The sequence below is a fragment of the Microbacterium gorillae genome (genome assembly GCF_050990725.1).
GTDB lineage: Bacteria > Actinomycetota > Actinomycetes > Actinomycetales > Microbacteriaceae > Microbacterium > Microbacterium gorillae_A.
In genome coordinates, this window is sequence record NZ_CP158844.1 from 2740004 (window position 1) to 2797674 (window position 57671).

The 57671-nt window shown below is 67.2% G+C and carries 53 protein-coding genes (2 of these 53 running past the window's edge); 11 read left to right on the forward strand and 42 right to left on the reverse strand.

From position 1 onward, the window contains the following. On the reverse strand, positions 1-725 hold the 5' portion of the coding sequence (pabB, locus tag ABTV68_RS12655) for an aminodeoxychorismate synthase component I (RefSeq protein WP_433674047.1). It extends 514 nt beyond the left edge of the window; the window shows 725 of its 1239 coding nt (coding positions 1-725); its start codon is at positions 723-725; its stop codon lies beyond the left edge, outside the window. 68 nt (positions 726-793) lie between these two features. Between pabB and ABTV68_RS12660 the strand changes: the two genes are divergently transcribed. From ABTV68_RS12660 to ABTV68_RS12670, 3 genes are all read left to right on the forward strand, one after another. Continuing rightward, complete coding sequence (locus ABTV68_RS12660) at positions 794-1459, forward strand: DedA family protein (RefSeq protein ID WP_433674048.1); 666 nt, start codon at positions 794-796, stop codon at positions 1457-1459. Between the two features lie 38 nt (positions 1460-1497). Further along, positions 1498-2523 (forward strand): App1 family protein, encoded by a 1026-nt coding sequence (locus ABTV68_RS12665; RefSeq protein WP_433674050.1) that lies wholly within the window; start codon positions 1498-1500, stop codon positions 2521-2523. 130 nt (positions 2524-2653) lie between these two features. Beyond that, on the forward strand, positions 2654-3367 hold the full coding sequence (locus tag ABTV68_RS12670) for an SOS response-associated peptidase (RefSeq protein WP_433674051.1): 714 nt from the start codon (positions 2654-2656) through the stop codon (positions 3365-3367). A 66-nt stretch (positions 3368-3433) separates the two neighbouring features. Here ABTV68_RS12670 and ABTV68_RS12675 read toward each other — a convergent pair whose 3' ends face one another. The 5 genes from ABTV68_RS12675 to ABTV68_RS12695 form a co-directional block, all read right to left on the reverse strand. Then, positions 3434-3850 (reverse strand): cytochrome c oxidase subunit 4, encoded by a 417-nt coding sequence (locus ABTV68_RS12675; protein ID WP_433674052.1) that lies wholly within the window; start codon positions 3848-3850, stop codon positions 3434-3436. Position 3851: 1 nt separating this feature from the next. Continuing rightward, positions 3852-5591 (reverse strand): aa3-type cytochrome oxidase subunit I, encoded by a 1740-nt coding sequence (ctaD, locus tag ABTV68_RS12680; protein ID WP_433674054.1) that lies wholly within the window; start codon positions 5589-5591, stop codon positions 3852-3854. A 1-nt stretch (position 5592) separates the two neighbouring features. Next, positions 5593-6504, reverse strand: a complete 912-nt coding sequence (gene ctaC / locus ABTV68_RS12685; protein WP_433674055.1) for an aa3-type cytochrome oxidase subunit II — start codon at positions 6502-6504, stop codon at positions 5593-5595. Positions 6505-6778: 274 nt separating this feature from the next. Further along, positions 6779-7138 carry an iron-sulfur cluster insertion protein ErpA gene (gene erpA, locus ABTV68_RS12690; RefSeq protein WP_231092069.1) on the reverse strand — a complete coding sequence of 120 codons (360 nt, stop codon included), beginning with the start codon at positions 7136-7138 and terminating at the stop codon, positions 6779-6781. 72 nt (positions 7139-7210) lie between these two features. Further along, positions 7211-8629, reverse strand: coding sequence for a dipeptidase (locus tag ABTV68_RS12695; RefSeq protein WP_433674057.1), 1419 nt, complete (start codon positions 8627-8629; stop codon positions 7211-7213). Positions 8630-8674: 45 nt separating this feature from the next. On the opposite strand from ABTV68_RS12695, the gene ABTV68_RS12700 reads away from it, so the two are divergent. Next, positions 8675-9238 carry a DUF3043 domain-containing protein gene (locus tag ABTV68_RS12700; protein WP_433674059.1) on the forward strand — a complete coding sequence of 188 codons (564 nt, stop codon included), beginning with the start codon at positions 8675-8677 and terminating at the stop codon, positions 9236-9238. Between the two features lie 51 nt (positions 9239-9289). Here ABTV68_RS12700 and ABTV68_RS12705 read toward each other — a convergent pair whose 3' ends face one another. The 14 genes from ABTV68_RS12705 to murC form a co-directional block, all read right to left on the reverse strand. Beyond that, positions 9290-10312 (reverse strand): quinone-dependent dihydroorotate dehydrogenase, encoded by a 1023-nt coding sequence (locus ABTV68_RS12705; protein ID WP_433674060.1) that lies wholly within the window; start codon positions 10310-10312, stop codon positions 9290-9292. Between the two features lie 21 nt (positions 10313-10333). Continuing rightward, the gene (nrdR, locus tag ABTV68_RS12710; protein WP_433674062.1) at positions 10334-10804 is read right to left on the reverse strand and encodes a transcriptional regulator NrdR; all 471 of its coding nucleotides are present in this window, start codon (positions 10802-10804) and stop codon (positions 10334-10336) included. An 80-nt stretch (positions 10805-10884) separates the two neighbouring features. Next, positions 10885-12189, reverse strand: coding sequence for a histidinol dehydrogenase (hisD, locus tag ABTV68_RS12715; RefSeq protein WP_433677606.1), 1305 nt, complete (start codon positions 12187-12189; stop codon positions 10885-10887). Continuing rightward, positions 12186-13526: a hypothetical protein gene (locus tag ABTV68_RS12720; RefSeq protein WP_433674064.1), complete on the reverse strand. Its 1341-nt coding sequence runs from the start codon at positions 13524-13526 to the stop codon at positions 12186-12188. The genes hisD and ABTV68_RS12720 overlap by 4 nt, the downstream gene beginning before the upstream one ends. 7 nt (positions 13527-13533) lie before the next feature. Next, positions 13534-17004, reverse strand: a complete 3471-nt coding sequence (gene dnaE, locus ABTV68_RS12725) for a DNA polymerase III subunit alpha (protein ID WP_433677607.1) — start codon at positions 17002-17004, stop codon at positions 13534-13536. Between the two features lie 111 nt (positions 17005-17115). After that, the gene (locus tag ABTV68_RS12730; protein ID WP_433677608.1) at positions 17116-18036 is read right to left on the reverse strand and encodes an RluA family pseudouridine synthase; all 921 of its coding nucleotides are present in this window, start codon (positions 18034-18036) and stop codon (positions 17116-17118) included. A gap of 2 nt (positions 18037-18038) precedes the next feature. Further along, the gene (lspA, locus tag ABTV68_RS12735; protein WP_433674066.1) at positions 18039-18869 is read right to left on the reverse strand and encodes a signal peptidase II; all 831 of its coding nucleotides are present in this window, start codon (positions 18867-18869) and stop codon (positions 18039-18041) included. A gap of 10 nt (positions 18870-18879) precedes the next feature. Then, on the reverse strand, positions 18880-19503 hold the full coding sequence (locus ABTV68_RS12740) for a DivIVA domain-containing protein (RefSeq protein WP_433674067.1): 624 nt from the start codon (positions 19501-19503) through the stop codon (positions 18880-18882). Between the two features lie 91 nt (positions 19504-19594). Then, on the reverse strand, positions 19595-19909 hold the full coding sequence (locus ABTV68_RS12745) for a YggT family protein (RefSeq protein ID WP_433674068.1): 315 nt from the start codon (positions 19907-19909) through the stop codon (positions 19595-19597). Between the two features lie 7 nt (positions 19910-19916). Beyond that, positions 19917-20399: a cell division protein SepF gene (locus ABTV68_RS12750; protein ID WP_433674069.1), complete on the reverse strand. Its 483-nt coding sequence runs from the start codon at positions 20397-20399 to the stop codon at positions 19917-19919. Between the two features lie 35 nt (positions 20400-20434). Next, on the reverse strand, positions 20435-21121 hold the full coding sequence (locus tag ABTV68_RS12755) for a YggS family pyridoxal phosphate-dependent enzyme (protein WP_433674070.1): 687 nt from the start codon (positions 21119-21121) through the stop codon (positions 20435-20437). Next, positions 21118-22275 carry a cell division protein FtsZ gene (gene ftsZ / locus ABTV68_RS12760; protein WP_433674071.1) on the reverse strand — a complete coding sequence of 386 codons (1158 nt, stop codon included), beginning with the start codon at positions 22273-22275 and terminating at the stop codon, positions 21118-21120. The genes ABTV68_RS12755 and ftsZ overlap by 4 nt, the downstream gene beginning before the upstream one ends. A gap of 273 nt (positions 22276-22548) precedes the next feature. Further along, positions 22549-23736 carry an FtsQ-type POTRA domain-containing protein gene (locus ABTV68_RS12765; protein ID WP_433674072.1) on the reverse strand — a complete coding sequence of 396 codons (1188 nt, stop codon included), beginning with the start codon at positions 23734-23736 and terminating at the stop codon, positions 22549-22551. A 59-nt stretch (positions 23737-23795) separates the two neighbouring features. Further along, positions 23796-25196 carry a UDP-N-acetylmuramate--L-alanine ligase gene (gene murC, locus ABTV68_RS12770; protein WP_433674073.1) on the reverse strand — a complete coding sequence of 467 codons (1401 nt, stop codon included), beginning with the start codon at positions 25194-25196 and terminating at the stop codon, positions 23796-23798. 117 nt (positions 25197-25313) lie between these two features. Here murC and ABTV68_RS12775 point away from each other — a divergent pair, with 117 nt between their 5' ends. Further along, positions 25314-26165, forward strand: a complete 852-nt coding sequence (locus ABTV68_RS12775; RefSeq protein WP_433674074.1) for a hypothetical protein — start codon at positions 25314-25316, stop codon at positions 26163-26165. After that, positions 26162-26515, forward strand: a complete 354-nt coding sequence (locus ABTV68_RS12780) for a GntR family transcriptional regulator (protein ID WP_433674075.1) — start codon at positions 26162-26164, stop codon at positions 26513-26515. The genes ABTV68_RS12775 and ABTV68_RS12780 overlap by 4 nt, the downstream gene beginning before the upstream one ends. Before the next feature lies 1 nt (position 26516). Here the strand turns inward: ABTV68_RS12780 and ABTV68_RS12785 are convergent, their stop codons facing one another. From ABTV68_RS12785 to ABTV68_RS12830, 10 genes are all read right to left on the reverse strand, one after another. Next, positions 26517-27590, reverse strand: a complete 1074-nt coding sequence (locus ABTV68_RS12785) for a UDP-N-acetylglucosamine--N-acetylmuramyl-(pentapeptide) pyrophosphoryl-undecaprenol N-acetylglucosamine transferase (protein ID WP_433674077.1) — start codon at positions 27588-27590, stop codon at positions 26517-26519. 42 nt (positions 27591-27632) lie between these two features. Further along, positions 27633-28865, reverse strand: a complete 1233-nt coding sequence (locus tag ABTV68_RS12790; protein ID WP_433674078.1) for an FtsW/RodA/SpoVE family cell cycle protein — start codon at positions 28863-28865, stop codon at positions 27633-27635. 20 nt (positions 28866-28885) lie between these two features. Further along, a complete protein-coding gene (gene murD, locus ABTV68_RS12795; RefSeq protein WP_433674079.1) occupies positions 28886-30388 on the reverse strand; it encodes a UDP-N-acetylmuramoyl-L-alanine--D-glutamate ligase in 1503 nt (500 codons plus the stop codon). Continuing rightward, on the reverse strand, positions 30385-31518 hold the full coding sequence (gene mraY, locus ABTV68_RS12800; RefSeq protein ID WP_433674080.1) for a phospho-N-acetylmuramoyl-pentapeptide-transferase: 1134 nt from the start codon (positions 31516-31518) through the stop codon (positions 30385-30387). The genes murD and mraY overlap by 4 nt, the downstream gene beginning before the upstream one ends. Beyond that, positions 31515-32927 (reverse strand): UDP-N-acetylmuramoyl-tripeptide--D-alanyl-D-alanine ligase, encoded by a 1413-nt coding sequence (locus tag ABTV68_RS12805; protein ID WP_433674081.1) that lies wholly within the window; start codon positions 32925-32927, stop codon positions 31515-31517. Before ABTV68_RS12805 ends, mraY begins: the two co-directional genes overlap by 4 nt. Before the next feature lie 30 nt (positions 32928-32957). After that, complete coding sequence (locus ABTV68_RS12810) at positions 32958-34766, reverse strand: peptidoglycan D,D-transpeptidase FtsI family protein (RefSeq protein ID WP_433674082.1); 1809 nt, start codon at positions 34764-34766, stop codon at positions 32958-32960. A 40-nt stretch (positions 34767-34806) separates the two neighbouring features. Further along, positions 34807-35466, reverse strand: a complete 660-nt coding sequence (locus ABTV68_RS12815) for a hypothetical protein (protein WP_433674083.1) — start codon at positions 35464-35466, stop codon at positions 34807-34809. Next, positions 35463-36416: a 16S rRNA (cytosine(1402)-N(4))-methyltransferase RsmH gene (rsmH, locus tag ABTV68_RS12820; protein ID WP_433674084.1), complete on the reverse strand. Its 954-nt coding sequence runs from the start codon at positions 36414-36416 to the stop codon at positions 35463-35465. The genes ABTV68_RS12815 and rsmH overlap by 4 nt, the downstream gene beginning before the upstream one ends. 100 nt (positions 36417-36516) lie before the next feature. After that, positions 36517-36948 (reverse strand): division/cell wall cluster transcriptional repressor MraZ, encoded by a 432-nt coding sequence (gene mraZ / locus ABTV68_RS12825; protein WP_433674085.1) that lies wholly within the window; start codon positions 36946-36948, stop codon positions 36517-36519. A 336-nt stretch (positions 36949-37284) separates the two neighbouring features. Then, entirely contained in the window at positions 37285-37698 is a 414-nt protein-coding gene (locus ABTV68_RS12830; protein ID WP_433674087.1) for a DUF3040 domain-containing protein, read from the reverse strand. 94 nt (positions 37699-37792) lie between these two features. Between ABTV68_RS12830 and ABTV68_RS12835 the strand changes: the two genes are divergently transcribed. Next, a complete protein-coding gene (locus tag ABTV68_RS12835; RefSeq protein WP_433674088.1) occupies positions 37793-38866 on the forward strand; it encodes a polyprenyl synthetase family protein in 1074 nt (357 codons plus the stop codon). Positions 38867-38879: 13 nt separating this feature from the next. On the opposite strand, the gene ABTV68_RS12840 is transcribed toward ABTV68_RS12835, so the two are convergent. Beyond that, positions 38880-39185, reverse strand: a complete 306-nt coding sequence (locus tag ABTV68_RS12840; RefSeq protein ID WP_433677609.1) for an Rv2175c family DNA-binding protein — start codon at positions 39183-39185, stop codon at positions 38880-38882. Between the two features lie 116 nt (positions 39186-39301). On the opposite strand from ABTV68_RS12840, the gene pknB reads away from it, so the two are divergent. Then, positions 39302-41467 (forward strand): Stk1 family PASTA domain-containing Ser/Thr kinase, encoded by a 2166-nt coding sequence (gene pknB / locus ABTV68_RS12845; RefSeq protein WP_433674089.1) that lies wholly within the window; start codon positions 39302-39304, stop codon positions 41465-41467. A 131-nt stretch (positions 41468-41598) separates the two neighbouring features. Here pknB and ABTV68_RS12850 read toward each other — a convergent pair whose 3' ends face one another. The 3 genes from ABTV68_RS12850 to ABTV68_RS12860 all read right to left on the reverse strand — a co-directional run bounded on the left by ABTV68_RS12850 (position 41599) and on the right by ABTV68_RS12860 (position 44616). After that, positions 41599-42930, reverse strand: a complete 1332-nt coding sequence (locus ABTV68_RS12850) for a class II 3-deoxy-7-phosphoheptulonate synthase (protein WP_433674090.1) — start codon at positions 42928-42930, stop codon at positions 41599-41601. Positions 42931-42994: 64 nt separating this feature from the next. Beyond that, a complete protein-coding gene (locus ABTV68_RS12855; protein ID WP_231092039.1) occupies positions 42995-43681 on the reverse strand; it encodes a lysophospholipid acyltransferase family protein in 687 nt (228 codons plus the stop codon). Beyond that, a complete protein-coding gene (locus tag ABTV68_RS12860) occupies positions 43678-44616 on the reverse strand; it encodes an ROK family glucokinase (RefSeq protein WP_433674091.1) in 939 nt (312 codons plus the stop codon). The genes ABTV68_RS12855 and ABTV68_RS12860 overlap by 4 nt, the downstream gene beginning before the upstream one ends. 208 nt (positions 44617-44824) lie before the next feature. Here ABTV68_RS12860 and ABTV68_RS12865 point away from each other — a divergent pair, with 208 nt between their 5' ends. Continuing rightward, the gene (locus tag ABTV68_RS12865) at positions 44825-46657 is read left to right on the forward strand and encodes an AMP-dependent synthetase/ligase (RefSeq protein WP_433674092.1); all 1833 of its coding nucleotides are present in this window, start codon (positions 44825-44827) and stop codon (positions 46655-46657) included. 56 nt (positions 46658-46713) lie between these two features. Here the strand turns inward: ABTV68_RS12865 and ABTV68_RS12870 are convergent, their stop codons facing one another. The 3 genes from ABTV68_RS12870 to ABTV68_RS12880 are packed head-to-tail and all read right to left on the reverse strand — an operon-like array spanning position 46714 to position 53014. After that, entirely contained in the window at positions 46714-47205 is a 492-nt protein-coding gene (locus tag ABTV68_RS12870) for a peptide deformylase (protein WP_433674093.1), read from the reverse strand. A gap of 1 nt (position 47206) precedes the next feature. After that, positions 47207-49558 carry an AAA family ATPase gene (locus tag ABTV68_RS12875; protein ID WP_433674094.1) on the reverse strand — a complete coding sequence of 784 codons (2352 nt, stop codon included), beginning with the start codon at positions 49556-49558 and terminating at the stop codon, positions 47207-47209. 48 nt (positions 49559-49606) lie between these two features. Beyond that, positions 49607-53014, reverse strand: a complete 3408-nt coding sequence (locus ABTV68_RS12880; protein WP_433674095.1) for a pyruvate carboxylase — start codon at positions 53012-53014, stop codon at positions 49607-49609. 72 nt (positions 53015-53086) lie between these two features. On the opposite strand from ABTV68_RS12880, the gene ABTV68_RS12885 reads away from it, so the two are divergent. Together ABTV68_RS12885 and ABTV68_RS12890 are read left to right on the forward strand one after the other, a co-directional pair. Continuing rightward, positions 53087-53905: a ParA family protein gene (locus tag ABTV68_RS12885; RefSeq protein ID WP_433674096.1), complete on the forward strand. Its 819-nt coding sequence runs from the start codon at positions 53087-53089 to the stop codon at positions 53903-53905. Continuing rightward, a complete protein-coding gene (locus ABTV68_RS12890; RefSeq protein WP_433674097.1) occupies positions 53902-54411 on the forward strand; it encodes a GNAT family N-acetyltransferase in 510 nt (169 codons plus the stop codon). Before ABTV68_RS12885 ends, ABTV68_RS12890 begins: the two co-directional genes overlap by 4 nt. 35 nt (positions 54412-54446) lie before the next feature. Here ABTV68_RS12890 and ABTV68_RS12895 read toward each other — a convergent pair whose 3' ends face one another. The 5 genes from ABTV68_RS12895 to ABTV68_RS12915 form a co-directional block, all read right to left on the reverse strand. Further along, positions 54447-55532, reverse strand: a complete 1086-nt coding sequence (locus ABTV68_RS12895) for a hypothetical protein (protein WP_433674098.1) — start codon at positions 55530-55532, stop codon at positions 54447-54449. 5 nt (positions 55533-55537) lie between these two features. Further along, on the reverse strand, positions 55538-55933 hold the full coding sequence (locus ABTV68_RS12900) for a VOC family protein (protein ID WP_433674099.1): 396 nt from the start codon (positions 55931-55933) through the stop codon (positions 55538-55540). Positions 55934-55952: 19 nt separating this feature from the next. After that, complete coding sequence (locus tag ABTV68_RS12905) at positions 55953-56492, reverse strand: MerR family transcriptional regulator (RefSeq protein ID WP_433674100.1); 540 nt, start codon at positions 56490-56492, stop codon at positions 55953-55955. 102 nt (positions 56493-56594) lie between these two features. Beyond that, the gene (gene ftsR, locus ABTV68_RS12910; RefSeq protein WP_433674101.1) at positions 56595-57278 is read right to left on the reverse strand and encodes a transcriptional regulator FtsR; all 684 of its coding nucleotides are present in this window, start codon (positions 57276-57278) and stop codon (positions 56595-56597) included. Next, positions 57278-57671, reverse strand: the 3' portion of a protein-coding gene (locus ABTV68_RS12915) for an FHA domain-containing protein (protein WP_433677610.1). It continues 71 nt past the right edge of the window; only the last 394 of its 465 coding nucleotides appear in the window; the start codon falls outside the window, past its right edge — the gene reads right to left on this strand; its stop codon occupies positions 57278-57280. The genes ftsR and ABTV68_RS12915 overlap by 1 nt, the downstream gene beginning before the upstream one ends.

Below are 57671 nucleotides of genomic sequence, written 5' to 3' on the forward strand. Positions count from 1 at the left end.
AGCTGAGCGTCCTGATCCGCATCCGCTCCGCGCGGACGCGTTCCCTTGATCGGTCGTGTCGTGATGACGCCGCGCTCGATACCGAGGAACTTCTCCGGGGAGATGCTCACCAGGCTCGTCTCCCCCACGCGGAGGAAGCCGCCGTGGTGCGAGGCAGCAGCACGGCGGAGGCGTCGATGCACGGCGACGGGGTCATGATGACCGGGCACATCGAAACGGGTGGTGAGACAGAGCTGGTACGCGTCACCGAGACGGATCGACTCGCGGCACTGCGCCACAAGGTCTGCGTACTCGTCGGGAGCCGTGCGCGCCCGAGCGACAACGGCGATCCCGGCTTCCGGAACGGCCGCCGGGGTGCGTGCGGCCAGCACCCGGGCACGGAAGTCGGCTGAGCCGCGAAAGCGCATCGTGTGCTGTTCGTGATCGAAGACGACGGCGTCGGTCACACGCAGCCATAGTGGCTCCTGCTCGGGAACCACATTCGGCACGCCCGTCCACCGCGCACCCGACTCGTAGTCCAGCGCGCCCACCCAGGTGGGACCGTCAGATTCGATGTCGGCGACGATCCGCGTCCGTGCGACCTCGTCCCAGCTCACCGCGATTCCCCGACCTATCACCGATCTGCCCGTGACGGCGTCGGGGCCCGCATCGAGCCAGAAGAGGTCGCCTCCCGTGCTCGCGAGGTCGACGAACACCGCCTCGGGGTCGATCCACGGTTGCGTCACCGCTCCACCCTAAGCGCTCCAGAAGTGTCGTCTGCGAGTCTTCAGGTTGGGTGTTCTAGGCTTCCTCTGTGAACGACGTCGTCTCCGCGATCCTGGAGTGGGTGCAGTCGGTTGATCCCGTCCTGCGCACCATCATCGCGGGCGTCGCCATCATGCTCGAGACCAGCGTCCTGGTCGGGCTGATCGTTCCGGGTGACACGATCGTGATCGTCGCTGCCTCCGCCACCACCGGGCTTGTGGAGCGCGTGGTGCTGACTGTGGTCATCATCATCGGTGCGCTCATCGGTGAGAGCGTCGGCTATGCTCTCGGCCGCTGGCTCGGACCGAAGATCCGCCAGTCGTGGGTTGGTCGCAAGCTCGGTGAGAAGAACTGGACTCGGGCGGAGCGCTACCTCAACCGTCGTGGCGGCCCTGCCGTGCTGCTCAGTCGGTTCCTGCCCGTGCTGCACTCGCTCGTTCCACTGACGGCCGGCATGAGCGGGTTCGGCTACCGTCGCTTCCTCGCGTGGACGCTCCCGGCGTGCACCATCTGGTCCGCCCTCTACGTCACGATCACCGCGGTGGCCACAGAGACCTACAAGGGCCTCAGCGATCGCATTCACGGCGCGGGCTACATCTTCGTTGCAATCATCGTTCTCTTCCTCGTCGTCGTCTTCGTGGCGAAGAAGGTGATCGAGCGCAACGAGCGCCGTCACCTGCAGGATGACGCGCCCGCGTCCTCCGACCACGACTGAACCTGTCTGCGCGCCGATCACATGACAGACTGGAGCTGATGGCCTCCCCCGATTCCGACCTGCCCGCGAAGATCCACCCCTTCGCGCGCGTCGAGTACCGCTATCACGCGTGGCGTGAGCGGCGGGCGCGCGAACGAGGTCTGCGGGCGACGATCACCCCGTTTCCGGGATACGGCGGTTCCGGGTGGGTGCGCGTCCTCGGACGCGTGCTGATCCTGCCGAAAAAACGACCGAGTGACTCCGGCGAGTTCGCCAGCGTGCGCGGATGGCGCAGCTTCGTCGGCATCCCCGTGGGGTTCGCCCAGGTGCGCATCACGATCGGCGGCGTCAGTCACGAGATCGTGACCGATCGTGGAGGCGTCGTTGACGTCGTCATCCCCGCCGATCTGGAGCCGGGCTGGCAGCGATTCGAGATGTCCGTGGAAGACGGCTCCCCCGTCGATGCGACGGCGTTCATCGTTTCGGCCGACACCGACTTCGGCGTGGTGTCGGACGTCGACGACACGGTCATGGTGACGGCGCTGCCGCGTCCGCTGGTCGCCGCGTGGAACTCGTTCGTCGTGAACGAGCACGCGCGCCTTCCCGTGCCCGGCATGGCGGTGATGCTGGAGCGGCTCATCCGGACGCACCCCGGAGCTCCGATGGTCTACCTGTCCACGGGAGCCTGGAACATCGCGCCGATGCTCGCGCGCTTCCAGAAGCGTCACCTCTTCCCGCGCGGGTCCATGCTGCTGACCGACTGGGGCCCCACGCACGACCGGATGTTCCGTAGCGGCCAGCAGCACAAGCGCGACAACCTGGAGCGCCTCGCACGCGAGTTCCCCCACATCCGCTGGCTGCTGATCGGCGATGACGGTCAGCACGACGACGCGATCTACACCGCGTTCGCGAAGGAGCACCCGGAGAACGTCGCAGCCGTTGCCATCCGCCGCTTGTCCGCGACCGAGGCGGTGCTGGCCGGCGGTCGCACCGTCGTCGACGACCACTCCACGATCCCGTGGATCAGCGCGTCCGACGGCGCCGGCCTCCTCCAGCAGCTCCGCGAACACGGCATCGCCCCCTGACGCACCACACCACCCGCGAGACTTCCCTCTGTGGGTGACAATTGCCGCGTTGCACGGATTCTCGCCCACAGACGGAAGTCTCGCGGGCCATGGGGAGTCCGGTGTCGGTGCCCGGCCCTAGGCTGGGAGCATGTGCGGACGTTTCGTCGTAGCTGAAGTCGGATCCGAGCTGGTCTCGGTTCTCCGTGTCGACCTCGTGGCAGAGAACCTGCCGGCGCCGTCGTGGAATGTGGCACCCACCGCGCAGGCGGCCATCGTGCTGGACTCGGTGAAGACCGAGCCGCCCACGCGTCGTCTGGAGAGCGCACGCTGGGGCCTCGTCCCGTCCTGGGCGAAGGATCCGTCCGTCGGTGCACGCGCGTTCAACGCACGTTCTGAGGAACTCGAGGACAAGCCGATGTTCCGCAGCGCCTTCGAGAACCGTCGTGCCGTGATCCCCGCGAGTGGCTACTACGAGTGGCACACCGCGCCGGATGGCAAGCAGCCCTACTACATCCACCCCGCCGATGATCAGCCCCTGTTCTTCGCTGGGCTGTACGAGTGGTGGCGTGACAAGTCGAAGGCCGACGACGACCCGACACGGTGGCTCCTGAGCTTCACGATCCTCACGCGGGCTTCCGCCGGTCCGCTCGCCGACATCCACGACCGCATGCCCGTGGTGCTGGACGTCGACTACGCCGACGCATGGCTGGATCCCACCGTCGACTACCAGCGCGACGTCCTCCAGGCCGCCTACGACGCCGCACCCGAGCTCTCCGACACCTTCGAGATCCGGCCCGTCGGTTCTGCCGTGGGCAACGTCCGCAACGACTCGCCCTCGCTGATCATCCCGCTGCCCTCCTGATCTCAACGCCCGGAAAACAAGAATGGCCGCCCCGAGGGGCGGCCATTCTTGTGTGCGGCTTTCGGCTCAGCGAGCGAAGTATCCGCGGTAGTACTCGTAGACCCACCCGACGATGGCGACCGCGAAGATCGCAACACCGACGGGAAGCAGGAACTGCCCCACCGCGAGGCCGACCATGAAGACGGCGGCGGAGAAAGCCAGGACCAGCGGCCACCACGACCACGGGCTGAACTCACCGAGCTCCGGGTCACCATCGTCGATGTCGGCCGTGAGCGAGTCCTCCGGCAGCACGCCGCCCGTCGACTTGTTCACCCGGCCGAGATACCAGGCCACCATCATCGCCATGAAGAAGGAGAACACCAGCGCAACGGTGCCGACCCACTCCACGCCACCGTGGTCGAGAAGGTTCCAGACCGTGTACGTTCCGGCGACCACCAGGAAGAAGGCGCCGAGGATGTACCAGAGGTTGACGTTGGATTTCACGTTACTTCGCCTCTCCGTCGGTGACCGCGTCGGCTGCCGTGGGGACGAAGCCCTCTGCCGCCTCCGGGTGGTTCAGGTCGAATGCCGGACGCTCCGAGCGAATGCGCGGGATCGACGTGAAGTTGTGACGCGGCGGCGGGCAGGACGTTGCCCACTCGAGCGATCCGCCGTAGCCCCACGGGTCGTTGACGGTGACCTTCGGAGCCTTGCGAGCGGTGATCCAGACGTTCAGGAAGAACGGGATCATCGACGCGCCGAGGATCACGGCACCGATGGTGGACACCTGGTTCTGCCAGGTCCAGCCGTCGAACTCGGAGTAGTCGGCGTAGCGGCGGGGCATGCCGTCGACACCCAGCCAGTGCTGGATGAGGAAGGTCATGTGGAAGCCGATGAACAGCAGCCAGAAGTGCACGTAGCCAAGGCGCTCGTTCAGCATGCGTCCGGTCCACTTCGGCCACCAGAAGTAGAAGCCGGCGAACATGGCGAACACCACGGTTCCGAACACGACGTAGTGGAAGTGCGCCACCACGAAGTAGGAGTCACTGAGCGCGAAGTCCAGCGGCGGGGAGGCCAGGATGACACCGGTGAGACCACCGAAGACGAAGGAGACCAGGAAGCCGAGTGCGAACACCATGGGTGTCTCGAAGGTGATCGAGCCCCGCCACATCGTTCCGATCCAGTTGAAGATCTTCACACCCGTCGGCACCGCGATGAGCATTGTCATCAGGGCGAAGAACGGCAGCAACACGGCACCGGTCACGTACATGTGGTGAGCCCACACAGCAACGGACAGCGCGGCGATCGCGATGGTTGCGTAGATCAGCGTCTTGTAACCGAAGATCGGCTTGCGGCTGAAGACCGGGAAGACCTCCGAGACGATGCCGAAGAACGGCAGCGCGATGATGTACACCTCGGGGTGACCGAAGAACCAGAACAGGTGCTGCCAGAGCAGGACTCCGCCGTTGGCCGGGTCGTAGATGTGCGATCCGAGGATGCGGTCGGAGGCGGCGGCGAACATCGCAGCGGCGAGGACCGGGAACGCCATGAGAATCAGGAGGCTGGTGACCAGCGTGTTCCACGAGAAGATCGACATGCGCCACATGGTCATACCCGGGGCACGCATCGTGATGATCGTGGTGATGAAGTTCACGGCACCGAGGATGGTACCGAAACCGCTCATACCGAGGCCGACCATCCAGAGGTTTCCTCCGGCGCCGGGCGAGAACGAGGCGTTCGCGAGCGGCTGGTAGGCGAACCATCCGAAGGAGGCTGCACCCTGCGGGGTGAGGAAGCCTGCGACCGCGATGATCGAGCCGAACAGGAACAGCCACAGCGCGAAGGCGTTCAGACGCGGGAAGGCCACATCGGGTGCCCCCAGCTGCAGCGGCAGGATCGCGTTCGCGAAGCCCGCGAACAGCGGCGTCGCGAACATCAGCAGCATGATCGTGCCGTGCATCGTGAACAGCTGGTTGTACTGCTCCTTGGTGGGCACGATCTGCATACCGGGAGCGAACAGCTCGGCGCGGATGATGAGTGCCATCACACCGCCGAGGAGGAAGAAGATCACCGAGGCGATGAGGTACATGTACCCGATCGTCTTGTGGTCAGTTGACGTGATCCACTTGACGAAGATGTTGCCCTTCTGCTCCACCCGGGTGCTGCTCATCAGTGCCGCCTGACGAGGCGGCATCGTGGTGGGACGGACGCTCTCAGCCGGCGTGGGCTCGACGGTCGTCGTCATGTCAGTGTTCCTCCTCGCTGGAGTGCGCCCCGGTACCGGGGAGGTTGGAGAGGCGGTCGTACTCGTCCTGGATCGAGCCGGTCTGGCCCTTCGCCTCCAGGGATGCGAGATAGTCCTCGTACTCGGCGTCACTGACGACCTTGACGTTGAAGAGCATCATCGAGTGGTACTCACCACAGAGCTCGGCGCACTTGCCCTGATACGTTCCCTCACGCGTAGGGGTGAACGACCAGAAGTTGTCGCGACCGATGTAGAGATCCTTCTTGTACAGGAAGTCGATGATCCAGAAGGAGTGAGCGACATCGCGCGACTCGAGCTGGATCTTCACCGTCTTGTTGACGGGAAGGTACAGCGTGGGAAGTGCGTCCTGGTCGACGTTGCCGTCCTTGTCGGGCTGGGCCTGAACGCCCATGCTCCAGACATCGTCCGATCCGTCGGCGGCGTCACCCTGGTACTCGAAGTCCCAGGCCCACTGCTTTCCGGTGGCGATGACCGAGACATCGGGGTCTTCGTACTGCGTCTCCAGGATGGCCTGATCGCGTGCCGTGAAGAAGAAGAAGCCGACGACCAGGATCAGCGGGACGATCGTGTAGAAGATCTCCATCGGCATGTTGTAACGCATCTGCACCGGCAGGCCGGTCTGGCCCTTACGGCGGCGGTACGCAATCGCGGCGAAGAGCATGAGCGCCCAGGTGATCGCACCGACCACGAGCAGGACGATCCACGAGGTGGTCCAGAGACCGGACACCATCTCGGTGTGGTTGGTGGCAGGAGGCAGCGCATTACCGCTGTCGTCCATGAAGCCGGGCAGGAAGCCGTTGAGCTCCTGCGGCGTGCAGCCGGCAAGGACGAGGGCGCCTGCGCCCAGCCCGACGGGGAGGGCGGCCCAGCGGAGGTGACGTTTGGACGGCACGATGCACCTTTCGGATCGCTAATCAGTCAACTCTCAGTCTAGAGCAACCTCACACGCTGTTCAGGCCATCCATCCAGCGGTTCGCCGTTTTACCGACATCCTGTCGGCGTGTTTCGCGCAGATCCGAGCGCACTCCCCCGGCGCGTCGCGCGCGTCGCCTCGTCGCGCCCGCAGAATCGCGCTTCCCGTCACGATCGGATAACGCGCGCCCGTGCACGAAATGACGATCGGCGTCGACCCCGCACGGGGTCGACGCCGATCTCAGAAGCGCGGATCAGTGGAAGCTGTCACCGCACGCGCAGCTGCCCGCTGCGTTGGGGTTGTCGATCGTGAAGCCCTGCTCGCTGATCGTGTCCTTGAAGTCGATGGCCGCGCCGTCGAGGTACGGCACCGACATGTTGTCCACGATGACCTCGACACCGTCGAAGTCGACGGTCTCGTCGCCCTCGAGGTAGCGCTCATCGAAGTAGAGCTGGTAGATCAGGCCGGAGCATCCGCCGGGCTGGACGGCGACGCGCAGACGGAGGTCGTCGCGCCCCTCCTGCTCCAGCAGGCTCTTCACCTTGGCGGAGGCCGCCGTGGTGAGGGTGACGCCGTGCGCCGGCGCCTGCGTGTCCAGGGTGGTGTCCGTCATGGTTCCTCCAAAGCGTGTCGCCGCGTTCGGGCTGTGTCGATTCTACCGGCGCGTTCGCGGCTGCGGGTCGATTCAGGCGCTGCGTTCGTTCAGACGATTCAGCAGCAGAGCCTCGGTGGCGATCGCGTTGCCGAACGTCTCCAGGTGCAGCGATTCGTTCGGGCTGTGCGCGCGAGCGTGCGGATCCTCGACACCGGTCACCAGGATCTGCGCCTCGGGGAAGTCGCGAACGAGGTCGGCGATGAACGGGATGGACCCGCCGACGCCGAAGTCCACCGGAGCTTCGCCGTAGCCGTCGTGCATCGCGCCGCGCGCGATGTCGACCGCGTAGCCGCTGGTGTCGACGAGGAAGCCATCGCCGCAGTCGATGTCGCTGAAGGTGAGTTCAGCACCGAAGGGGGCGTGAGCACGCAGGTGCGCCTCCAGCGCCGCATAGGCGTCCTGCGCGCGCTGTCCGGGCGCCACCCGCGAGGAGACCACCACGGTGACCTCGGGCGAGATCGTGTTGGAGGCGTTGGCGACCGAGGTGAAGTCGATGCCGGTCACTGTGACCGACGGCTTGTTCCAGATGCGGCTGAGGATCGTCCCGTCGCCGATCGGCGAGACGCCCGGAAGGAGCCCCGCCTCATCGCGCAGAGTCTCCTCGGAGTAGTCCGGCGTCTCCGCGTCACGGACCGTGAGGCCCTCCACCGCGACCGCGCCGTTCTCGTCCCAGAGCGTGGCGAGAAGCTTGATCGTGGCGAGCATCGCGTCGGGCACCGCTCCCCCGAACATTCCGGAGTGCGATGCGTGCTCCAGCGTGCGGACGGTCAGCGTGAAGCGGGCGTTCCCGCGCAACGAGACCGTCAGCGCCGGCGTGCGTGAATCCCAGTTGCCGGAATCGGCCACCACGATCACGTCCGCGCGCAGTGCGTCGGCGTTGTCCTGCAGGAACTGGGCGAATGACCGAGAACCGTACTCCTCCTCGCCCTCGATGAACATCGCGATGCCGAGATCGAAGTCCTCGCCCGCCGCTTCCACCAGCGCACGGATGGCGGCAATGTGAGCCATGATGCCGGCCTTGTCGTCTGCGGCACCGCGACCATAGAGACGGCCGTCGCGAACGGTGGGCTCGAAGGGCGGGGTGTCCCAGAGCGCCTCATCCCCCGGGGGCTGCACGTCGTGGTGGGCGTAGAGGAGGATGGTGGGCTTGCCGTTGCGGGCGGCGCGGGTGGCGAGCACGGCGGGCTGACCATGCTCGTCCGTGCCGGGGATCGCCGCCGTGGTGATGCGAACCGAATCGAACACGCCGGTTCCCTCGGCGAGTGCCGCGACGGCCTCGGCGCTGCGCTGCAGCTGCGACTGGTCGAAGGCGGGCCACGCGATGGACGGGATCCGAACCAGCCCACCGAGGTCGGCGAGGGCCGCAGGGACCCCCGCGCGCGCTGCGGCGAGGATGGCGGAATCGGAGTCGGACAGCGTTTCGGGGTGCGGATGCTGCTCAGAGGTCATGCGGGTAATCTTAGAAGGGTTACCGAAGACGACGAGAGGTCATCCGTGGCGCAGAAAGCCGAAACCCCCACCCCTGACGAGGCAGCGACGCCCGCCGTCGGCAAGGGGCGCGCGACGCCGTCCCGCGCCGAGCAGGAGGCCGCACGCCGTCGTCCGCTCGCCCCGGACACCAAGGAGGCCAAGGCCGCGGCGCGTGCCCGGCTGAACGAGCAGCGCAACCGCGCCCGCAACGGCATGGCCAACGGCGAAGAGAAGTACCTTCCGGCTCGCGATAAGGGTCCCCAGAAGCGCTGGGCCCGCGACTACGTGGATGCCGGCTTCCACCTCGGCGAGTTCGTGATGCCGATCATGATCCTCGTGCTGCTGACCTCGATGATCCCGGTGACCGAGGTCTACTACATCGCGTTCCTGGTGCTCTTCGGCTACGTGCTGTTGATGATCGGCGACATGCTGGTCCTGGCGCGCAACGTGAAGAAGAAGCTCACGGCGAAGTACGGAGCCGACCGCCTCGAGCGCGGTCTCGGCTGGTACTCGGCGATGCGTTCCATGCAGATGCGTTTCATCCGCCTGCCGAAGCCGCAGGTCAAGCGCGGTCAGTACCCCGCGTAAGCCCCAACGACGAACGGCCCCGATCCGAGGATCGGGGCCGTTGTCATTTCGTCAGCGCGCCGCCAGTGCGCGGTTGAGCTTGCGCGCCCAGAACGGGCCCTCGTAGATGAAGCCGCTGTAGCCCTGCACCAGCGTGGCACCGGCATCCAACCGCTCCTGCGCATCGGCGCCGGTCTCGATACCGCCCACGGAGATCACGCAGAAGTCCTCCGGGACCGCGGCACGCACTGTGCGGAGGACCTCCAGCGAGCGGGCCTTGAGCGGTGCTCCGGACAATCCCCCTGCCCCGGCTGCCTCGACCACGGCGGAATCGGTGCGCAGCCCCTCCCGCGAGATCGTCGTGTTGGTCGCGATGATGCCGGCCAGCTCCTCGCGAACGGCGAGCTGCGCGATCGCGGTGATCTCCTCGTCGCTGAGGTCCGGCGCGATCTTCACAAGCACGGGGGTCGTGCCGGCGGCCTCACGCACCGCCCGCAGGAGCGGCGCGAGCGTCTCGACGGCTTGCAGGCCGCGCAGGCCCGGAGTGTTGGGCGATGACACGTTCACAGCGAGGTAGTCGGCGAGCGGCGCGACGAGGCTCGCGCTGCGGACGTAGTCGGCGGTGGCGTTCTCAACCTCCACCACGCGGCTCTTTCCGATGTTGGCGCCGATCACGATGTCCGGGTTGCGTCGGCGCAGCTTCGTCAGCTGGGCTGCGGCGGCCGCCGCGCCGTGGTTGTTGAAGCCCATGCGGTTCACGATCGCGCGGTCTGGGATCAGACGGAACAAGCGCGGTCGCGGGTTGCCGTCCTGCGGGATCGCAGTCACCGTTCCCACCTCGACGTGACCGAAGCCGAGGGCCGCGAGCCCGCGCACCATCCGCACGTCCTTGTCGAAGCCGGCGGCCATTCCGAAGGGGGACGGGAACCACAGACCGATGGCCTTCGTCCGGATCGACGGCGCGGGGCGAGTCAGCGCCCGGGCGATCCAGGAGAACGGCGGCACCCCGATCAGACGAATGACCCAGGCGACGAGATGGTGCACCGTCTCGGGGTCGATTTTGGAGAAGAGCACGCGGAAGACGAAGGCATACATCGCCTTCCAGGGTACCGGGCGTCAGTCGGCGGCGCGGACGGGACGCAGATGGTCGGCGCGCAGGTCCGTGATGGCCGCTTCGAAGTCCTCGAGCGACTCGAACGCCTGATAGACGCTGGCGAAGCGCAGGTACGCCACCTCGTCGAGCTCACGGAGGGGCTGGAGGATGGCGAGGCCGATCTCATTGGCGTCGATCTGGCTCTGCCCGGTCTGACGCACCGACTCTTCAACCCGCTGCGCGAGAAGCGCCAGATCAGCGTCGGTGACGGGCCGGCCCTGGCAGGCCTTGCGCACACCGGATACGACCTTGTCGCGGCTGAAGGGCTCGATGGCACCGGAGCGCTTGATCACACCGAGGCTGGCGGTCTCCAGAGTGGAGAAACGGCCTCCGCATTCGGGGCACTGACGACGACGACGAATCGAGAGTCCGTCATCGCTGGTACGCGAGTCGATCACACGGGAGTCGGAATGGCGGCAGAACGGGCAATGCATGGCCTCCACAGGATACGGCACACACGGCTGCGCGCCGTCCCACCCGGGACGGCGCGCATGTAACTGCCAGGATCGGCGCGTCAGAGGAAGCGCGCGGTGACCGCTTCGCCGTGCGCCGGCAGGTCCTCAGCATTCGCCAGAGCGACAATCTCGGAGTGCACAGCCTCCAGCGCGTCGCGGGAGTACTCGATGATCTGCTGCGGACGCAGGAAGGTGTGCGCACCGAGGCCCGCGGCGAAGCGGGAAGAACCTGCCGTCGGCAGCACGTGGTTGGAGCCGGCGAGATAGTCCCCCAGGCTCACCGGCGACGACGGGCCGATGAAGAGGGCGCCGGCGTTGGTGTAGCCGGCCGCTGCGTCGGTGGCGTCACGGATGTGCAGCTCGAGGTGTTCCGGACCATACGCGTTACTGACGTCGCGCGCCGCTTCGGGCGAGTCGACCAGCACGATCGCCGACTGCGGCCCGGCAAGGGCGGCACGGACGCGCTCCGCGTGCTTGGTAGCACCCACGCGAACCTCGATCGCAGCCGCCACCGCGTCCGCGAGGGCCGGGGAGTCCGTGACCAGCACCGCACCGGCCTGTTCGTCGTGCTCGGCCTGGCTCACCAGGTCCGCTGCGACGAGGGCAGCGTCAGCGGAGTCGTCGGCCACCACGAGGATCTCGGTGGCGCCGGCTTCCGCATCGATGCCGACCGTGCCGGAGACGACGCGCTTGGCCGCCGCGACGAAGTTGTTGCCGGGCCCGGTCACCACATCCACCGGATCGAGCCCGAGGGAGGCGACACCGTGCGCAAGAGCGCCGATAGCCCCCGCACCGCCGATCGCATAGACCTCATCGATGCCGAGGAGCGCGGCGGCAGCCAGGATCGTCGGGTGCACGCGGCCGTTGTGCTCGCGCTGCGGCGGGGACGCGAGCGCCACGGAGGTGACTCCCGCAACCTGTGCCGGAACGACGTTCATCACAACGCTGGATGAGAGGGCCGCCTTACCGCCGGGAACGTAGACGCCCACACGATTGACCGGCTGCCAGCGCTGGGTGACGCGGGCTCCTTCGGCGAGCTGAGTGACCTGCGGTGCGGGAACCTGCGCGGCAGAGGCCAGTCGAACGCGGCGAATGGATTCCTCGAGCGCCGCCCGCACGGCGGGATCGACGGTCGCCAGAGCCTCGTCGAGCTGCTCCTGCGGCACGCGGATCGCGTGTCCTTCTGCCCCGTCGAAGCGAGCGGCCTGCTCACGCAGCGCCTCTTCTCCGCGAGCTCGCACATCGGCGACGATCTCCGCTGCGACGACCTGTGCGTTCGCATGCGCGTCGGTGCCCCGGGGGACGACGGCGAGAAGTTCTGCGGGCGAGAGCTGCTGCCCGCGCAGGTCGATGGTGCGCATCAGTTTCTGATCACTCCGGTCAGGTCGGTGAGGAAGCCCACTCGTCCGTCCGCAGAGCGGACCAGCAGGCGGTCCCCGCGGTCTTCGAGGGCGAGGGTCCAAGCGGACGGGTCCACGGGGAACATGGGACGACCCAGGGGGTCGACCGCGATGCGCGCCTCGGGAACCAGAATCCAGAATCCCCGATGTGCCGGCGCTTCGGATCCGCTTCCCGCCCGGTCGTCGTCCGCCGCTCCCGGATCGGCACCCGCAGCAGGTGCGAGGGCGTCCTCGGGAGATTCGACGGTCGGGGCGACCGCTCCCATGCTATCCGCCTCGTGCACAGGCTCCGCACGAGGAACGTCATCGTCCGACGCAGAGCCGAAAGCGGACGCGAGGCCGTGACCGACCTGAGCCTCGTGCTCGGGTGGTGTGACGGTTCCCGCGGCCGAATCGGCCCCGCTCACGCGGGGTACCGGGTGACGGAACGGACCTGCAGCGGGGAACATTGTGACGGCGCGCACCGGAGCCGCTGCGGACCGGATCGCGTCCGTCGCGCTGATGAGCACGGCATCGGTTCCCGCGACTTCCCGCTCCCCTGCCCGAGGTCTCAGCGGTCGGTCCGACGGATGAGCGAGCGCCGCGGGGCGGGTGGTGAAGTCCTCCCGTAGCCCCGGGATGAGGGATCCGGCGAGGCCCACCACCACGAATCCGACAGCAAGCAGGCACCCGAACCATGCGACGGCGCCCAGTGCCATCACGTTGAGCCACCCGAGCAGTGCGCTCACCGAGGCGGCGGCGATGAACGCGTCGGCGCTGAACATGCCGACTCGCAGATGCGGAGCCCAGCAGCGGCGCACGATGGCGATGATGACGGCGATGCCCGGGATCGCGATGATCATGACCCACAGCGCTGCGAGCGCGACGACGGGGTGGTAGGCGCCGGGTGAGACGGAGATGAATCCGGCCGCGAGCTGAGCGAGACCGAGAATCACGATCAGCACCTCGCGGAGCGTGAAGACGCCCACCTGCGGCGGCTGCCGCGTCACGGTGGGAGCGGTGGCGCCGAGCGCGACGATGTCCTGCCAGGGATCGCCGGTCGCGGTCTCGCGCGCGGGCCACGCGTCGCTGGAAACTCGCTGATGCGACTGTTCCTCTGCGGGTCGCCCGGTCCGGGCCGTTGCTCGCCGCCGCGTGCGTCGCTCCTCATCCCGCGATGCGTCCTCGGGACGACGGGATTCCGCGGAGGCGCCCGCATCTTCTGCCACTGCTGCAGACCCTGGCACGGGCGCGCCCGTGGGCACGACCTGCGGCAGAGGTGCGTAGGGATTGCGGAACTCTCCGCCGGGGGCATCGGTCATCGCGTCGTCACCCCAGGCACTGCGGGCCGAGCAGCGACTTCAACTCGCCGAACAGCTCTGCGGTGAGTCCGACGGAATACGGGAGGTCGAACACCTTCGCGCTGCGACCCCGGTGCATCTTGAGAATCACGTCGGTGTCCCCCGCGTTTCGCCGCAGGATCTCGGCGAGCTCCATCATCGCGCGCTCCGTCGCTCGTGCTTCCGAGAGGACCAGCGTGAGCTCCGAGCTGGCGTCCAGCGAGCCCACGTCTGGCGTCATGGCGGACTGCGCATGAATGTTCATGCCGTCGTCGCGACGGGAGACACGACCCCGCACCGCGAGGATCGAATCCGGCTGCAGGGCGTGCTGGAACTCCAGGTACGTCTTCCCCATGAACATGACCGTGATCTCACCGGAGAAGTCCTCCACAGTGATCATGCCGTAGGGGTTTCCGCTGGCCTTCGCGACGCGGTGCTGCACGCTGGTGACAAGACCCGCCACGGTCACCTGATCGCCGTCGTTGACGTCTTCGCTGCTGAGGAGGTTCTCGATGCCGGTCGACGCATGCTTGGCGAGCGCCATCTCGAGGCCCGCGAGCGGGTGATCGGAGACGTAGAGACCGAGCATCTCGCGCTCGAACGCCAGCTTGTCCTTCTTCGTCCATTCGGGCCGGTCGGGCACATAGGACGTGGTGGAGGTCTCGTCCTCCCCGAGCAGGCTGTCGAAGTCGAAGCCGATCGCGCCGGTTGCTGCCTTCCTCTTGTCGCCCACGGCCGCGTCGACGGCGTCCTCGTGGATCTCCATGAGGGCGCGACGTGTGTCGCCCATGGAGTCGAAGGCCCCCGCCTTGATGAGGGATTCCACGGTGCGCTTGTTGGCGACGTGCGCGGGTACGCGCTTGAGGAAGTCGTGGAACGAGATGTAGGGGCCGTCCGCGCGCGCTTCGACGATGCCGTCCACCACGTTGGATCCGACGTTGCGGACCGCACCGAGACCGAAGCGGATGTCTTCACCGACAGCGGCGAAGTATTTGATGGACTGGGACACGTCCGGCGGCAGCACCTTGATGCCCATGCGACGGCACTCGTTCAGGTACAGCGCCATCTTGTCCTTGGAGTCGCCGACACTGGTGAGCAGCGCAGCCATGTACTCGGCCGGATAGTGCGCCTTGAGGTAGGCGGTCCAGTACGACACCAGGCCGTAGGCGGCGGAGTGCGCTTTGTTGAAGGCGTAGTCCGAGAACGGCAGCAGGATGTCCCAGAGCGCCTTGATGGCCCCCTCGCCGAAGCCGCGTTCCACCATGCCGTCGTGGAAGCCCTCGTACTGCTTGTCCAGCTCGGACTTCTTCTTCTTGCCCATCGCGCGGCGGAGGATGTCTGCCTGTCCGAGCGAGAAGCCGGCCACGCGCTGGGCGATGGCCATGACCTGCTCCTGGTAGATGATCAGACCGTAGCTGATGTCCAGGATGTCCCGCAGCGGTTCTTCGAGCTCCGGGTGGATCGGGGTGACCGGCTGCAGGCCGTTCTTGCGCAGGGCGTAATTGGTGTGCGAGTTGGCACCCATCGGGCCCGGTCGGTACAGCGCGATCACGGCGGACACGTCTTCGAAGTTGTCCGGCTTCATGAGGCGCAGTAGCGAGCGCATCGGTCCACCATCGAGCTGGAAGACGCCGAGCGTGTCACCGCGTGCGAGGAGTTCGTAGGACGCCTTGTCGTCGAGCGGGAGGTGTTCGAGATCGAGGGTCTCACCGCGGTTGGCGGTGATGTTGTCCAGCGCATCGGAGATGATCGTGAGGTTTCGCAGCCCCAGGAAGTCCATCTTGATGAGACCGAGGGACTCACATGCCGGATAGTCGAACTGCGTGACGATCTGGCCGTCCTGCTCGCGCTTCATGATCGGGATGATGTCGATCAGCGGATCGGACGACATGATCACACCGGCGGCGTGCACGCCCCACTGTCGCTTCAGGTTCTCGATGCCCAGCGCGGTGTCGAACACCGTCTTGGCCTCGGGGTCGCTGTCGACGACGGCACGGAACTCGCTCGCCTCCTTGTAGCGGGGGTGCTCCGGGTCGTACATGCCGGTCAGCGGCATGTCCTTGCCCATCACCGCCGGCGGCATCGCCTTGGTGAGCTTCTCGCCCATGCTGAACGGGAAGCCAAGCACGCGACCGGCGTCCTTCAGAGCCTGCTTGGCCTTGATGGTGCCGTAGGTGACGATCTGCGCGACGCGGGCATCGCCGTACTTCTCGGTGACGTAGTTGATCACCTCGGTGCGGCGACGGTCGTCGAAGTCGACGTCGAAGTCGGGCATCGACACACGATCGGGGTTCAGGAACCGCTCGAAGATGAGGCCGTGCGGCAGGGGGTCCAGGTCCGTGATGCGCATAGCGTACGCGGCCATGGAGCCTGCTCCGGAACCACGTCCGGGACCCACGCGGATGCCGTTGTCCTTCGCCCAGTTGATGAAGTCGGCGACCACGAGGAAGTAGCCGGGGAACTTCATCTGGGTGATGATGCCCACCTCGTAGTCGGCCTGCTTGCGCACGTCGTCGGGGATACCGTCCGGGTAGCGGTAGTGCAGCCCCTTCTCGACTTCCTTGATGAACCAGCTCTCCTCGGTCTCCCCTTCGGGCACCGGGAATCGGGGCATGTAGTTGGCTTCAGTGTCGAACTCCACGTTGCAGCGCTCCGCGATGAGGAGCGTGCTGTTGACGGCCTCGGGGTGATCCCGGAAGAGGTCGCGCATCTCCGCCGCGGACTTGAGGTAGTAGCCGTCGCCGTCGAATTTGAATCGCTTCGGGTCGTCGAGAGTGGAGCCGGACTGCACGCACAGCAGAGCTGCGTGAGCGTCAGCGTCGTGCTGGTGCGTGTAGTGCAGGTCGTTCGTGCCGACGAGCGGGATGTTGAGGTCCTTCGCGATCTTCAGCAGATCGCCCATGATCCGGCGCTCGATGTCCAGGCCGTGATCCATGATCTCGGCGAAGTAGTTCTCCTTACCGAAGATGTCCTGGAACTCCGCGGCGGCCGCCCGCGCCTCGTTGTACTGCCCCAGTCGCAGACGCGTCTGGATCTCCCCCGACGGGCAGCCGGTCGTGGCGATGAGGCCCTCATGGTAGGTGTTCAGCAGCTCACGGTCCATGCGGGGCTTGAAGTAGTAGCCCTCGATGCTGGAGAGCGAGCTCAACCGGAACAGGTTGTGCATGCCGGTGTTGTTCTCGGCCCAGATGGTCATGTGCGTATAGGCACCGGACCCGGAGACATCGTCGGACTGCTGCTCGGCAGTGCCCCAGCGGATTCGTGTCTTGTCGCTGCGGTGGGTGCCCGGGGTGACGTACGCCTCGATGCCGATGATCGGCTTCACTCCGCCGGCCTTCGCGGTCTTGTAGAACTCGAAGGCTCCGAACGTGTTGCCGTGGTCGGTGACGGCGATGGCCGGCATGCCCTGTTTCTCGGCTTCCGCGACCATCGCTCCGAGGCGCGCCGCCCCGTCCAGCATGGAGTATTCGCTGTGGACGTGGAGGTGCACGAAGGAGTCGCTTGTCACCCTTTGAGCCTACCCGCCACCGCAGACACCAGCGGTCGTATCGCGGGTGCGCGTGCCGGGCTGTCAGGGGTTCGCGAGAACGTCCAGGGCGTGCTGCAGGTCCGCGGGATACGGCGATTCGAACGTGACCCAGTCACCGCTGCCGGGGTGCTCGAACGCCAGGCGATGCGCATGCAACCACTGCCGGCCGAGGCCGAGCCGCGCGGCAAGCTTGGGGTCCCCGCCGTAGAGCGGATCGCCCACCAGGGGGTGTTTCATGGCCGCCATGTGGACGCGGATCTGATGCGTGCGACCGGTCTCCAGGTGAATCTCCAACAGGGATGCGCCGACGAACGCCTCGAGCGTCTCGTAATGCGTGACGGAGTCCTTGCCCTCGGGGCGGACGGCGAACTTCCAGGAGTGCGCGGGGTGCCGCCCGATCGGGGCATCGATGGTTCCGGCCAGCGGATCGAGGTAGCCCTGTGCGATGGCGTGGTAGATCTTCTCGACCGTCCGGTCTTTGAACGCGCGCTTCAGCAGGGTGTAGGCATGCTCCGATTTCGCGACGACCATAAGCCCGCTGGTTCCGGCGTCGAGACGATGCACGACACCCTGACGCTCGGGTGCACCGGACGTCGCGATGCTGAATCCGGCCGCAGCCAGCGCCCCCACGACCGTCGGTCCGTCCCATCCCAGCGAGGGATGTGCGGCCACACCCGCGGGTTTGTCCACGACGACGATGTCGTCATCGTCGTGGATGATGCCGAGTTCCGGGACCGCCGTCGGAACGACCTCCAGGTCGCGCTTCGGCTCCCACGCGACGTCCAGACGCGCGCCGCCGGACACCCGATCCGACTTCCCCACCGGACGACCGTCCAGGAACACCCCGCCGGATTCCGCGATCTCCGCGGCGAAGGTACGAGACACATCGATCAGACGTGCCAGCACCGCGTCGACGCGCGATCCATCCGCTTCACCGTCGATGACGAAGGAGCGCGACTCCACGCTCACGCGTCGTGACGGGCCGGAAGGGTGTCCGGGTTCTCGGGGGCGCTCTCCGGCGCATCGTCAGCGGCGTCGACGTCTTGGGCGTCGGCGTCCGACAGCTCCTCGGCGACCGCGGCCTGCTTCTCGGCGAGAGCGTCGGCTTCTGCTTCTTCGCGGCGGTTCTCCGTCATGCTGTGCGTGGTCCCTTCTGATGACGACTGCGCGGCCAGGCGGTCACGGCGTTCGCGTCGACTCTCATAGCGATCCTCCTCGTCGATCGCACCGAGCACCACCCCGGCGCCGGCGGCCTCTGCGGTCGCCGTGGTCGCCTCCGGCTTCGCCTCGCGCGTGCCGTCCATGCGGATGCCGACGAGCACGATGATCGCGATTGAGATCATGCTCGTCACGATGAACATGTCGGCCACGTTGTAGATGGCCGGCATCATCCACGGAGTGTTGATGAAGTCGACCACGTGACCCACGAGGAATCCGGGTGCACGGAAGAGACGATCGGTGAGGTTGCCCAGTACCCCGCCGAGCAGAGCGCCGAGCACCACAGCCCACAGGCGCGACTTCACGCGCGTGAACATCAGGACGATGATCGCGACGGCGACGGCGGCGAGTGCGAGCGAGAAGATCCAGGTGACGCCCTCGCCCATCGAGAACGCGGCACCGGGGTTGAAGGTCAGCGTGAAGCGGAGGAACTCACCGATGACATTGACCCACACCCCCTCCTGCAGGTTCTGCAGGACGAGGTGCTTGGTGAACTGGTCGGCGGCCAGGGCCACCACCGCGATACCCGCGATGATGGCACTGGCCGCCGCCCGAGCAAGTGGCTTCCTGACGGTCATCCGTTCAGGATCAGAGGCCGACGGCGGACACCGGCGTGGTGCCGGAGGCGCTGCCAGAGGCGTCGAGGTCCTTCAGCTGGCCCTCGATGTACTTGCGCAGGTTGGAGCGGTAGTCGCGCTCAAAACCGCGGAGCTCGGTGATGCGGCCTTCCAGGGTCTTGCTCTCCTCGTTGAGGCGCGCGATCTCCTGGCGGCTCTTCTCCTCGGCATCCGCGACGATCTTCGCGGCCTGCGCCTGGGCGTCCGAGATGAGCTGGTCGCGCTGGGCCTTACCCTCGGCGACGTGCTCGTCGTGCAGACGCTGCGCGAGCTCGATGATGCCGGCGCTGGCCGCGGCGGGCTGAGCCGCCGGTGCCTCGACGGGAGCGGGCTCGGGGGTCGGCTCGACGACGGGAGCCGGCTCCTCCACCGCGGGAGCAGCGACCGGAGCGGGCTCGGCCGGAGCGGCCGCAGCAAGCTCACCGGACTCGTACTTGGCGAGCTTCGCCTTGAGCTCGGTGTTCTCCTCGATGGTCTTGCGCCACTCGACGACGATCTCGTCGAGGAAGTCGTCGACCTCGTCCGGGTCGAAGCCCTCCTTGAACCGGACGTGCTGGAACTGCTTGGTGACGACGTCATCCGGGGTCAATGCCATGATGGCTCCTCTTTCACTTCAGGAAGGTCAAGGTCCAGGTGCGATTCCGTGGGACGCTCGCTCCGAGAATTCAGCATAGCTCCCCCACCCGTCAACCAGCCAAGACATCCCCGAGCACGCCGACGAAGGTGATCAGCACCAGGCACAGGATGAAGGTGACGGTGAAGGAGAGGTCGATGGCGACGGGGCCCAGACGCAGCGGCGGGATGAACCGTCGGAAGAACTTCAGCGGCGGATCAGTGATCGTGTAGACGATCTCCGCCAGCACGAGACCGAAGCCTCGCGGACGCCAGTCCCTGTTGAAGCTCGGAATGAGATCCAGCACGATACGAGCGAGCAGCGCCAGCAGGTACAGATTCAGGGCGAAGACGATGATCTTCGCGATGAGAGAGACCGCGAAACCCACTACGAACTCAGGACTGCGAGAAGGCGTCGGCGTCGGCGTGCGCGATGCCGCCGTCACCCGAGATCGCGATGTTCTCCGGAGAGAGCAGGAAGACCTTGTTGGTCACGCGCTCGATTCGTCCGTACAGGCCGCTGGCGAGGCCACTCGCGAAGTCGATGAGACGACGAGCCTCGGCGTCAGACATCTGCGACAGGTTCATGATCACCGGAACACCGTCACGGAAGCTTTCCGCGATGCCCTGGACATCCTTGTAGGCCTTGGGGTGCACGGTCAGGATCTCGCTGACCGGACCGGCAGCGGGCTGACGCACCACGGCCGGACGACGAAGCGGGGTGACGGGTGCGGTGACGCCTGACTCTTCCACGGTTTCCTCCCGGACGACCTCACGCGGACGCTGACGCGCGGGCGCCTCCGCAGCGGGCTCCTCGTAGACTTCTTCCTCGTCGGCAAGACCGAGGTAGACCATCGTCTTCTTGAGCGGGTTCGACATCGCGTCCTCCGTGATTGTGCTCGTCTTGTTGCAGGTTATCCCCGGGCGGGTCGCTCGCCCGTGATTGCGGAACCGATCCGCAGGTGTGTCGCGCCGCAGGCGATGGCCTCGGCGAAGTCGTGGCTCATTCCCGCGGAGATCCACCTCGCGGTGGGCTCGATCGCTCGAACCCGCTCGGCGTACCCGGCGAGACGCGCGAAGGCAGAGGCGGGTGCTTCGTCCAGCGGCGCGACCGCCATGATGCCGCGCAGACGCAGCGAGTCGAGGGAGAGGATGTGCTCGGTGAGGGCGTCGAGCTCTGCGGGAGCAACACCACCGCGTCCCGGGTCGTCCGTGAGGTTGACCTGGACCAGCACCTCCAGCACGTCGTCTTCGGCGGGAGCCGCGGCGTGCAGCGCATCAGCGAGCCGGAGCCGGTCCACGGAGTGAACGATGGACGACGCAGCGCGCACCTGACGCGCCTTGTTCGTCTGCGCCTGTCCGATGAAGTGCCAGTGCAGATCGTCGAGATCCGTGAGCTCGGCGCGCTTGGCGGTGAGCTCCTGCTGCCGGTTCTCCCCCACGTCTCGGACGCCGAGTGCGGCGAGGTCTCGAACCAGAGACGCCGGATGGAACTTCGTCACCACGATGCGGGTGACTTCGTCCGCCGAACGCCCGGCGTCACGAATCGCGGCGTCGATCCGCTGATCGACGTCCGCGAGTCGTGACTGCAGCGTGCTCACTTGAGGAAGTCAGGGATGTCGATGTCGCTGTCGTCGAACGCGGAGTCGAAGCCGCCGAGGTCCGGCAGGACGGGCGTGGCCGCAGCCGTGGTCGCAGCAGCGGGTGCCGACTCGGCCGGAGCCTTCTTCTCCTCTTCAGCCGGAGCCTTCTCCTCCTCCGCCGCCGGACGCTGAGCGACCGTCGGCAGCTCGAGGCGGGGGGTGGGCTCGCCCGCATCGAAGCCAGCGGCGATCACCGTGACGCGGACCTCGTCGCCGAGTGTGTCGTCGATGACCGTTCCGAAGATGATGTTGGCCTCGGGGTGCGCGGCCTCCTTGACCAGTTGCGCCGCGTCGTTGATCTCGAAGATGCCGAGGTTGGAGCCACCCTGGATCGACAGCAGGACACCGTGCGCACCCTCGATCGATGCCTCCAGCAGCGGCGACTCGACGGCGAGTTCGGCGGCCTTGATGGCACGATCAGCACCGCGGGCAGAACCGATTCCCATGAGGGCGGAACCAGCGCCCTGCATGACGCTCTTGACGTCGGCGAAGTCGACGTTGATGAGACCCGGCGTGGTGATGAGGTCCGTGATGCCCTGCACACCGGCGAGGAGCGCCTGGTCCGCGGTGGCGAACGCCTCGATCATCGAGATGCCGCGATCGCTGATCTCCAGGAGGCGGTCGTTCGGCACCACGATGAGGGTGTCCACCTCCTCCTTCAGGCGAGCGACGCCCTGCTCGGCCTGCTGCTGACGCCGGCGGCCCTCGAAGGAGAACGGCTTGGTGACGACACCGACGGTCAGTGCACCGATCGACTTCGCGATCTTGGCGACGACGGGGGCTCCACCGGTGCCGGTGCCACCACCTTCACCGGCGGTCACGAAGACCATGTCGGCACCGCGCAGGGCCTCCTCGATCTCGTCGGAGTGGTCCTCGGCGGCGCGACGGCCCACCTCAGGGTCGGCACCGGCACCCAGGCCGCGGGTCAGCTCGCGCCCCACGTCCAGCTTGACGTCGGCGTCGCTCATCAGGAGCGCCTGTGCGTCGGTGTTGACCGCGATGAACTCCACGCCGCGCAGGCCGAGGTCGATCATGCGGTTGACGGCGTTGACGCCACCACCGCCGACGCCGACGACCTTGATCACGGCGAGGTAGTTCTGGTTCTGGCTCATGCCGGCCTCCGTGTCGTGTGAACCCTGGGTTAAACCTTCACCCTCAGGTAGAAGGTTAAAGTATTGCTGGGTATACATTTACCAGTCCTGACGGTATGCGCCCGGGGCCCCTGTTGCCGCGATGCCACGCCGCGTGTCGGCCAGAACGCCTGCAACACGCGCGTAGACAACCCGCCGGCGGTGGCGCGAGTTGATGACCGCCGAGCCACGTATCGAACGCCCGTTCATGGATGCGTCGCAGGTCGCAACCCGGCACCCGCCAGTGCGAAAACGTCAGCGAACCACGACGGCGCTGGGCGTGGAGACGTCGTACGTCGACACCGGACCCGGAGGGCTTGCCGTCATGGCGGCCGTCAGCACCTGCGCCTTCTCGACCGACTTGTCGCTGCTGCCCCAGATGACGGTCACACCCGAGTCGGCGAGGGTCAGCGTGACATCCTGCGCGGTGGTCGCGGAGACAGCGGTGACCGCCGGGCGGATCGTCTCGGGCAGCGAGCGGATCACGAGACCCGCGGCGATGAACGCCTCCGAGCCGGCACCGCCGGTCGCCGAGATCACGGGCTGCCCCGCGGGGACATCGGGGGTCGTGGACAGCGCGACGCCTGCCGCATCCACCAGCGTGAATCCCGCGTCCGATGCGATCACACCCACCGGCGTCCGCTCGACGATCCGGAGCACCATCTCGTGGGGTGGGCGCGCCTCGATGGAGTAGGTCTCCACCATCGGAAAGCCGACCAGCGCGGCCTTCACCTCGCTGGTGTCGATCGCGGCAAGGGGGCGGCCGAGCTGAGACTGCAACGACTGCTCCAGAGCCGCGGGATCGACGGCGCTGGCACCGACGACAGTCACCTTCTCGATAGCGAACAGCGGGCTGTACGCCGCGGCGTAGGAGCCTCCGGCCACCACCACGAGCACCGTGAGCGAGATGATCCACGCGAGCCGGCGTCGCCTGCTGCGCACCGTGAAGCGACGCATCTCCGATCGCAGAGCACGGCGACGCGCTCGCGTGGCACGCCAGACGTCACGCCAGCGACCTCCACCCGCGCTTTCGGATGGGTCTCCTCCGGACGAGTCATCGACAACCGGGCGACGCGCACGGCGCCCGAAGCGTCCGCGAGGCCGCTCATCGGTCGCAGTCTCGGACTCGAACTCGGACTCTGCGGCATCGTGGCGGACGGCGTCGATCTCGACGACCGCAGCCTGCCCGAAACGACGCGCGGCCCCCGTTCCGAAACCGGCGAACTCGTCATCCGATGAAGGAACCAGATCGTCGAGTTCCTGCGTGGGTTGTTCGTCCTGAGAGGTGGGGGCTGACCCAGCCGAGATGGGAGCGCCATCGTCGAGGCTCACCCATCGCCGAACGTCCTCATAGTCGACGGCGGTGTCCACGTCGTCGGGGTTCGCGGGAGCGTCCGTCTGCGACCGTGCAACCACGACGACCGCGTCATCGATGTCGGGCACTGCGGGGCGCTCCGGCTCGCGACGCGGTGGTCTCGGCGGCTGCTGCGGTCGACGCACGCTCAGTCCGCGTTCCGGCCGAGCGACTCCAGCACCTGCGGAATGATGAGGTTGACGTTTCCGCAGCCGAGGGTCACGACGATGTCGTCCTCGCGTGCGATCTCACCGATGTAGTCGGCGGCACGCTGCCAGTCCGGTTCGTAGTGCACGTGGGTCGGGTCGGCGAAAGCCTCGCTCACCAGCGCGCCGGTGACGCCGGGGACCGGATCCTCGCGCGCGCCGTACACGTCGAGCACCACGGTCAGGTCGGCACGGCTCTCCAGCACCTCCGCGAACTCGGCGAACATGAGCTGCGTGCGGCTGTACGTGTGAGGCTGGTGCAGTGCGATGACACGCCCTGAACCGACTACCGTGCGCGCCCCGGCGAGGGCCGCATCCACCTCGGTGGGATGATGCGCGTAGTCGTCGAACACACGCACGCCGCGCACCGTGTCGTGGAGTTCGAAGCGCCGCGCGGTTCCCTGGAAGCCTTCCATCGCACGTGCTGCGGCGGTGAACTCCTGCCCGAGCGCCACGAGAACGGCCACGGCACCCGTGGCGTTGATGGCGTTGTGGGCGCCGGTGACGGCCAGCCGCACCGACACGGTCTCGCCGGCATGAGTGATGGTGAACGCCACACCCTGCGTCGTATCGACATCGGCGATTCGGAAGTCCGCGTCATCAGCGAACCCGAAGGTCAGCACTCGGGGGTGGCTGACGCGTGCACGCACGGCGACCGCTCCCGCGTCGTCCGAGGAGATCACGACGGCCTCCCGCGCCTCATCCGCGAAGCGCACGAACGCGTCGTCAAAGGCGGCCCGCGAGCCGTAGTGGTCCAGGTGGTCGGGGTCGACGTTCGTGATGAGCGCCACGGAGGTGTCGTAGAGCAGGAATGTGCCGTCAGACTCGTCGGCCTCGATCACGAAGAGCTCATCGGCTCCGCTGCCGCTGGAGACACCCAGCTGCGCGATCACGCCGCCGTTGACGAACGCGGGGTCCTCCCCCAGGGCCTGCAGCGCCGTGACCACCATGCCGGTGGACGTCGTCTTCCCGTGCGCTCCGGCGATGGATACCAGTCGACGGCCACCGATGAGCCAGTGCAGTGCCTGAGACCGGTGGATTACGTGGAGACCGCGCTCCTTCGCCAGCACGAACTCCGGGTTCTCGGGCCAGATGGCACCCGTGTGCACGACGGTGTCGACGTCGTCGGCGAGGTTCGCGGCATCGTGGCCGACATGCACACTGGCACCGGCGTCTTCCAGCGCGCGAAGGCCGGGGCTGTCCGCACGGTCGGATCCGGAGACGCGAATGCCGCGGGCGAGGAACATGCGTGCCAATCCGCTCATGCCGGATCCGCCGATGCCGATGAAGTGCGCGGCACGGATGTCACCCGGGATGGGAAGGCTGAGATCGGGTCGAATCATTTCCGCTCCAGTCTAGATTCGCCCCTCCCCACACGAGCTGAACGGCACACCCGCGGCGTTTGTGTTGACACAGACAGGCGGACGTGCCTAGCCTTTGTGTTGATACAGGGAGGGCTGATGGACCTGACGGGATTCGTCATCACCTGCGGTGCCGCTGCACTGGTCGCCGTGTTCGCGACGCTGGGGACAGCACGACGCTCGGTACAGCGCTTCGGTGACCGACGCGCCCTGCCGCCGCTGACTCCGGCCGCCTTCGCAGCCGTCGTCCGTCAGGTTCGCACGAGTACCCTCTGGGCCACGGTCGCCATCGCCGTCTGCATCGTCGTTGCGGTGAGCGTCGGCCAGCATCTGGCGACGGGGATGTTCGCCGGTTGGGCGCTCTTGTTGCTTATCTACCCCGCGGTCGCGGTCGCGTCTGCGATCCACTCCGCCACCCACCGGACTTTCCGCCCGGCCCCGGGCGGCCCACGGCTGGCACCCACCCGATCGTTCCGAATCGAGGATGCGGTGCCGGCGCCTTATGCCGGCTTCCCTGATCGTCTGCTCTGGGTGGTCGTTGCCGCAGCCGTTGCCGCCACGATCACGTTGGGCGTGACCTCGGCATTCTCACTCGTCTGGGCGGTCGGAACGATCATGGCGACGCTGGCGGCCATCCTGCTCGGCTTCCGCCTTCTGGAGCGTGCCGTCCTGTCCCGACCGCAGCCGCTCCAGAACCGGAGTGAGCTGGCTTGGGATCGTGCGCTTCGCGCCCAGACCCTCTTCATGCTGCGCCAGGTGCAGGCTGGGATCGTGATCACCGCCATCGGAGCGATCATCGCCGTCCCGCTGGCCGGTCTCTTCGGCCCGGATGCCGTGCCTGTATGCATGACCTTCAGCGCGGCCGGCGTGAACTTCGCCATCGCCGCGTATGCCCTCCGCATCGATCAGCACACGCCCACCACGACCGCTCCAGGAGAACAACCCGCATGATCACCATCGATCCCGCCGCAAGCGCTCCCCCCTTCGAGCAGCTCCGAGTGCAGATCATCGACGCCATCGCCTCGGGTGAGCTTCCCGCCGGCGACAAGCTGCCCACGGTACGCCGGCTGGCGGCGGACCTGGAGATCGCGCCGGGAACGGTCGCGCGCGCGTATCGCGAGCTGGAGACCGCGGGATTCATCGAGACCCGCGGACGCAACGGCACATTCGTCCGTGCTCAGGGCGATGTCCGGATGCAACAGGCCCAAGATGCCGCCGCCGGCTTCGCATCACAGGTGCGGGCGCTGCGTCTGGATCCCGGGGACGCGCTTGAGCTGGTCAAGCGCGCGCTCCACCTCTGAGTCAGGGAGCGAGCGCGGCGTCGATCAGTTCGATGACGTTCTCGGTCCCCGAGCGGGTGCCCACCATCTCGGCAGCGGCCACCATACGCGCCCGTGCTGCCTCGTCCTGCAGCAGCGGCACGATGCGCGACCGCACCGCCTCCGGGGTGAACTCGGCGTTCTCGATCAGGATGGCGGCGCCGGCGGAGACGGCCGACGCTGCGTTGAGGCGCTGCTCGCCGTTGCCGACTGCATAGGGCACGTACGCAGCGGGGATGCCCAGGGCGCTCACCTCGCTCACAGTGGCCGCGCCCGAGCGCGACACGATGAAGTCGGCGAGGGCAAAAGCGAGATCCATGCGGTCGAGATAGGGAACAAGCACGTAGCCGGGAGCATGGGGGTCGTCGAACGTCTTCCCCTCGCCCGTGGCGTGGAGCAGCTGCCACCCGGCATCCAGGACCGACTGCCAGGCACCTTCGATCGCGGTGTTCAGCTGAAGGGCTCCCAGCGATCCGCCGAAGACCAGCAGGGTCGGCTTGTCCGGATCGAGGCCGAAGAACTCCGCCGCCTGAGCGCGAGCGGCGACACGATCCAGCTCCACTACCTCGCGACGTAGTGGCATGCCGACGAGGGCGCCGCGCTTGAGCGGTGTGCCCTCGAACGCGACACCGACGCCGGCCGCTCGACGCGCTCCCAGCACGTTCGCGAGGCCGGGCTTGGCGTTCGCCTCGTGCACGACGAACGGCACACCCGCGCGTCGCGCGGCGACGTAGGCGGGGGCTGAGGCATAGCCGCCGAACCCCACCACGACGTCGACACCGTGCTCACGGATGTGGGTCCGCACCTGCGCGACAGCGCGCCGGAATCGCGCGGGGAACTTCACCGCGGCACCGTTGGGGCGGCGCGGAAACGGCACCTTGTCGACGATCAGGAGCTCATATCCGCGCTCAGGGACGAGTCGGGACTCCAGCCCCTCTTTCGTCCCCAGCACCAGCACCTCGGCCCGTGGATCGCGCGCCCGCAAGCCATCCGCAACGGCGAGCAACGGGTTCACGTGTCCGGCGGTGCCGCCGCCGGCGAGGAGGTACGTCGTCATACTCCGATCCTCCCATGGCGAGCTGGAGGAACCCGCGCGCGGTCAGTCCAGACGCTGCACCGGCGTGCGGGGCTTGCGCGCGTTCCGGGGTGTCCCGGCTTCGCCGCGCAACGGGAGAGTCCGGGCGAAACTCAGCAGCACACCGCACGCGATCAGCACCGACAGCAGAGAAGTGCCGCCCTGGGAGAGGAACGGCAGCGGAACGCCCAGCGCTGGCCCCAGGCGCAGCACGACGGCGATGTTCACGAGAGCCTGCCCCGTGATCCACACGATGACCGCCCCCGCGACGATCCGGATGAACAGGTCATCCGTGCGACGGATCATGCTGATGACGGCATAGGTCAGGATCCCGAACAGCACGAGCACCACGATGCACCCCAGGAGTCCGAGCTCCTCCCCGACGATCGCGAAGATGAAGTCGTTCTCCTTGGCCGGAAGCCAGCCGTACTTCTCCGTCGAGTTGCCCAGTCCCACTCCGAAGAACCCGCCATTGGCGAGCGCCCAGAGGCCGTGGACCTGTTGATAGCACAGGCGGTCGTCCACCCCGCACGTGGGGTCGAGGAACGCGGTGATGCGGTCGATCCGGTCGGGCTTGATGATGGAGAGCGCCGCTACCCCGGCCCCGGCGAGCAGCACAGGAACGATGAGGATCCGCAGCTTCACACCAGCGAAGTAGAGCGCCCCCAGAACGACCATCATGATCACCATGGCCGTACCCAGGTCGTCGCCTCCCAGCACACTCGCCAGGACGAGAACCACCACCGGCACCAGAGGGATGAAGAAGTGCGACCACCGATTCAGCAGGGTGTGCTTGCGCGCCAGGATGAATCCGAGCCAGAGCGCAGTCGCGAGCTTGAGAAACTCCGAGGGCTGCGCCTGCATGAAGCCGAGGTTGACCCAGTTGGTATTGCCATCGGCATGGATGCCCATCGGGGTGAAGATGAGCATCTGGAACGCGACGGCGATGATCAGGATGGGCCACGCCATGCGCTTCCAGAACACCACGGGGAAACGGCTGAGAACGAACATCAACGGAATGCCAACGGCGGCGAAGAGTCCTTGCTTCAGCGCCGTATCGAGGTCCTTCTCGCCACTGCCGGCGCTGGTTGCCGAGAGCACCATCACCCAGCCGAACACGGCGAGAAACAGCGATACCGCTGCGATGAGCACGAACTCGGTCGCGACCGGCTGGAAGATCCGTCCCAGACGCACACGCGCCGACAGCCCGCGCGGCCCATCCCCGGAGGGCGCCTGCGGCAGCCGAGTGGTCGCCATGCGCTCCTCCTGGTGTTCGTCTACTGGCTGTCTGCGATCCCGAGGCGGCTGCGCACCGCCGCGGCGAACTTCGCGCCACGGTCGTCGTAGCCGCTGAACTGATCGAAGCTGGCCGCTGCGGGAGCGAGCAGAACGGTTCCGCCCTCCTCGACCACCCCCGCAGCCAGTTCCACCGCGCGCGGCATGACCCTCTCAGTGTCCGTCTCGTCCACTTCGAACACGGGCACGTCGGGCGCGTGTCGTGCGAACGCCGCCACGATCTCCGACCGATCCGCACCGATCACCACGGCGGCGGCAGCAGCGGGACCGCGCAATGCGACCAGCTCACTGATGTCGACGCCCTTGAGCAGCCCGCCGAGCACCCACACCGCGCCCGGGTAGGCCGCCAGCGAGGACGCCGCCGCATGCGGGTTCGTGGCTTTGGAGTCGTCCACCCAGGTCACTCCGGCGAAGCGCGCAACCACCTCGATACGGTGCGGGTCGAGGCGGAACGACAGCAGGGCATCGTGGACCTGCTCCGGCGTGACGCCCAGCGAGCGAGCCAGCGCCGCGGCGGCAAGCGCATTGGCGACGATGTGCGGTGCACCGAGGTCGTGCTCGATGAGCTCCGCGACCGTCGCCAGTTCGAGTGCCGAGTGGCGACGGTCGTCGGTGAAGGCGCGGTCGACGAGGATCCCATCGACCACACCCAGATCGCTGAGCCCGGGAACGCCGAGATCGAAGCCGATCGCTCGCGCTCCCTCCACGACGTCGGCGTCCTCCACCATCTCCCGCGTGACGATGTCAGCCTTGTTGTAGACGCAGGCCAGGCGCGTGTTGCGGTAGACGACGGCCTTCGCGTCGCGATACGCCGCGAAGGACCCGTGCCACTGCAGGTGATCGTCGGCCAGGTTCAGGCACACGGACGAGTGCGGGACGGGAGCCCCGACTCCGTCGTTCAAGCCCAGGTACCACAGCTGGTGGCTGGAGAGCTCGACGACCAGCACGTCGAAGCCGGACGGATCGCGCACGGCGTCGAGGATCGGCGTACCGATGTTGCCACAGGGTGCCGCACGCAAACCACCGGCGACGAGCATCGTCGCGGTCATTCGCGTTGTGGTGGTCTTGCCGTTGGTGCCGGTGATGAACACCCAGTCGGCAGGGATCCCGCCGTCACGCGTGACCTTGTCGCGCACGCGCCAGGCGAGTTCGATGTCGCCCCACAGCGCGATACCGCTCTCCTGCGTCCAGCGGATGACGGGGTGATGCGGCGGGAAGCCGGGCGAGGCGATGACCACCTCGGGCGCGAAGTCGACCAGTTCCGCTGGCGGAGTCTCCAGGGAGCCGACGTGCAGCCGCGCCCCGATGACAGGAACCAGCCGGGCGTATTCTTCCGCAGCCGCCTCGGTGACGACGAGAACCTCCGCGCCGAGCTCCGTGAGCGTGTCGGCGACGGAGAAACCCGTGTCCGACAGGCCCAGCACCGCCACCCGGAGTCCCTTCCAGTCCGCGTACCAGCTGGTGAGGGAATCCAGACGACTCATGTGCGAGACAACCATTCGACGTAGAAGAGACCGATGCCCGACACCGCGAGTACGCCCGCGATGATCCACATCCGCACCACGATGGTGGCTTCCGGCCACCCGCGGAACTCGAGATGGTGGTGGAACGGACTGTTGAGGAAGAGACGCTTACCGCGCGTGAGCTTGAAGTACACACGCTGCAGGATCACCGAACCCGAGGCGAGGACGTAGACGCCGGCGATGAGGATCGACAGCAGCTCCGTGTGCGTGAGGACGGCCATCGCGGCGACGACACCGCCGATGGCCATGGACCCGGTGTCCCCCATGAAGACCTTGGCCTTCGGCGCGTTCCACCAGAGGAAGCCGGCCAGCGCGCCGATGAAGGCCGCCGAGACGATAGCCAGCTCCATCGGGTCGCGCGTGTTGTAGCACCCGGGGTACGATGCGGGATCGAGTTCGGCGACGCAGCTCTGTCGCGCCTGCCAGAAGGCGATCAGGCTGTACGCGCCCACGACGAAGATGCCGGAGCCCGCGGCCAGGCCGTCGAGACCGTCGGCGAGGTTCGCGGAGTTCGACATGGCGATGCCAATCACGGAGATCCACAGCAGGTAGATGATCCAGCCGAGCGCGACACCGATTCCCAGGACCGGAAGCCAGGTGCCGAGTGAGAAGGGATCCAGCAGCGGCAGGTCGCGGAAGAGCGACACGGCGGTGGAGCCGGGAGTGACTCCCCGGCTGTTCGGGAAGTTCAGCGCGCCCACCGCGAAGACGACGGCGACGAGCAGCTGAGCCGCGATCTTGCGCCACCCGGAGAGTCCGAGGCTGTTCTGCCGCTTGACCTTGAGGTAGTCGTCGATGAATCCGACCACCCCGAAGCCCACCATCATCCACAGCACCAGCAGGCTGGACGGCGTGGGTGGGAAGTCACCGGCGTAGCTGCCGACGAAGTACCCGACCAGCGTTCCAAGGATGAAGATGAGGCCACCCATCGACATCGTTCCGCGCTTGGCAGCGTGCTGCGGATTGTTCATGGCCTCCGGCGTGCGGATGACCTGACCCCATCCCCAGCGCTCGTACCACTTGAGGAACACCGGCGTCAGCAGCAGCGTGAACGCCATCGAGATGGCGGCAGCAGAGAGCAGTGACCTCACGAGAACAATTCTCCCATGCGGTCGCCCAGGAAACGCAGTCCCGCCGAGTTGGAGGACTTGACCAGCACGCGGTCGCCGTCGCGGAGCTCCGTGCGCAGATATTCGTAGGCTTCATCGGCCGTTTCAAAGAACACGGCTTCGCCGTCCCACGAGCCTTCGGCGATCGCGGAGAGGTAGAGGCGACGGGCGTCGCGACCGACCACGACGATGCGCTCGAACCGCAGCCGAACGGCGAGAAGTCCCACCTCATCGTGCGCGTCACCGGCGAACTCGCCGAGCTCGCTCATCGCGCCGAGCACAGCGACCTTGCGCTGACCGGGCTCGGCGATCTGTGCGACGGTGCGCAGAGCGGCGGCCATGGAATCGGGGCTCGCGTTGTAGGCGTCGTTGATGATGCGGACGCGGTCGCTTCCCATCGGCTGCATGCGCCACCGCTCCGCGATGCTCACTGTCTGCACTCTGGCGATCGCATCAGTGACTGCGACTCCCAGCGCCCGCGCCGCGGCGATCGCGGCCACCGCGTTCATCACGTGATGGGCGCCGAGCACCTGCAGGTGCACGCGGTGCTGCTCACCATCGACGGTGATGGTGAAGTCCGTGCCGTTCGCGGTGACCTCGACGTCGGAGGCACGCAGCTCGGCGTCGGCACCATGACCGAACCACACCACGCGCTCGTCGTTCTCCGCAGCGATCTCCGCCATGGTAGCCACACGCGCATCGTCGATATTCAGCACCGCCGTGCCGCCCGCCCGCACGGCCGCGATCAGGCGACCCTTCTCGTAGACGGTGCGCTCGATGCCGCCGAAACCGCCCGCGTGCGCCATCCCCACCATCAGGACCACGCCGACATCGGGGTTCACGAGTCCTGCAAGGCGGGCGATCTCGCCCGGACCGGACGCACCGAACTCGCTCACCAGGAAGCGGGTGGTGTCCCGTACGCGCAGCATCGTCAGCGGCGCGCCCACCTCGTTGTTGAAGGAGGCGATGGGAGCGACGGTCTCCCCCTCGTCGGCGAGGATGCGCGCCAGCAGGTTCTTCGTGGTGGTCTTGCCGTTGGATCCGGTGATCCCGACGATGCGCAGATCGCCGTGTGCGCGCACACGTGCGACCACTTCACGCGCGAGATCGGCGAGCGCCACGACGACATCGGCGACCACCAGCTGGGTGATCTCCTCCTCAACGACGTGGTCGACGATGGCGATGGCCGCGCCGTTCGCGCGGGCGGCACCGACGAAGTTGTGTCCGTCGGTCTGCTCACCGGGCTTGGCGACGAAGATGCCGCCCGCCGCGATCAGCCGGGAGTCGGTGTCCACCGCTCCCGAGACGACGGTGGCTTCGGTGTGCTCACCGTGAAGATGGAGAGCGGCGCCGATGGCGTGCGCGATCTCCGCGAGCGTGAGTGCGATCATGTGAAAGAGGTCTCCGAGTGGCGGAGCGGCTCAACCGAACTTGGGAAGAAGATCGGTGAACGGCGTCTGAGACGGCATGACCCGGTAGTGCTTGAGAACCTGGGTCATCGCCTTCTGGAATGCGGGCGCAGCGGCCGTAGACGATCTTACCGTCGTGGGCTCCTTGAGCGTGACGATCACCACGTACTTCGGGTCGTCGGCGGGTGCGTAGCCGACCACCGACACGTCGTACAGGTTCGACTTGTACGACTGCGTCTCCGCGTCATAGGTCTGTGCAGTTCCGGTCTTCGCGGCGATGCGGTAGCCGGGGATCTTGATGAGGTCCGCGACGCCACCCTGCTCAGCGACGTTCTCGATCATCGTGCTCATCTGAGCCGCGTTCTGCTCGCTGAGCAGCCGCTCGTCGGGCGCGACCTTCGGCGTCGTGACGGTCCCGTCGGCGGACGTGCAGCTCTCCACGAGCTGCAGCGGCTTCTTGACGCCGTCGTTCGCGATCATCTGGTAGAAGCTCGCGACCTGCGGGGCGGTCACCTGGAAAGCCTGACCGAACGTGGTGGCGTAGCGGGTCTGGTTGTCCCACTCGGCCGCCGGGTGGAGGACTCCCGCCTGCTCACCATCGAAGTTGACGTTGGTCTTGGAGCCGACACCGAACTTCGCGAGGAAGTCGTGGCGGGCCTCAGGCGTCATCAGGTCGCCGAACTTGGACAGAGCCACGTTCGAAGAATCGATGAGCGCGCCGGCCAACGTGTAGTTGTAGGTGTCGTGCGAGAACGAATCTCCCACCTGAGCGCCGTTCGGGAACTCCTCCCACCCGGCGGCGGGCATGGTCGACATCGGGGTGGCCGCACCCGACTCGAGCAGCATCGCGGCCGTGGCGGCCTTGAAGGTGGAGCCGGGCTCGAACAGATCCTTGAAGATGTGGCCGTACCAGTCGTTGGGGTCGGAGGCGTCGATGTTGTTGGGATCGACGGTCGGCCACTCCGCAGCGGCGCGGATCTTGCCGGTGCCGACCTCGACGACGGTGACGCTCCCCCGCTGTGCGCCCTTGTTCTGCACCTCTTCGGCGATCATCTGCTGCAGGTACCAGTTGAGGTCGCGATCGATGGTGAGCTGCACGGTCCCGCCGTTCACCGCGGGGGTCTCCGACATGGAGCCCGGGATGATCTCTCCCCGCGAGCCCCGCTCGAACGTCTGGGATCCCGCGGTTGGGGTCAGGCAGGCGTCCTCCATCGCCTCGACGCCGGCCTGTGCGAACACTGTCCCCTTCTCCGGATCCGTTCCAGTGAAGCCGACGATGCTCCCCGCCACAGCCCCATCAGGGTACGTGCGCGACTCGTGCGACGGCATGGCGAGGTAGGGAATCTCCAGCGCCTTCAGCTTCTCCATCTGCGCGGTGGACAGTCCGGTGGTCAACAGCGCGTACTGACTCGACGGGTTGGCGGCGGCGTTGTCGGCGACGATCGTTCGGATCTCGTCTCCGGTGAGGCCGATGATCGCCGCGATCTTGTCGGCGACCCCGTTCCACTCCTCCTTCAACGGGATCTTGTTGCCGTCCTTGTCCAGACGCTCGATGGTGTTGAGGTAGTGCGGGTCGATCACCGCGTCGTAGGTGACGTTGCTGATGGCGAGGACGGCGCCGTTCGCATCGACGATCTCGCCGCGCGTGCCCGCGATCGGCCGCGACTGCTGAGTGCTGAGCTTGGACTCCGCGACGTACTCCGCCGCGTTGACCACCTGGATGTCCACCAGGCGCACGCTGAACGCCACCATGAGCACACTCACCGTGCCGAAGACCGCCACCGTGCGTCGCCGACGGATCCGTGTGTCCTTGGGGGTCATGCTGCCTCGTCTGCTCGCGTCGTTGGCGGGTGGATGGCTGTCAGTGGGTCTCGGGGGTGGGGAGCCCCTCGCTGATAGCGGGGGGCTGCTGCGGGAGCTCGGGCTGCGTGGCTGTGGACTCCGGCGTCGCGAGCTCGGTGGCCGTGCCAGCGGCCCCGGCTGTCGATTCTTCCGGTGCTGTCACGGGGGCAGTCTGCCCCGTCAGCGTGGACGACGGGTCGATGACCAGCGGCGTGTTCTTGATCAGCTCATTGCCGACGGCCGCTCGTCCCTTCGCGTCGATGCTGGACACCGCCGCAGCGGACGGGGTTCCCAGCAGAGCGGCATCGCTCAGTCGCAGATATGCCGGGGCTCCCCCCACACTCATGCCGGCCGCCGTCGCGTTCGCCGCGAGGTACTGCGGAGAGCTGAGCCCCGCCACCTCGTCGAACAGCGCCTGAGCATCGACCGTGAGCGAACGCTGCTGCTCGGTGAGATCGACGATGCGGTGCGTGGTCTGGGTCGACGCGATCGAGAAGAACAGCTGCGCGGCCACGATCAACACCACGCCGATGATCGCCGTCAGACCGTAGACGGTCTGTGGCCGACGACGGCGCGCGGGGGCGTCGAGCGGACGCAGGTGAGTGCGCGGTGCGCCGACCTGCCGCGCGGGCCGGGGCTGGATGCGTGGCGCGGCGCTCAGTGCCGACGTGGCGCTCATGCGGACTCCCGGATTCGTTCGACGGCGCGCAGACGCACCGGTGTGGCACGGGGGTTGCGCTCCCGCTCCTCTTCGGAGGCGAGCTCAGCCCCCTTCGTCAGGGTGCGGAAGCGCGGAGCGTGCTCTTCCAGCTCAACCGGCAGCCCACGTGGAGCGGTGGACGCGGTGGCCGCGGCGAAGGCGCGCTTGATGATGCGATCCTCCAGCGACTGGTACGACATCACGACCAGCCGCCCACCCACGGGCAGCAGATCGAGAGCAGCGGGGATGGCGGAACTCAGCACCGACAGCTCGCTGTTGACCTCCACCCGCAGCGCCTGAAAGACCCGCTTGGCCGGGTGTCCTGCTCGCTGTGCGGCGGCCGGCGTTGCGGCGGTGAGGATCTCCACCAGTCGACCAGAGGTCTTGATCGGAGCCTCCTGTCGTGCAGCGATGATGAACCGCGCGTACCGACCAGCGAGCTTCTCCTCGCCGTAGATCTCGAAGATCCGGCGCAGCTCCCCCTCGCTGTAGGTCGCGATGATATCCGCCGCGGTGCGTCCCGCGCTCTGGTCCATCCGCATGTCCAGCGGCGCGTCCTTCGAGTACGCGAAACCGCGCTCCGCCTCGTCCAACTGAAGGGAGGAGACGCCCAGGTCGAACAGAATCCCGTCGGCGTGGTCGAACCCGCTGACGTGCACCGCGTCGGTGATGCCGTCGTAGACGGTGTGGACGAGGTGAACGCGTCCGGCGTGCGGTGCGAGCCGCTCCCCCGCGATGCGCAGGGCGTCGGTGTCTCGGTCGAGTCCGACGAGCTCCACATCGGAGAATCGCCCGAGGAGCGCGGAGGAATGACCACCCATGCCGGTGGTGGCGTCGACGAGGACGGCTCCCGGGTGCGCGAGCGCCGGGGCCAGCAGCTCGACGCAGCGCTCGAGGAGGACGGGGATGTGGATGTCTTCGATGCTCATGATCTCTTCGGGTGGGGCCTGGGCTCTGATTCCCCTCCGACCCGACCTGCCACCGGGGAAGTGGCGTCAGGGCGAGTCAGCTGGGAGTCGGAACACAGGCTCAGAACAATCCCGGAATCACCTCCTGCTCCATGTCGGCGTAACTGGATTCATTGGCCTCGACGAAGTCGTTCCAGGCCTGGGCGTTCCAGATCTCGGCGTGTGCGCCGACTCCGGTGACCACCAGTTCCTTCTCCAATCCCGCATACGCGCGCAGGCTCTGCGGGACCGTGATGCGGTTCTGGCTGTCGGGCATCTCGGCGCTGGCGCCGGAGAGGAACATGCGCATGAAGTCACGCGCCTGCTTGTTGCTGAGCGGGGCTTGCCGGATCCGCTCGTGCACCGACTCGAACTCCGCGGTGGAGAACACGTAGAGGCAGCGCTCCTGACCACGGGTGATGACGACACCGCCCGCCAGATCCTCGCGGAACTTGGCGGGCAGGATGATGCGTCCTTTGTCGTCGAGCTTTGGTGTGTGCGTACCCAGCAACATCGGCCGTCACCCCCTCTGTCGTCCGGCCCGTCAGAAGTTGGCTCCACAATACTCCACTTCCCTCCACTTCCCTAGGAGTTCTGTGTTCTCGGGCCGGGACTCTGCTGAGAGAACCGCAGAATTTCGCGGTTCGACGCGGTGGAGGGAATTCCGTCGACACCGGTGGCGCGGACGGCGTCGTTCAGCAAGCGGACTCGGCGGCGCGCGCGGAATTCCGCGGATCTTCGCCCCGGGGAGGAAAGTGGAGGACGAATGGGGAGCGAAGTGGAGGACGACTCAAAGGACACAAAAAAGGGCGCCGACCCGAAGGTCGGCGCCCGAAGACTGCGGCGTGTTCTAGTCGTCAGAATCCTGGCGACGCTCCCAGCGCTCGTTCATGCGGTCCATGAACCCGGCACTACCACCGGTCGAGGAGCGGGGACCGGAGGGACGCGAGGACTCCCGGTGGAGTTCCTCCTCGTCGAACTCCAGGGTCGGCTCACCCCGACGCGCTCCCACCATGATCCCGATGAACATGAGGGCGACGCCCACAACGCCGATGATGATGCCGACGGCGGCGATGTTGCGGAAGAGGGAGACGCCCGCGATCAGCGCCCCCAGACCGGCGACGACGAGCAGCGCGCCGAAGACCAGATTGCGGTAGGTGAATGGACGACCGGCGGAGTCGGCACTGACCACGTCAGCGTCGTTGTGGAGCAGGTTGCGCTCCATCTCGTCGAGCAGTCGTTGCTCCTGTTCGGAGAGTGGCATTGTGCCCCCCTTGCGTCGTCCTGATGGCGGGCCAGATGTTGTGCTTCGCCTGACTCCCCAGTCTAAGCCCGTCCGCCGGAACTAGGCTAGGTCCGTGACCTCTTCGCACTCCGTTCCCGAGGCCGTTTCCCAGCGTCTGCTGAGCTTCGTGGCGGCGCGTCGCGAAGCCGCCCTGGTCGACAGCCCGGAGGCGTCGCTGGTGATCGACGCGGCCGCCTCGTCGCTGACCGGGGGAAAGCGCCTGCGGGCACGATTCTGCGAGACCGGATGGCGCGCTGTCTCCCCCGCCATCGGTGCAGCCAGCATCATCGATGCCGCCGCGTCGCTGGAGATCTTCCAGGCCGCCGCTCTGGTGCACGACGACATCATCGACAACTCCGATACCCGCCGAGGCCGCCCGGCGGCGCATCGAGCGCTGGAGGGCATGCACATCGCACGCGGTTGGACCGGCGACGCTGCCGCGTTCGGCCGGTCCGCGGCGATCCTGCTCGGAGACCTGCTGGTGGCGTGGAGCGACGACCTCTTCGAAGACGCGCTGGGGTCACACCCCGCACCTCGCCTCGCGCGCGAGGAGTATGCGCGGATGCGACGAGATGTGACGCTCGGCCAGTTCCTCGACATCGCGCAGGAGTCGGCCTGGATCACCCAGCCGGACGACGAGCACGCGGACCGCGCTCTCGAGGTGGCCTCGCTGAAGTCGGCCCGATACAGCGTGCTGCAGCCGCTGGTGATCGGAGCATCCATCGGCGGAGCGAGCGACGAGCAACTCGATGCGTTGCGCGCGTTCGGGCTCCCGATCGGGCTCGCATTCCAGCTGCGCGACGACGTACTCGGCGTGTTCGGCGACACCGCCATCACCGGGAAACCGAGTGGCGATGACCTTCGTGAGGGAAAGCGCACCCTGCTGATCGCCTATGCGCGGGAACGGATGGATTCGCATTCGCGTGCCGCGCTCGACACGGATCTCGGCCGCGCCGATCTCGATGACGCCGACGTGGCCCGGCTCCAGGCGGCGATCATCGCGACCGGAGCACTGGACCGCGTCGAGCAGCGCATCACGGCGTTCACTGCCGATGCGGACGAGGCGCTGGCTTCGGGCGTGTTGGCGGCGGACGCGGTGGCCGATCTGCGCACGCTCGCCCACGCCGCCACCGCGCGCACCTCCTAGAAGGCGGCGCCTGTCAGCCGAGGGCGACTGCGACCCGACGGACTTCGCTCTTGCGTCCGGCGAGCAGCGAGTTGATCGGCGCGTCGCCGATGGTGGGCTCCTCGTTCAGGAGCCAGTCGATGATCTCGTCGTCGGAGAACCCGGCGTCGCCGAGCACGATGATCGTGCCGCGCAGCGACGACAGCGGACGACCGTCGACGATGAAGATCGAGGGCACCTGGAACACGCCGTTGCGCTTGCTGCCGACGAGGGCACGCTCATCGATGAATCGTCGAACACGGCCGAGGGATTCGTCGAGCGCCTCGACGAGGTCGGGCATCGCCAACCAGTCGGTGGAAACGGGGTATTCGCCTGTGGCAGTCACCCCTCCAGTCTCTCATCCGCAGACGCGCGGCGCTCCCGGGCTTGAGCAGAATTGCTCCGTAGACTCGATGGGTGACCTCTCACCAGACCGCCGACCCGCTGATCGGGCGGCTTGTCGACGGTCGGTATCGGGTGCGTGCGCGCATCGCGCGCGGCGGAATGGCGACGGTCTACGTGGCCACGGATCTGCGTCTTGAGCGTCGTATCGCGCTGAAGGTCATGCACAGTCACCTCAGCGACGATTCGGTGTTCCAGAGCCGGTTCATCCAGGAGGCGCGTGCCGCGGCTCGTCTCGCCGACCCCAACGTTGTCAATGTCTTCGACCAGGGTCAGGACGGCGAGCTCGCCTATCTGGTGATGGAGTACCTCCCGGGAATCACCCTGCGCGAGCTGCTGAAGGAGCAGCGCCGACTGAGTGTCTCGCAGGCCGTCACGATCATGGACGGCGTGCTGAGCGGGCTGGCGGCCGCGCACCGTGCCGGCATCGTGCACCGCGATGTCAAGCCGGAGAACGTGCTCCTCGCCGAGGACGGACGCATCAAGATCGGCGATTTCGGTCTCGCCCGCGCCACTACGGCGAACACGGCGACAGGCCAACAGCTGATGGGCACCATCGCGTATCTGGCACCGGAGCTCGTCACCCGCGGCACCGCGGATGCCCGCAGCGACATCTACGCCCTCGGGATCATGCTCTACGAGATGCTCGTGGGCGAGCAGCCGTTCCGCGGCGAGCAGCCGATGCAGATCGCCTTCCAGCACGCCACGGAGTCAGTGCCCCGCCCCAGCGTTCGCAACCCCGGTGTGCCCGAGCAGCTGGATGAGCTGGTGCTGTGGTCGACCGAGCGTGCCGCGGATGATCGTCCCCTGGACGCGCAGGTCATGCTCGATCGGCTGCGCGAGATCGAGCGGGAACTCGGAATCACCCCGGTCATCACGCGCAGCGAGCCGTCCTTCACCGCCGGTCTGGCCATTCCGGAGGATCAGGGCTCGAGCGGCGGGTTGACCGCCGTCCTCCCCCGCGAGTCCGCTCCGGTCCTTCCGCTTCCCGCCACGGACTCACTCGCCCCGGTCGACAACTCCGCACGGCTGCGTGCGGTCACGCGTCGCAACCGTCGGAAGGGCGGCTGGCTGCTGCTGATCACCCTTCTCGTCGCGGCGGTCGCGGGCGGCATCGGGTGGTACTTCGGATCGGGTCCCGGGTCTCAGGTCGTGATCGCCGACGTCGCCGGTCTCAGCGAGCAGGATGCCCGGGATCTTCTCGCCACCCAGGACATCGTCGTCACCAGTTCGCAGAAGGCGAGCCTCACGGTCCCGGCCGGCAGCGCGATCGGCACCGACCCGGCCGGCGGTGAGCACGTGGACAAGGGCACGTCCGTCGATCTCATCATCTCCAGCGGTCCCGCCCCCACCCAGATCGAGGATCTGTCGGGCGCCAACGAGGCCAGCGCCCGGGAGATCCTCGGGAATAAGAACATCACGGTATCGACCGTCACCTATCAGTTCACCGATGATCCCGCGGCGGGTCAGCTGATGAACCTCACGGTGGTCCCGGCGGCGGGAGATCCCTACGACTGCTTCACCGGCTGCGACGCCTTCGAGGGCGACAGCGCAACGCTCCTGGTCTCGAAGGGACCGATTCCCGTCGTGGCGGGCATGACGGTGGACGCCGCAACCACGGCATTCACCGATGCAGGCCTGAAGGTCAACACCGATCAGGTCAAGATCTTCACCGACGAGCAGCAGGCGAACATCGTCGTCGGCATCATGGATCGCGACGGCGGCGGCAACTGGCAGCCCGACGAGACGGTCACGCTGATCGTCTCGGCCGGAACCGTGCCTGATGTCTCGGGGCTCTCCGTCGGCAAGGCGACCGAGACTCTCACGGCCGTCGGGCTGCAGGTGGCGCCCAGCACCGTCGAGGAGTTCTCCAGCAGCATCGCCAAGGGTGACGTCATCCGCATCGAGGATCGCCAGGACGAAGGTCACTGGCGGGTGAACGACACGGTGACGCTCGTGACCTCGAAGGGTCCCGAGCTGTTCGCGATCCCCGATGTCGCGGGCATGACGCGTGATGAGGCGGCACAGGAGCTGCGCGACGCCGGCTTCAACCCCATCTACAACGGCCTGCTGAACCTGCTTCCGGACAGCTCCACCGAGGCGGTGGCCACCACGCCCGGTGCCGGTGAGATGCGCCCCAAGGGCACCGACATCACGATCACCATCCGTACGGTCCTGTAGCGCCCGCTCCCCTGCGTCGGCTGCCGAGCGCCGCGGGCGAAGTGCCACGGTGATCGACGTGGGAATCCGGAGCACACGCAGAAGCGGGGGTGCGGATCGAAGTCCGCACCCCCGCTTCGCGACGACGGGTGTCAGCGCGTCTCGAGCTCCTCGGCCACGAGGAACGCCAGCTCCAGGGACTGCATGTGGTTGAGGCGCGGGTCGCACAGCGACTCGTAGCGCGTGGCCAGGGTGGCCTCGTCGATCATCTCCGAACCGCCCAGGCACTCGGTGACGTCGTCGCCGGTGAGCTCGACGTGGATGCCACCCGGGTGGGTACCCACGGCGCGGTGCGCCTCGAAGAAGCCACGGACCTCGTCCACGACGTCATCGAAGCGACGCGTCTTGTAGCCGGTGGGCGTCGTGATGCCATTGCCGTGCATCGGGTCGGTGACCCACAGCGGCGTCGCGCCGGATTCCTTCACGGCCTCCAGCAGCGGCGGCAGGGCGTCGCGGATCTTGCCCGCGCCCATGCGCGTGATGAACGTCAGACGTCCAGGCTCACGCTCGGGGTCGAGCTTGTCGATCAGCGCCAGCGCCGTCTCCGGCGTGGTGGTGGGGCCGAGCTTGACGCCGATGGGGTTGCGGATCTTCGAGAAGTAGTCCACGTGGGCGCCGTCCAGCTCACGCGTGCGCTCGCCGATCCACAGGAAGTGACCCGACGTGTTGTACGGGGTTCCCGTGCGGGAGTCGATGCGCGTGAGGGGCGCCTCGTAGTCCATCAGAAGGCCCTCGTGGCCCGTGTAGAAGTCGACGCGACGCAGCTCATCGAAGTCGGCGCCCGCCGCCTCCATGAACTTGATCGCGCGATCGATCTCGGTGGCGAGACCCTCGTAGCGCGCGTTGGCCGGGTTCTTCGAGAAACCCTGGTTCCAGCCGTGCACCTCGCGCAGGTCGGCGAAGCCACCCTGCGTGAAAGCACGGATCAGGTTCAGCGTGGACGCCGCCATGTGGTAACCCTGCAGCAGTCGCTGCGGGTCGGCCGTGCGCGAGCCTTCGGTGAAGTCGTAACCGTTGACGATGTCGCCGCGGTATGCGGGCAGCGTCACGTCACCGCGGGTCTCCATGTCGCTGGAGCGCGGCTTGGCGAACTGCCCCGCCATGCGGCCCATCTTGATGACCGGCATGGAAGCGCCGTACGTCAGGACGACGGCCATCTGCAGGATGGTCTTGATGCGGTTCTTGATGTTCTCCGCGTTGGCACCGGCGAACGTCTCGGCGCAGTCGCCACCCTGCAGCAGGAAGGCCTCACCGGCAGCGGCGCGACCGAGGCGATACTTCAGGTCGTCGACCTCGCCCGCAAACACGAGCGGGGGGAACGAGGCAAGCTGCGTGGAAGCGGCGGCGACGGCATCTGCGTCGGGCCACTCCGGCTGCTGCTTGATGGGAAGCGAGCGCCACGAATCCAGATCTGCAAGGGACATTACTCGATCGTATCGTCCCCGCGAGGGCCCTCAGACCACCGTGACGCTCGGCGTCGAGCGCCGCTCAGGACGCGGGCTTCAGGCGGTCCTTGACGGTCGACGCGTAGACGTCCTCGTAGGTCTGCTCCCCCAGCTGTTGGATAGCGACCATGATCTCGTCCGTGATGCTGCGCAGGATGTACCGGTCGGATTCCATCCCCTCGAACCGCGAGAAGTCCAGCGGCTCTCCTATCACCACGCCGACCCGCATGATCCGCGGCATGCGTCGCCCGATGGGCATCATGGTGTCGGTGTCGACCATCACCACGGGAATGACGGGAACGCGTGCCTCCAGCGCCATGCGCGCGATACCTGTCCGGCCGCGATAGAGGCGGCCGTCGGGGCTGCGGGTGCCCTCCGGGTAGATCCCCAGCAGGTCACCGCGACCGAGCACCTGCAGCCCGGTGTTCAAAGACGCCTCGGATGCCTTACCCCCCGAGCGATCGATCGGCAGCTGCCCGGTTCCGATGAAGAACAGCTTGGTCAGCCAGCCCTTGATGCCCTTGCCGGTGAAGTAGTCGCTCTTCGCCAGGAAGGTGACGGGCCGATCGAGCATGAGCGGCAGGAAGATCGAGTCGGCGAAGGACAGGTGATTGCTGGCGAGAATGGCGGCTCCTGAGGCCGGGACGTTTCGCCGCCCCGTGATCCAGGGCCGGAACACGGCCTTGACCACGGGTCCGATGACCACGTACTTCAGGAACCAATAGATCACTCGCTGCCCTCCCTGGCGAGATCGGCGACGCCGATCACACCGGCATCGTTGACCAGCTGGGCGATGGTGAAGTCCCCACCCGGGCGGTTGCCGTGCGCCGGCAGATACTGATGATAGGCCTCGCGCATGGGAGCGAGAAGAACCTCGCCGAGCTGTGACACACCCCCGCCGATCACGAACACGGCGGGATCGAACGCCGCGGAGAACGTGCCACAGGCTTCGCCCAGCGCGGAGGACACGGCGCGCAGCGCCTCAAGGGCGCCCGGGTCTCCCTCGAGCACCAGGCGCGAGATGGTCGCGCCCTCGAGAGAACCCTCGGCGGCGCGTGCCGCGGCGAGCCCGCCGCCGATGCCGCCCGCGTCAGCGAGTTCGCCGGCGACGCGCTGCAGCGCGCGTCCGGAGGCATACTGCTCGACGCAGCCGCGCTGACCGCAGCCGCACATGAGACCGTCACGCTGGAAGCGCATGTGGCCGAGCTCGGCGGCGGCACCGAAGCCACCGCGGAACAGCTCGCCGTTCACGATGACCGCACCGCCGATGCCGGTTCCGATGGTCAGCATCATGAGGTCCTTGATGCCACGACCCGCGCCGAAGCGGTACTCCGCCCAGCCGGCCGCATTCGCGTCGTTCTCGACGACGACGGGAAGATCGAGCCGCTTCTCCAGCCGCTCCTTCAGCGGCTCGTTGCGCCAGGCGAGGTTCGCCGCGTACGTGACCACGGCACGGCCCCGGTCGATGAAGCCGGCTGCGGCGACGCCGACCGCGCCCACCTCGTGCTCGGTGCGCAGATCTGCCACCATCGCCGCCACCGCGTCTTCGATGCCTGCGGAGTTCTCCGGGGTGGGGGTACGTCGCGGCGAGAGCAGCTCACCGTCTTCAGTGACCACGCCGCCCGCGATCTTGGTTCCGCCGATGTCGATGCCGATGGTGAGCACGCGTTCGTGGTCCTTCCCGCACGCACCCGCGTGCGCACGATCAAGAAGTCTACCGAGCGCGGTGGTCGTGATGACGCCGCAGAACTCCGCACGAAACCCGGTTTCGCAAATGTTGGCACTGAGTTCCAGGCCAGGGGGAACCCGTGCCCTAGAGTGGAGATACGACCACCCGGGTCGTATCCACCCGTCCGGTATCGAAGGAGCTGCCGTGGTTGCATTCGAAGTCCCAGCGATCGTTCCCGCCGCCCCGCAGGACAACATCACCGACCTGCTCGAACAGCGTGTCGCGGCGACACCCGATCGCGCACTGTTCTCCGTTCCCGAGCAGGGGCGGTGGCGAGACATCACCGCGAGGCAGTTCCGGGAACAGGTCGTCGCCCTCGCAAAGGGCTTCGTCGCCGCCGGTCTCGAGCCCGGCGACAAGGTGGGCTTCATCGCCCGCACCACCTACCAGTGGACCCTCGTCGACTTCGCGCTCTTCTACGCGGGAGCGGTGATGGTCCCGATCTACGAGACCAGCTCCCCCGCCCAGATCCAGTGGTACATGGAGGACTCGGGGGCGGTCGCGCTCATCGCGGAGAGCGGCGATCACTTCGCGCGGTTCGATGAGGTGGCCTCCGACCTGCCCAACATCCGCACGGTGTGGCAGATGCACCTGGGCGCACTCGACACCCTGGTCGCCGGCGGCACGGGAGTCGCCGATGAGGAGATCGAGCGTCGCCGTACGATCGCCAACGGCGCCGACATCGCCACGCTGATCTACACCTCCGGCTCCACCGGCCGCCCCAAGGGCTGCGTGCTCACACACAGCAACTTCGTGGAGCTGGCGCGCAATGCGGCACGTTCGCTCGACGAGGTCGTCAACATGCCGGGCGCGTCGACGGTGCTGTTCATCACGACTGCGCACGTCTTCGCGCGCTTCATCTCCATCCTGGACATCCATGCCGGTGTCCGCACCGGGCACGAGCCGGACACTCGCAACCTGGTTCCCACGCTCGGCTCGTTCAAGCCCACCTTCCTCCTCGCGGTTCCGCGCGTGTTCGAGAAGGTGTACAACTCGGCCGAGCAGAAGGCGGAGACCGGTGGCAAGGGGAAGATCTTCCGCGCTGCGGCCGCTGCCGCGATCGAGCACTCGACGCTGCTCGGCGAGGGCAAGAAGATCCCGTTCGGACTGAAGCTGCGCTTCGCGCTGTTCGACCGGCTGGTCTACTCGAAGCTGCGCGAGGCCATGGGCGGCAACGTGAAGTACGCGGTCTCCGGATCGGCACCGCTCGGCGCGCGCCTGGGACACTTCTTCCACAGTCTCGGCATCCACATCCTCGAGGGCTACGGACTCACCGAGACCACCGCTCCGGCAACGGTGAACCAGGCCACCAAGTCCAAGATCGGCACGGTCGGTCCCGCCCTTCCCGGCGTCGGCATCCGCCTCGGCGAGGACGACGAGATCCAGGTCCGCGGCATCAACGTGTTCAAGGAGTACTGGAACAACCCGGAAGCGACGGCGGCCGCCTTCGACGACGGCTGGTTCAAGACCGGCGACATCGGCTCCTTCGACACCGAGGGCTTCCTCACGATCACGGGGCGCAAGAAGGAGATCCTCGTCACGGCCGGAGGCAAGAACGTCTCCCCCGCGCCGCTCGAGGACGTCATCCGTGCGAATCCCGTCGTGGGTCAGGTCGTCGTCGTCGGCGATCAGCGTCCGTTCATCGGCGCGCTGGTCACGCTCGACCCGGAGATGCTGCCCACCTGGCTCGCCAACAACGGCCTGTCGAAGGACATGACCCTGGCGGAGGCGGCGAAGAACGAGCGCGTCATCGCCGAGGTGCAGACCGCCGTGGATCGCGCGAACAAGAACGTGTCGCGCGCCGAGTCGATCCGCAAGTTCACCATTCTCCCCACCGAGTGGACCGAAGCGAGCGGGCACCTCACGCCGAAGCTGTCGATCAAGCGCAACGTGATCATGTCGGACTTCGCATCCGACGTCGAGGAGCTCTACGCAGCTCCCGGAGCGCAGACCACGAACGTCTCCGTCGCCGGCTGATCAGCTGAACGACGAGTGGCCCGGAGGATACCCTCCGGGCCACTCGTCATCTTGGCTCAGAACCAGTCGCTCTCGCGCACCTCGCGCATCGCGATCTTGCGATCCTCGGGAGCGAGACGGGAGAGGTAGAGCATGCCGTCGAGGTGATCGGTCTCGTGCTGGAGCGCCTGGGCCATCAGTCCGGTGCCCTCCAGAACCACGCGCTCGCCGTTCAGGTCGATGCCCTCGACACGCGCATACGGGTGGCGCAGCGCCGGGTGCCAGAGCCCGGGGACCGACAGACAACCCTCTCCCGTCGGAACGGGCTCGCCGCGCACCTCGACCACGACGGGGTTCAGCACGTAGCCGACCTCCCCGTCCACGTTGTACGAGAAGGCACGCAGATTCACGCCGATCTGCGGCGCAGCGACGCCGGCGCGACCGGGCTCGCGCACAGAGTCCAGCAGGTCCTCCACCAGGGAGCGCACGCCGTCATCGATCTCGGTGATCGGCTCGCTCGGCTGACGCAGGACGGGGTCGCCGAAGAGGCGGATCGGACGAACCGCCATCTCAGGCGCTCGTTCCGCGCAGGCCGTTGACGACCAGAGCCGCGAGTTCCCGCGCGGCGACGCGGGTCTCGGGCTGCAGGTCCCGGAACGTGATCGCGCTGCCCGAGGCGATCATCGGGTCGTACGGGATACGGACGACCTCGCTGACGCGGGTGCGGAAGTGCTCCTCGACCTCGTTCATGCGCACTACAGGAGCGCCGGCGGAGGTCTGGTTGAGCACGACGATGGCACCGCGCGCGATGTCGGAGAAGCCGTTGGTCTCCAGCCAGGTGAGCGTCTCCGATGCGGCGCGAGCCTCATCCACGCTGAGCCCGGCCACGATCACTAGCTGGTCGGCCAGATCGAGGGTGGCGCCCATCACGGAGTGCACGATGCCGGTTCCGGTGTCGGTGAGCACGATGGAGTAGTACCGGCTCGCCACATCGGCGACGTGGCGGTAGTCGATGTCGCTGAAGGCCTCCGCGACGCGCGGGTCGCTGTCACTGGCGAGCACGTCCAGACGCGTCTCATCGCGCGACACGATGCTCGAGAGGTCGTTGTAGCCGCGGATCTCGTCGCGGACGCGCACCAGATCACGCACCGTCTTCGTGCTGGAGCGCGAGATGCGCTCGGCGAGGGTGCCGCGATCGGGGTTCGCGTCCACGGCTACCACGCGGTCGTCGCGGGCGTCGGCCAGCGCCATGCCGATCAGCGTGGTGACGGTGGTCTTGCCGACGCCTCCCTTACGCGAGAGCACGGGGACGAAGCGCGAGCCGCCGGCGATCGGCGCAGCGATGCGGGCGGTGAGTTCCTTGCGCTCACGCGCACGCTTGCCATCGCCGAGGTTGATGCGCTTGCCGGAAACCGTGTACACGAAGTGCTGCCAGGCACCCTCCGGTTCCGGCTTGGGCTTGCGGTGCGGGTCGAGCAGACGATCAGCAGTGAGCAGGTCCGGGGTCTCCCGGGACGCCCCCTCCCCGACCTCGCCCAGTCGGCGCGGCGCAGGCGTGGTCTCCACAGCGCCGGTACGAACGGTCACGCGTTCCAGGTCGTGGATATCGCGAGTCTCGGACACGGGGGGCTCCTCGTCGGCCTTCCGCTCAGCGGGTGCCGGATCAGTCTGAGTGGCCGTTATCGCAGCGGCCGCAGCGGCGGCGATCAGCGGGGCCTCGACGGCACTCGCGTTCTCGACCGCGGGGGTTTCGGGCGCGGGGGTTTCGGGCGCGGGGGTTTCGGGCGCGGGGGTCTCCCCCTCCGCGAGCAGGGCGTCGGCGTCGACACCGTCCGACTCGAGGTCAGCGACGTCCGCAGTCTCATGCGTGTCAACAGTCTCGTGCGTGTCGACAGTCTCTGTGTCCGCGACAGGGGCGGACGTCTCCACGTCCTCGTCGGCGGCGTCCCGATCGAACTCCTCTGAGTCGGCGGCGTCCGCGTCGGGCTCTTCGTCCTCGGCTGCGGCGGCGCGCTCGGACTCGTCTTCGTCAGACTCCCCGCCGTCAGGTCCCTCGCCTTCAGCTCCCTCGTCCTCGAACTCGCCGTCCTCAGACTCTTCCGTGTCGAAGGCGACGTCCCCGGCGTCGTCCTCCGAGGTCTCCGACCCGGAAGGCTCGTCAGACTCGTCGTCGGAGGCGATCTCATCCGAGTCCTTGCTCACCGCGGAAGCGTCTTCGGCTTCCTCATCTTCGTCGAGTTCGTCGTCGTCTTCGTCGAGCTCGTCGTCCTCGGAATCCTCGTCAGAGACGTCCTCGGCAACCGCGGTCGCGGATGCGACGTCAACGGCTTCCGGCTCGGGCTCCTCGTCGGGGTGATCGACGGGTTCGTCATCCACGGAGGTGTTGGCAGGCTCCGCCTCGCCGTCCGATTCACCCTCGGGCTCGTCGTCGAGGTCAGTCTCAGACTCCTCGGACTCGTCCGCGAAGTCATCGTCAGAGGCGTCCGCGGTCACAGGTGCGACCTCGTCCTCGTCGTCAATGATCTCGGCCTCGACGACATCGAGCTCATCATCGATGTCCACGGAAGTCGACTCGTCGGGATCGGACGTCGACTCGTCGGAAGCGGGCTCCTGCGCGAGATGCTCCGGTTCGATGTGCTCCTGCTCCGCGACGTCGTCCGCGTCGATGACGACCGCGGCGACTTCCTCCTGCTGAGCGGTGACCGTGTCACCGCTCAGCAGCGAGTCAAAGAGGATCGAGATGTCGTCATCGTCCACAACGTCGTCATCGTCCTCGTCCTCCTCGGTCGGCAGGATCACATTCACGTGCGCCGTGTTCGTGGTGAGCAGACCGAGATCCGAGGTGTCGATGGCACCGGTCTCGGCGAGAACGCCGTTCTCCGGCTCATCGGAGGGCGCGTTGATACTGGGATCAGACGTCACTGAAACATCACTTCCGTACTGCTGGCGAGGCTGTCCCGCCCACCCAGGTTACTGGGCGGGCCGGACGACGACCAAAAGATCGCCTGCTTCGACCTGCTGCGTGCCCGCGATCGCGATGCGCTCGATGACGCCGGAAACTGGCGAGGTGATCGCCGCTTCCATCTTCATCGCCTCGATCGACGCGACCGGCGCACCGGCCTCAACGGTGTCGCCCACGGCGGTCTTGATCGTCACGACACCCGAGAACGGAGCCGCGACCTGACCGGGCTTGGATGTGTCGGCCTTCTCGGCGGATCGCGCTGCCACCTCGATGCTGCGGTCGCGGACGAACACCGGACGCAGCTGGCCGTTGAGCGTGGTCATCACCGTCCGCATGCCCTTGGCATCCGCCTCGCCGATGGCCTCCAGGCCGAAGTACAGGCGCACACCGCGGTCGATCTCGACCATGTGCTCGGCGCCGGGGACCAGACCGTAGAGGTAGTCGGCGGTGTCCAGCACGGACAGGTCGCCGTAGACCTCACGGGTCTCCTCGAAGATTCGGGTGGGTGCCGGGAACAGCAGGGTGTTGAGCATCGCGCGACGCGTGGCCGAATCGCCGTTCAGCGCCGCCTCCTGCTCCGCGGTGATCGGCGTGACACCGATCTTCACGTTGCGACCGGCCAGCACCTTGCTGCGGAAGGGCTCGGGCCAGCCACCGGGAAGATCTCCCAGCTCGCCCGCCATGAAACCGACCACCGAGTCCGGAACGTCGTACTTCTCCGGGTTGGCGGCGAAGTCCGCGGGGTCTGCCTTGACCGCGGCGAGGTGCAGGGCGAGGTCGCCCACCACCTTCGACGACGGCGTCACCTTGGGCACGCGGCCCAGGATCTCGTTGGCGGCCGCGTACATGTTCTCGATGAGCTCGAAGTCGTCGGCAAGACCCAGGGCGATGGCCTGCTGGCGCAGGTTGGAGAGCTGACCACCGGGGATCTCGTGGTGGTACACACGACCTGTGGGGCCGGGCAGACCGGACTCGAACGGCGCGTACAGGTGGCGCACCGCCTCCCAGTACGGCTCCAGATCCGAGACGGCCTGCAGGTCGATGCCGGTGTCGCGTTCGGTGTGCGCGAGGGCCGCGACCAGCGCGGACATCGAGGGCTGGCTGGTGGTTCCCGACATCGGCGCCGAGGCCACATCGACCGCATCCGCACCGGCCTGCGCCGCCGCCATGAGGGTGGCGAGCTGGCCGCCCGCGGTGTCGTGCGTGTGCACGTGCACCGGGACGTCGAAGCGCTCGCGCAGCGCGGAGACGAGCTTCGCCGCGGCCGCGGGGCGCAGGAGTCCGGCCATGTCCTTGATGCCGATGATGTGGGCGCCCGCGGCGATCATCTGGTCGGCGAGGTTCAGGTAGTAGTCGAGGGTGTAGAGGTCCTCGTTCGGGTTCAGCAGGTCGCCGGTGTAGCAGAGGGCGGCCTCGGCCACCGCGGTGCCCGTGGCGACGACCGACTCGATGGCCGGACGCATCTGTTCGACGTCGTTCAGCGCATCGAAGATGCGGAAGATGTCGACACCGGTCGCGGCGGCTTCGCGAATGAAGGCGTCGGTCACCTCGGTCGGGTACGGGGTGTAGCCCACCGTGTTGCGACCACGCAGCAGCATCTGGATCGCGACGTTCGGCAGCGCCTCACGCAGCTTCGCCAGGCGCTCCCACGGATCTTCGCCGAGGAAGCGCAGCGCCACGTCGTAGGTCGCCCCGCCCCATGCTTCCACCGACAGCAGCTGCGGCAGCATCCGTGCCTCGTAGGGCGCGACGGCCAGCAGGTCCTTGGTGCGGACGCGGGTTGCCAGCAACGACTGGTGAGCGTCGCGGAACGTGGTGTCGGTCACGGCGAGTGCGGTCTGCGCCCGCAGTTCCTTCGCGAAGCCCGCAGGTCCCAGCTCCTGAAGGCGCTGGCGGGATCCCGCCGGAGCGGGCTCGGCCAGGTTGATCTTCGGCAGCTTCACGACCGGGTTCACCGACAGCGGGTTCTCGCCGTTGGGCTTGTTGACCGTGGTGTCGACCAGCCAGTTGAGCACCTTGGTGCCGCGGTCCTTCGACTCGCGACCACGCAGCAGCTGCGGACGCTCGTCGATGAAGGACGTCGATACGTCGCCGTGGACGAAGTCAGCGTCATCCAGCACGGCCTGCAGGAACGGGATGTTCGTGGAGACACCGCGGATGCGGAACTCGGCCAGCGCGCGGCGTGCGCGCGAGACGGCGGCCTCGAAGTCGCGGCCACGGCAGGTGAGCTTGGCCAGCATCGAGTCGAAGTGGGGGCTGATCTGCGAGCCTGCAGCCGTGGTTCCGCCGTCGAGGCGGATGCCGGCGCCACCGGGCGAACGGTAGGTGGTGATCTTGCCGGTGTCGGGACGGAAGCCCTGCGTCGGGTCTTCGGTGGTGATGCGGCACTGCAGGGCGGCACCGCGCAGGTGGATGTTCTCCTGCTCGAGGCCGAGCTCGGCGAGGGTCGCGCCGGCGGCGATCTTCATCTGCGTCTGGACGAGGTCGACATCGGTGACCTCCTCCGTGACGGTGTGCTCCACCTGGATGCGCGGGTTCATCTCGATGAAGACGACCTCACCGGTCCGCGGGCCCGCGGTCTCCAGAAGGAACTCGACCGTTCCGGCGTTCTGGTAGCCGATCGACTCGGCGAAGGCGACCGCGTAGCGGTGCAGGTCGTCCTTGATCTCCTGCGCGAGGTTCGGCGCGGGAGCGATCTCGATCACCTTCTGGTGACGACGCTGCACCGAGCAGTCGCGCTCGAACAGGTGCACGGTGGCACCCTGCGAGTCGGCGAGCACCTGCACCTCGACGTGGCGCGGACGAAGCACGGCCTGCTCGAGGAACATCCGAGGGTCTCCGAAGGCGGAGTCCGCCTCACGCATCGCCTCGGCCAGCGCAGGGGCCAGCTCCTCCTTGGTCTCCACGCGACGCATACCGCGTCCGCCACCGCCGGCAACAGCCTTTGCGAACAGCGGGAAGCCGATCTCGTCGGACTGCGCCACCAGCGCGTCCACATCGTCGGAGGCCTCGGTGGAGCGCAGCACCGGCACGCCGGCGGCGATCGCGTGCTCCTTGGCGGTCACCTTGTTGCCGGCCATCTCCAGCACGGACGAGGGCGGGCCGATGAAGGTGATCCCGTTGGCCGCGGCCTTCGCCGCGAGGTCGGGGTTCTCCGAGAGGAAGCCGTAGCCGGGGTAAATGGCGTCAGCGCCGGACTCAATGGCGACGCGGATGATCTCATCGACATCCAAGTAGGCGCGCACGGGGTGGCCGACGTCACCGATCTGGTACGCCTCATCCGCCTTCAGACGGTGCAGAGAGAAGCGATCCTCATACGGGAACACGGCGACGGTGCGGGCACCGACTTCATAAGCGGCGCGGAATGCGCGGATGGCGATTTCACCACGGTTGGCTACGAGGATCTTCGAGAACATGACACCTCTGTCTTCTGTGAGACGTGTGGGGGAATAGCCCTTCCACCCTACGGGACGGTAACGTGGTTGATTGTGCACGTACTCAGCGTCAGCTCTTTGAAAGGCGGAGTCGGCAAGACGACAGTGACTCTCGGACTTGCCTCCGCGGCATTCGCGCGCGGCATCCGCACACTCGTCGTGGACCTCGACCCGCAATCCGACGTCTCCACGGGGATGGACATCCAGGTGGCCGGGCGGTTGAACATCGCCGACGTCCTCGCCAACCCGAAGGAGAAGACGGTCCGCCAGGCCATCACGTCCTCGGGATGGGCCAAGGTTCACCCGGGAACCATCGACGTCCTGATCGGCAGCCCGTCCGCCATCAACTTCGACGGTCCACACCCCAGCGTGCGCGACGTCTGGAAGCTCGAGGAGGCGCTCGCCACGATCGAGGCGGACTACGACCTGGTCCTCATCGACTGCGCCCCTTCCTTGAACGCCCTCACGCGCACGGCGTGGGCGGCGTCTGACCGCGTGATCGTCGTGACCGAGCCCGGACTGTTCTCCGTCGCCGCCGCCGACCGCGCCCTGCGCGCCATCGAGGAGATCCGTCGCGGTCTCTCGCCCCGCCTGCAGCCGCTCGGAATCGTCGTCAACCGCGTTCGTCCGCAGTCGATCGAGCACCAGTTCCGCATCAAGGAGCTGCGCGACATGTTCGGCCCTCTCGTGCTCTCGCCTCAGTTGCCGGAGCGCACGTCGCTGCAGCAGGCGCAGGGTGCGGCCAAGCCCCTGCACATCTGGCCCGGCGATTCCGCCCAGGAGCTGGCCGCGGACTTCGACGCGCTGCTGGATCGGATCATGCGCTCGGGTCGTATCGCGGCTCCCGGCGACGAGGCGGCACCTTCCGCGTGAGCGGATCGGTCATTCGACTCATCGAGGTCGGCGATGCGGAAACGCTCGCCGACCTCGCCTCTTCCAACGCGGACTTCCTCGCCCCGTTCGAACCGTCACGTGCGGTGGACTGGGCGACACCGCGCCGTCAGCGTGTCTCGATCACGGCGCTGCTCGATCAGCCTGACGTCGTTCCGTTTGTGATCTTGGACGAGGATGGCCAGGTCGCGGGCCGAATCACCCTGAACACCATCCAGCGCGGTGTGGCTCAATCGGCGGCGCTCGGATACTGGGTGGACCGGGATCACAACGGACACGGGCTCGCCACGGCAGCCGTCGCGGCAGCTGTCGCGCATGCGTTCGACGTGCTCGACCTGTACCGCGTGGATGCGGCAACCCTGGTCGACAACATCCGCTCGCAGCGCGTGCTGGAGAAGAACGGATTCCAGCGCATCGGCCTCTCCCCCGCATACCTGGAGATCGCCGGTCGACGGCAGGATCACATCCTGTTCACGCGCGTGCGCTGACGCAATCGTGATCGAACCGTCACCGTCACATTTCGTCACGGAGCCGCGGGAGGGTCGTTCGCGACCGCCGGTTGCCACCCCCGGTCGTCGTCATATGTCCAGTCCTGCGGTGGTTCGTCCTCACTCAGGAGGGTGTTCGTGAGCCAGAAGGTGGCGTCGGGATCCCATCCCGCGATCACGGACGCCCGATCCTCATCCACCGTCAGTGCACGACCCGCCCCGGCCAGATAGGCGGCCACGGTGAGGTGGACCCCGTCCCACTCCTCGGCCACCGCAGCCCAGTCCGGTAGCACCCACTCGCCGACCCGACCCGTCGTGCGGAACCAGTCGTGACGACGCGACGCGGACACATCGACCGAGAACCGGCGGCAGAGGTCTACCCAATCCTTCGGGGTGCGGATCTCCAGCACGCGCGGTCCGCCGCGCACGGCAAAGGTGCGCGCGATTCTCAGCCCGTAGATGTCCTCCATCAGCGCGAGGGCGTCCGGCAGGTGGCTGACGGTATGGCGGTGCGAGGCCCCCAGCGACCACCAGGATCCCGTGATGCGGTCGGTGGGATCGGCAGGGCGCTCGCGCCGTGCGGTCTCCTCCTCTTCGATGGCGGCCTTCCGCCAGTCGCGGATACTCTCCCGGATCCCGCCAACGTCGGCGACCGTCTGGAGCGCCGTGCCATCTTCGGCACCCCACGGCGGGGCGTACTCCACAAGCCAATGCTGCGCCGGAGCCTTTGCCCACCACGCGATACCCGGACACGATGCAGCAGCCTCCGCCACCGGCTGTAGCGCCGCGATCACGCTCTCCTGGCCGGCGACGACATCGCGACCATCGGGCTCCTGCCAGTACCGCGCACTCCCGACGCTCTCTTCCAACGCACGGCCGAGAGCGGGGACGTCTACCGGCACGGGTGCCGCCGAGATCAGCTGCGCGACGTCGTCAGCGGAGAACACCGGGTCCGGTTCCGGCTCTCCTTCCCCGATGCGGATCAGCACGCCAGGATTCGAGTCATACGCGTGTCCCGCCCAGAACAGGGCGTTGCTCACCGTGTCGTCCTGAGCGGCGAGCTCCAGACACAGACGGCGCCCGCGGGGTCCGCGCAGCAGTTCCTCGGCCGTCAGTTCCATGGACGTCACCCCTTCGCCGCTGCCACGACCTCCGCCTTGAAGCCGTTCGCGTTCTCCAGCCATCCGGCATAGTGATCCGGCCCACCCGCGTACGGATAGCGATCGTGGTACAGCGGCGTCCAGCCATGGCTGGTCGCGTCCGTCATGATGCGATCCACGTCGCCACGCGCGCCGCCCAGGAAGGCAAGGTGGTTGAGACCCGGGCGACGCCGATCGTGCGCCTCATCACGGAGGTTCGGCGAGCCGGTGAACGTGAGGTACACGCCGTCAGCAGACCACGTCTCCCCCTCAGGCCACGTCGCCGTTCGCGACCAGCCCAGCACGGCCAACAGCCAGCGCCAATCCTCGAGACCGTCAGCGGTGTCCGCCACCCAGATCTCGACGTGATGGAGACCGGGCATCGCTCAGTGAGCCGTAAGCTCAGGCGGTACGCCGAGCGCGGCGAGCGGCGAGCTCGTCCACGGGGTCGGGAGCGGTGGCATCGAACTGCACGAGCGTGGACTCCACCTCGCGCAGCACCTTGCCCACGGCGATGCCGAACACGCCCTGACCGCGGCTGACCAGATCGATGACCTCGTCATTCGACGTGCAGAGATAAACCGATGCGCCATCGCTCATGAGCGTGATCCCGGCGAGATCGCGGATGCCCTGAGCGCGCAGCTGCTCGACCGCGGTACGGATCTGCTGCAGCGAGATTCCGGTGTCCAGGAGTCGCTTCACCAGCTTGAGAACCAGGATGTCGCGGAAACCGTAGAGCCGCTGCGATCCAGAACCCGACGCACCGCGCACGGTGGGCTCGACGAGCTCGGTGCGAGCCCAGTAGTCCAGCTGACGGTAGGTGATGCCTGCGGCGCGGGCGGCCTGTGCTCCGCGGTAGCCCACCTCGTTACCGAGCTCGGGCATGCCGTCGGTGAAGAGAAGCTCAGCGGAGAACTGCGCCTCGTCGCCCTCGTCGAGCATTGCCCGCACCTCCTGGTAGAAACTTTCAACTTCTACTCCAAAGTTAGAGCAGGAGTCGTCCTCTCGCCGAGACATTCGCGTGAGCGATTCGGCGTGTCGCTCTCAGGACGAGAGCATCCGCTCCAGGGCGGACTTCACGAAGATCTGTCGCACCTCATCCAAGCGCGCCGCGAGCTCCGGGGCAACCTCATCGGCTCGCGCGCGCGACGGCGCGTCGGTACGGCGAAGCAACGGGGTGAGGGCGGATTCGATGAGCGCCACCTCGCGCTCAGCCGACTGCCGAAGGCCGCGCACGTGACGCGGTTCGATGCCGTGCTGGTCCAGCGCGACCAGAGCGCGGAGCATCGTCAGCGCCTGTTCTCCGTATGAGTCACCGGCAGAGATGAGGCCGGTGCTGATCGCGTCATTGAGGAGCTGTGCACCCGAGCCGCTCGCCGCCAGCAGCTCGGCGCGGTTGTAGCGCCGGGCCGTGGAGTGGATGGTGAGCGGGACCGGAATGGCGGGCTCGCGTCCGGCGTCGATGTCGTCGAGGTAGTCGCGAATCACCTGGAGGGGCAGATAGTGGTCCCGCTGCAGCGTGAGCGCGAGCGTGAGGCGCTGCACGTCGGCGGGCGAGAACTTCCGGTACCCCTTCGGCGTGCGCGCAGGGGTGACGATGCCCTGAACCTCAAGGAATCGAAGCTTCGAGCTCGTGAGCGCCGGGAACTCCGGCGATAACCTCCGCAGCACCTGCCCGATGCCGAGGAGAGAACCGGAGGCCGCCCGTGCGTCGGCGGCGGCTGCCATCAGGCGTCGGTTCCGAGATCAGCGGGCGAGGCGAAGAAGTTGAGGCGGAACTTGCCGATGCGAACCTCGGCGCCGTTGGTCAGCACACCGCGGTCAGCACGCTCGCCGTTCAGGTAGGTGCCGTTGAGGGAGCGCTGGTCGATCATCTCGAACGTGCGTCCACTGCGGACGATCTCGGCGTGACGACGCGACACCGTCACATCGTCGAAGAAGATGTCCGCCTCCGGGTGCCGACCGATCGTGGTGACGTCGCCGTCCACGAGGTAGCGGGCACCGGCGGTGGGTCCGGAGCGAACCAGCAGGATCGCGGAGCCGGACGGCAGGGCACCGATGGCGTCGACCTCGGCCTCCGACAGCTCTGCTCCGAAGGGCACGAACGAGAGGTCGGAATCG

Coding starts and splice junctions, on each gene's coding strand:
- ABTV68_RS12750 (WP_433674069.1), bottom strand. CDS start 20,399: ATGTCGAACCCGCTCAAGAAGACGATGGTCTACCTCGGTCTTGCCGAC.
- dnaE (WP_433677607.1), bottom strand. CDS start 17,004: ATGCTGGACGGGGCGGCGCGCCTCGGAGCGATGGTCGCGGAAGCCGAG.
- nrdR (WP_433674062.1), bottom strand. CDS start 10,804: ATGCATTGCCCGTTCTGCCGCCATTCCGACTCCCGTGTGATCGACTCG.
- ABTV68_RS12670 (WP_433674051.1), top strand. CDS start 2,654: ATGTGCGGACGTTTCGTCGTAGCTGAAGTCGGATCCGAGCTGGTCTCG.
- ABTV68_RS12665 (WP_433674050.1), top strand. CDS start 1,498: ATGGCCTCCCCCGATTCCGACCTGCCCGCGAAGATCCACCCCTTCGCG.
- ABTV68_RS12850 (WP_433674090.1), bottom strand. CDS start 42,930: ATGTCCCTTGCAGATCTGGATTCGTGGCGCTCGCTTCCCATCAAGCAG.
- ftsZ (WP_433674071.1), bottom strand. CDS start 22,275: ATGAGCCAGAACCAGAACTACCTCGCCGTGATCAAGGTCGTCGGCGTC.
- ABTV68_RS12695 (WP_433674057.1), bottom strand. CDS start 8,629: ATGACCTCTGAGCAGCATCCGCACCCCGAAACGCTGTCCGACTCCGAT.
- ABTV68_RS12775 (WP_433674074.1), top strand. CDS start 25,314: ATGGACCTGACGGGATTCGTCATCACCTGCGGTGCCGCTGCACTGGTC.
- ABTV68_RS12905 (WP_433674100.1), bottom strand. CDS start 56,492: ATGCTCGACGAGGGCGACGAGGCGCAGTTCTCCGCTGAGCTTCTCTTC.
- ABTV68_RS12895 (WP_433674098.1), bottom strand. CDS start 55,532: ATGGAACTGACGGCCGAGGAACTGCTGCGCGGACCCCGCGGGCGCCGT.
- murC (WP_433674073.1), bottom strand. CDS start 25,196: ATGATTCGACCCGATCTCAGCCTTCCCATCCCGGGTGACATCCGTGCC.
- ABTV68_RS12790 (WP_433674078.1), bottom strand. CDS start 28,865: ATGGCGACCACTCGGCTGCCGCAGGCGCCCTCCGGGGATGGGCCGCGC.
- ABTV68_RS12785 (WP_433674077.1), bottom strand. CDS start 27,590: ATGACGACGTACCTCCTCGCCGGCGGCGGCACCGCCGGACACGTGAAC.
- ABTV68_RS12870 (WP_433674093.1), bottom strand. CDS start 47,205: ATGGCGGTTCGTCCGATCCGCCTCTTCGGCGACCCCGTCCTGCGTCAG.
- ABTV68_RS12830 (WP_433674087.1), bottom strand. CDS start 37,698: ATGCCACTCTCCGAACAGGAGCAACGACTGCTCGACGAGATGGAGCGC.
- ABTV68_RS12780 (WP_433674075.1), top strand. CDS start 26,162: ATGATCACCATCGATCCCGCCGCAAGCGCTCCCCCCTTCGAGCAGCTC.
- rsmH (WP_433674084.1), bottom strand. CDS start 36,416: ATGAGCATCGAAGACATCCACATCCCCGTCCTCCTCGAGCGCTGCGTC.
- ABTV68_RS12840 (WP_433677609.1), bottom strand. CDS start 39,185: ATGCCCGACCTCGTCGAGGCGCTCGACGAATCCCTCGGCCGTGTTCGA.
- ABTV68_RS12740 (WP_433674067.1), bottom strand. CDS start 19,503: ATGGCATTGACCCCGGATGACGTCGTCACCAAGCAGTTCCAGCACGTC.
- ABTV68_RS12815 (WP_433674083.1), bottom strand. CDS start 35,466: ATGAGCGCCACGTCGGCACTGAGCGCCGCGCCACGCATCCAGCCCCGG.
- murD (WP_433674079.1), bottom strand. CDS start 30,388: ATGAGTCGTCTGGATTCCCTCACCAGCTGGTACGCGGACTGGAAGGGA.
- ftsR (WP_433674101.1), bottom strand. CDS start 57,278: ATGGCAGCCGCCGCCGACGCACGGGCGGCCTCCGGTTCTCTCCTCGGC.
- ABTV68_RS12900 (WP_433674099.1), bottom strand. CDS start 55,933: ATGCCCGGTCTCCATCACGTCGAGATCTGGGTGGCGGACACCGCTGAC.
- ABTV68_RS12880 (WP_433674095.1), bottom strand. CDS start 53,014: ATGTTCTCGAAGATCCTCGTAGCCAACCGTGGTGAAATCGCCATCCGC.
- lspA (WP_433674066.1), bottom strand. CDS start 18,869: ATGACCGTCAGGAAGCCACTTGCTCGGGCGGCGGCCAGTGCCATCATC.
- ABTV68_RS12810 (WP_433674082.1), bottom strand. CDS start 34,766: ATGACCCCCAAGGACACACGGATCCGTCGGCGACGCACGGTGGCGGTC.
- mraZ (WP_433674085.1), bottom strand. CDS start 36,948: ATGTTGCTGGGTACGCACACACCAAAGCTCGACGACAAAGGACGCATC.
- ctaD (WP_433674054.1), bottom strand. CDS start 5,591: ATGACGACGACCGTCGAGCCCACGCCGGCTGAGAGCGTCCGTCCCACC.
- ABTV68_RS12720 (WP_433674064.1), bottom strand. CDS start 13,526: ATGACCGATGCCCCCGGCGGAGAGTTCCGCAATCCCTACGCACCTCTG.
- erpA (WP_231092069.1), bottom strand. CDS start 7,138: ATGACGGACACCACCCTGGACACGCAGGCGCCGGCGCACGGCGTCACC.
- ABTV68_RS12705 (WP_433674060.1), bottom strand. CDS start 10,312: ATGTATGCCTTCGTCTTCCGCGTGCTCTTCTCCAAAATCGACCCCGAG.
- ABTV68_RS12805 (WP_433674081.1), bottom strand. CDS start 32,927: ATGATCGCACTCACGCTCGCGGAGATCGCGCACGCCATCGGCGCCGCT.